Below are 57,110 nucleotides of genomic sequence, written 5' to 3' on the forward strand. Positions count from 1 at the left end.
CGGCCAGGATCGCAATGATGGCGATCACGACCAGGAGCTCAATCAAGGTAAATGCAATCTTTCGGTTCATTCGAATCAAATGCAAATCGGCAAGCCCGACATTGGTACATTTTAGCAACATGAAATTCGCTTCCGCCGTTCGCTCTGTCACAAATCCTATGGCGACACTCGTTTTGATGCACGGTCTAGGGAGCGACGAGCAGGACATGCGCGGCTTTGCCGACATGCTCGACGGCCGTTTCGACGTTGTCTGCCTGCGGGCGCCTCAACGGTACGGACCTGGCTATGCGTGGTTCGACATTCAGTGGACAGTTCGTGGCATCGAGATCGACCCAGACCAGTATTGGCAGTCCGTCGAGGCGGTAGCCGAGTACCTGAAGGAGCAGAACTTCGAAAGGCTGATCCTCGGCGGATTCAGCCAGGGAGCGATGATGTCCCTCGGCGTTATCACCAAGCACCCCGATCTCGCCAAAGGTGCCGTACTCTTGAGCGGCCGTGGCATAGACGACATTTGCCCAGCCTTTGACGGTCCGGTTTTCCACGCTCACGGCGCGTTCGACGATGTGATTTCCGTCGAATATGCCTACGTCCTGCGCCAAAATCTGAGCCAACTAGGCGACCGATACGAGTTCCACGAGTACGAAATGGGACATTGGATCAACGAAGAAGAGGTCGCCGACCTCAACCGTTGGCTAGCTCGGTTTCTCGAGATCGAATGAAACGGGGTTGAAGTACTCTCGGACTTCCTTCGAGTTCCACTTGATCGCCAGGGGGATACAAAGCGGCGCCAAACAGCATGTTGAAATACCCACGCAGATATTGATGAAAGCCCCCATCCACCACTTATGCGTTCGCTGAGGTTTGAGGATCGCTAAATTCATAGCGAAGAGGACCCAAGAGTAGATTCCGAGGAAGATCAGCGAGCCGCGGAGCATCGAAATTTGGTCCGGTGGTATTTGAGAGAGGTCAACCGTACCTTCGCGAAGGACTAGGACTAAAGTCACTGACATCAGAACCAGTACGCAATACCAAACAAGATTGAGAATGCAGTAGATTCGATAATGCTTGAGGGCTCTTTCGACCACACTCTATTTAAGCAGAAACTAGGAACGATGCTGGTGTTATAATCGTCTTCACTCGTTGGAGTTAGGAAAAGAAATGATTCGAAAGTTCTTACCCGCAATATTGCTCGTCGTTGCGGCAGCCTTTGCGCATGCCGACAAGATTTCTGGATTCGTGAAGGGCGCGCCCTCCGGTCGTACTTTCCAAGTTGGTACCAGCAAAGGTACTTACACGGTTGACGCCAGCAAGGCGAAAGTCACGTTGAAAGGGAAGTTCTTTGCGCTCAGCGGTCTGACCGGTGGTTCGCAGGTCACCGTGGAAGGCACCCTGAAGGGAATGAACATGATGGCCAAGATGGTCAGCATCGGCAACCTTCGTGCTGCAGGCAAGCCGGTCGCCGCCACCATGAAGCCCGCTCCGAAGAAGATGGACTCGAAGCCTTCGAAAACGATGAAGCCAAAGATGGACGATAAGATGTCCAAAACTTCGAAGACGATGAAGCCGAAGACCGACACCAAGACGACCAAGACCACTAAGTCGAAGACGGACACCAAGGCTAAGACCGACTCGAAGACTACCAAGACGGACACCAAGAAGAAGAAGACCGATACTAAGACGAAGACCGGCGGAAATTAATCCCCTCTTCTCTAAGGAGACCTCTCGACTTCGCGGTCGAGGGGTCTTTTTTAGTTTAGGTTCTGGATCGCCTTGACCGGGTCCATCTTCGCCGCACGAGCGGCGGGAAGGATGCCGAAGAACATCCCTGTCAGTAGTCCAGATCCGATCGTCCCTAGCACCGTCAACACCGTCACAATCGGATGAATTGGGCTGAACCGATCCAACAGCCGACAGACCAGAAAACTGAATCCGAGCCCAACCATCACTCCAAAGAGGCTGATGAGGACGCTCTCGGTCATGAAGAGCCGAAAGATTGCGCCACGATTCGCCCCTGTCGCTTTTCGAATCCCTATCTCCGAAGTTCGCTCGCCCACGCTCAACAGCATCACATTCATGATCCCGATGCCGCCGATGAACAGCGAAATGCCGGTAAGGCCCACCAACAGCCATTGCAGGATGTCGGTAAATCGGTAGACCACTTTCAGCAAATCCTTTTGGGTGAGAAGATCGAATTGGTCGTCATCCAGGTTCTTCCGAAGGGTGGCACGCATGGCGTTCAGAACCTTTTCTGGTTCAATACGAGGATCGAGTTGAACCAGTATGCGGTCGGTTTGGCTCGCGGGCTCCGCTTTATGAAGTCCAGCATAGGGAATGTAGATGAGGTTTTGGAAACTGCCGAACGACATCAAGCTGGATTCTTGCGATTGATCGTGGGTGACGCCCACGACCTCGTACTGCTTGCCGTTGATCTTGATCGCCTTGCCCACTGCGTCCTCGGTAGGGAAGAGGCTTTGTTTGGCAAGGGAACCGATGACGCAGACCATCTTATCGTCGTCGACCGGCATCAGCAGGCGGCCCGCCGAGAGGTCGAATTTCTTGATCTGAAACCATTCCGGCGTGGTCGCAACCAGGAAACTCGACGCCAAACGGTCCTTGTAGTTAGCCCCGCCGCCCACAAACGTCCAACACGCAACCTTCTGAACCCCTTCGAGCCCTCGCAGATTCTCCGCGTCGCGTTCCTTCAGGTAGCTCGCGCCGCCCAGATTGATATTGGGAAACCCGCCACTAATCTTGGCCGGGATGACGATGATCGTATTAACGCCGATATCTTCGACTTGGTCGGTGAAGTCTTTCCGAACGCCGATGGCGATGCTGGCCAACAAAACGGTGGCGATCGTCGCGGCCATCACTCCGCTTGAAGTCAGCAGCGCACGTTTCCAATTTTCGCGGATATTGGAAAGTGCCTCGCGTAACTCTTCGACCATCGTCGATTGAATTCTACGGTAATTCGGCCGAGATGTTCTCTTTGCTTGGTCCTAAGCCAGAATCCCAAGGACTTCGTAGACCCATTCTTGGGGCCGATTCGTGTGGTAGCAAATCCAGGCTTCACCGTACGGCATCCAGGTTGCTTCGAACTTTCCTCTTCGCTCGCCCTTCTTCTTAATGTGCCAGTGGATGGATTCGGGGCAGGCCGAGAGAGCATATTCCTCGACCACCTCGCAACCAATCTCCTCAAGAATGACTCGGAGTTCGTCGGGCGTATATTTGAGAAACTGTTGGCGCATGTTTGTTCCTGCCAGGACCAAGGTAGTCCACCGATATAAATCGGTTCGATTCGCTCAGAAATTGACGCCAGATTATCAATTTTGGCTATCAACTGGGGGAATTACGGGGCTAGCGCGGCGGCTTCCTTGCTCTTGATCGGACTCTTACCGTGTTCGATCCAATAATCGAACTCTTCCGGGAATTGTCGGATGAACGCCTTGACCGGCCACGCGGCGGCATCGCCAAGGGCACAGAACGAGCGTCCTTCGATCTGGTTGGCGATATCGACCAACAGCTCTTTGTCTCCTGGTTGACCATTGCCCGCCACAATCCGGTCGAGAATCTGAATCATCCACCGGGTGCCTTCTCGGCAAGGTGTACACTTGCCGCACGATTCGTTAGCATAGAACTGCGCCGTGCGCCAGCAGAGCATCACCATGTCCGTGTGCTCATTGAAGAACATGCAGCCGCCTGAGCCGACCATCGACTTGGCCTCCATCATCTCCTCGTATCCGATGATCGCCGTTTCGATCGCGTCCGGCTTGATGACCGGCATGGACGATCCGCCGGGAATACAGGCCTTGATCTTGCCGCCACGAATTCCACCGGCAAGTTCCAAAAGCTCTCGGAGCGGAGTACCGAATTCGATCTCAAAGTTGCCGGGCTTGTTCACATGGCCGCTAACCGAGAAAATCTTGGTGCCACGGCTATTCTTCGTCCCTGCGCCAAGCGTGGCATACCATTCGCCACCCCGCTTGATGATGTGCGGTGCACAGCAGTACGTTTCGACGTTGTTGATCAGCGTTGGCTTCTCCCAAACGCCGCTTACCGTCGGAAGAGGAGCGTGTGGGAACTTCAGCCGCGGCATCCCACGCTCACCCATCAGCGACGACATCAGGGCGCTCTCTTCGCCACACTCATACGATCCCGCCCCGAGGTGGATGTGCAGATCGAACGAGAAATCTGTGCCAAGAATATTTTTGCCCAGTAGATTGTTGGCGTAAGCCTCATCGATTGCGCGTCGCAGGGCTCGTGCGCCGTCGATGAATTCACCACGAATGTAGACGTAGCCGACGTCGCCCTGAGTGGCGTACCCGGCAATCGTCATGCCCTCGACCAGCAAAAACGGGCAGGTTTCGAGGAGTTGTTTGTCCTTAAACGTCCCCGGCTCGCCTTCATCCGCATTGCACAGAATGTAGTGAGGACTGCGCTTTTCCTTGGGCAAACCATTCCACTTGATCCAGCTAGGGAAGCCGGCACCGCCGCGCCCTCGCAAGCCAGAGGTCTTTACTTCGTCAATAACGGCCTGGCGCTCCATTTTCAGAGCCTTTACCAAGCCTTCATAACCGCCCTTGGACTTGTAGCCTTTTAGCGTCTTGTAGGTGGGATCGTCGGTGTGTTCGAAAAGCAGTTTATATTCGGCCATGGTTCGATTCCTCCTAAGCGAGCGTCCCCTTACGCTCGGTTTCCATCAGTTGGACTTGCACGATCTGGTCGGCCATCTTGATGACCGTGTTTTCCTCGCTGTTGCGAAGCTTTTCGAGCAGGTCGTCGATGTACTTTTCGTCGACTGGCCCGTGGTAGTTATCGCCCACCTGCACCACCGGTGCGCGGTCGCAAGCGTTTAGGCATTCAACCTCTTCCAGCATAAACATGCCGTCCGGCGTCGTCTCCTTGTTGCCGATCCCCAGCTTCTTCGACACGTAGTCGCGAACCCGAAAAGCGCCGTTGAAGTGGCACGAAAGGCAAGTGCAAACCTCGATCTTGTGGCGACCCGGGTGATGCTGGGTGTTGTACATCGAATAGAACGTAGCCACGCCCTGAACCTCGGCCGCGCTTCTTTTCAGGCGGTAGGCGACCTCGGCGATGGCGGCATCGGTCAGCATTCCGCCGTACTCTCTCTGAGCGATCCAGAGACCCGGCAAAATGCACGCCTTCCAGTTTGGATAGTGGGTCTTGAGGGCGTCAAGCTCGGCAATGGCCTGCTCGCTAAATTGGAGTTCGAGATCTTCGGCTCGGGGCGGCATCGGACGCTCGTTTGGACTGCCGATTTGAAGGAGATCGCTCACAAGCTGTAGGTTACCCGGGGTTATACTTATCCGATCAATGAAATCGTGTCCCCGATGCGGCAGACAGAACGAGGACGACGTCCGATTCTGCGGTCGTTGCGGTCTCGATTTGGTCGAATACGAACAGCATCAGGCTCGTCCGGCAACCGAGGATACGATGTACTGCTACCGCCACCCGAAGGAGGCGACGAATCTCAGCTGTGGTCGATGTGGCAAGCCGATTTGTACAAAGTGTGCGGTCATTGGGCCGGCGGGACCAAGATGTCCCGACTGCGCAAAGCAAAACGTCACGGTGCGACCCGCGGCGGTGATTCATGAAGCCAAGCGCGCGGTGACCGGAATCGGGAGGCTTGGCCCGTACGGAATCTATATTGTGGTTCTCATCGCCATCAGCGCCCTTGGCGCGTTGCGCGGGTGCGCTTGCAACACCCAGCACGGCAGGATTCCCCAAGAATATTCTCGCCCGGACCAAGACGATGGCCCGAGCGAGACGAGGTCGATTTAGCCGCCGTACTGCTTCAGTCGGCCCTTCATTTCGGTGAGCGTGTCGCCGTCGAAGTCCTTATCCTTACTCGCCAGCGAAACGGCCTTCTTCTGAGTCTGAAGCGCCTTCTTCTTGTCCCCGGCTCGCCAGAGGGCGAGGGCGTAGGTATCCATACTCATCGGGTCGTTGGGCGCAGCCTTCATCATCTTTTCACCCAGGGCAACCGCTGATTTGTAAACCGGAGCGCCAAGTTTCATGTCCTGCTCCACAACCATCCACACGATCGAGTTCATGATCTGCGGATCCTGAGCAAAGTCCTCTTTGCCGAGCGCCGTGATGTAGGTGTCCAGGCCCTTCAGATTGCCCTGAACCATCGCCATCAGCTTGTACTGGCTGACCATCATCTTCAGGTCTGGGTTGTCCTTGATGATGGCGTCGGCTTTATCCGAAGCAGCCTGGAACTTCTTGTCCTTCAGGTCCTTCATCATCGGATTCATTTTCTCGGCCATCTTCTCCTGGAGTTTCATTTCCTCCATCTCCTTGGCCTTCGCACTGGCTCGCTCGGTGTGGGCCTTTTCCAAATCCGATTTGCCGGCAAGGAGACTGTCGATGGCTTCCTCAAGGCCGCCCATTGGGTGGCCGATCCAGGCGATCTTTCCGTCGCCATTGACCAGGAATGCAGAAGGAATGCCGTTCTCACCGGCGGCTTCCATCCAATTCTTGGCCATATAGGTGTCTGGCCCTTCGGTAGCCACGTTGTAGTCCATCTTCTCGCCAAAGTCCTTCACGAATGCCGGAACCTTGGTCTTGTAGTCGTCTGGAGCGTTCTCCCAGATGCTGACACCAACAAAATTGACCTTGCCCTTGAACTTATGGGCGAGTTCCGTCAGGTGGGGAATTGATTGTCGACAGGGGCCGCACCAGGTCGCCCAGAATTCCACCACGGTCACATTGCCGTTGCCGAGTTTTTGCGGCGAGCCTTTCACCCAATCCGTGACGTTGAGGTCCGGCGCTTTGTCGCCAATATTCAGACCCTGAGCCAACGAAAGGGAAGCCACGGCGAGCAGAGACGAGATTGTCAGAATGCGCATGAGCCTCATACCGGAAATCATACAACTTTTACGGGTCGTTTCGTTCCTAGGCCAATCTGTTCTTACGTTGATCCTAGCCCGTAGAGCTTGCCTTTCTTTTAACATTAAACGATCTATTGGGCTATGGTATTTACTCGACTCATCGATTCGCCAAGAAACTTGCCCAAATCTTGAAAAAATGTGTAACCGATGTCTATTTTGAACTTCTGTATCATTGGACGAAATTCCTCAAGTGAATTAGTTCTCCTACAATCCCTCGCCCCGCCTGAACTCCGGGGCGACTTTTTTTTGCATATTAGATGATGGAGAGATGAAATTCATGCAATCTTTGAAGCCGAAACAGGGTCATCAGCGTTATACAAAATGTAAGGCGCGTTTTCATCACTGTGACGCGTTCTTCTACAATCCCTCGCGCCCCGTCTGAACTCCGGGGCGTTTTACTTGACCAGAGAAGCCCTAGCGACCTAAAAGGCGGTCAAATATAATCGTTCCGATAATCTTTATTATGACTGTTTTCGATTTGGATGCCGGGAGAATCTCCTGAATATGGGGCTTGGCAACAAGAAACCACGTCCCTACCTGTATAATGCCCACAATGTCGGCGGCATCACCGAGCCCTCAAATGTCTCGATTCAGGCGGCTTGGCCCGCGAGGATTATTTGCTTCCAGCCTGATGCTCGCGTTTTGGGGCGTGCAGGCCGTCCCTGGACCGATCCACCAGGATTCCTCCAAGCAGATGTCCAAAGACATGGAGGCGCTGTTCGAGTCGAAGGTTCGGCCCACGATTCAGACCAAATGCTACGGATGCCACGGTCCTAAACAGCAAATCGCCGATCTCCGGCTCGATAAGCCGTTGACGCCGGCCGAGGCCAAGCTCGTCGCCGAAGCCATTTCTTACACCGGCGATACCAAAATGCCGCCATCCGGCAAACTGCCGGTCGACGAACTTGCCGCCGTTCAAGCTTGGGCGAAGGCGGGTGCTCCTTGGCCCTCGACCAAAGCACCAGAGAAACCCAAAGGCAAATTCTGGGCGTTCGTTTCGCCAACCACGCCACCTCTGCCAACCGTGAAGGCAAAATGGTGGGCGCAAAACCCAATCGACACCTTCGTCCTTGCCAAATTGGAAGAACACGGCCTCAAGCCGGCACCACCCGCCGACCGCCGAACCTTGATTCGGCGTGCGACCTTCGATCTCACCGGCCTTCCCCCAACGCCTAAAGAGATCGACGATTTTCTCAAGGATCAGCAACCAAACGCCTTCGAGCGAGTCATCGACCGGCTCATGGCCAGCCCAGCGTACGGTGAGCGATGGGGCCGCCATTGGCTCGACGTCGCCCGCTACGCCGATTCCAACGGTCTCGACGAGAATCTTGTCTATCCCAACGCCTGGCGCTACCGAGACTGGGTGATCAGCGCCCTGAATGCCGACATGCCGGTCGATCGTTTTTTCCAGGAGCAGCTAGCCGGAGACCTGATGCCCAACACAGGTGACGACGGCATCGTCGCAACCGGATTCCTTTCTCTGGGCGGGAAAATGCTCGCCGAGGACGACCCGGTGAAGCAGGAGATGGACATCATCGACGAGCAGGTGGACACCACCAGTAAGACGTTTATGGCGCTGACCGTCGGATGCGCTCGGTGTCACGACCACAAATTCGATCCCATTTCGGCCCACGACTATTACGCCCTCGCCGGAATCTTCAAGTCCACCCGAACCATGCTCAATTTCAAAGTCGTTGCCGAATGGAACGAGCGAATGATCGGTCCGAAAGACGAGCAAGAGAAACTAACCAAGATTCAAGGCGAAATCAAAACCAAGAATGACGAAGCCACCAAAGAGCGAAAAGCGGCGAGCGAGGAACTTCTCAAGGCGTTGAACCCCCGAACAAGCGACTACGAAAAGGCGGCCCGGACCTACCTCGAGGGTCAAAAGCGCCAAGTGACCCTTAATCCAGTCATCTCGACACCCGACGGTAAAGCCCCATCAGAGGCGATCGTCCATGAGGCCGAGGACTTCACGTCTGGCAACGTAAAGAAGGACTTCGACGGTTTTGGAAAGGGCATCGGCGTGTTGGTCAACATCGGCAACTTCCCTAACCGAACGGACTACGAAATCAACGTGCCGTCGGCGGGCACCTACCAACTCGATCTCCGCTACGCGGCGGGAGACGCTCGCCCGATTCGCGTCTATGCCAATGACGCGCTCGTCCTTTCGGAAGCCGCGGGCAAAGTCACCGGTGGATTCCAGCCCCAGCACCAGCAATGGCAGGCTGAGGGGATCATCCTCCTGAAAGCCGGCATCAACACCATTCGATTTGAGCGCGAAAGCTACTTTCCTCACATCGACAAATTCCTGCTGATCACCCGACCAGGCATGAGGCCAACCGAAAACCTTGGCACGCTGGCCAAGCAAAACGGCCTTATCCCCGAGTTGGTGAAAGCCGTTGCCGACAAGATCACTAACGGAGCTGAGGTCAAAATCGAGCTTCCTGAAGACCCCGATCACCTCTTCCCTGCTCCGGTCCAAGCGAGTTTGAAGGAGCTGAAAGGTGAAGTTGACGCGCTCGAAAAGTCAAAGCCCAATGTTCCGCTAGCAATGGCTGTTGGCGAAGGCAAGCCGACCGACCTCAAGCTCCACATCCGCGGCAACTATCTCACCCTCGGCGAGGACTGCCCCCGTCGCTTCCCTACCGTCGTCTCCGAGCCGAACCAGCCCGCTATTCCAACCGGCCACAGTGGACGTCTGGAACTGGCGCAATGGCTGACCAGCCCCAAGAATCCGTTGACCGCTCGCGTGTTCGTGAACCGAGTTTGGCGGTGGAAATTCGGCCGAGGCATCGTCGGTTCGGTGGATAATTTCGGCGCCCTTGGCGACCTCCCCACCCATCCCGAGCTGCTCGATTGGCTGGCGACGACCTTTGTGAACGAGGACAAGTGGAGCCTGAAGAAGCTCCAAAAGCGGCTAATGCTCACGAACACGTACATCATGAGCGGCCAGTACGATGCCAAATCCGCCGAAATCGACCTCGACAACCACTTCCTCTGGCGATTCCCACGTCAACGATTGGAAGCCGAAGAAATTCGCGACAGCATTCTCGCCGTGGCCGGAACCCTCGACCGCAAGATGGGCGGAACTGAGATGAGCTTCAAGCCTCGCGCCTACGTGACGAGCACCGAAAGTTCGAACCCGCTCAAGTACGACAGCCCCCGACGCGCCATCTACCTGCCCGTCATCCGCGCCGCCGTCTACGACGTCTACACCGCGTTCGATTTTGGCGATCCGACCGTCATGAACGGAGACCGGTCCAGCACAACCGTCGCCCCGCAGGCGCTGTTCATGCTCAACAGCCCGCTCGTGCTCAGCGCCACCAAAACGCAAGCCGAGAAGCTGATGCAAGAGCCGGGACTGACCGATGCCGACCGCGTGAAGGAGTTGTACGTCCGTTGCTATGCTCGTACGGCATCCGACTCCGAAGTCGCTCGCGCCCTCGATTTTCTCAACAAATTCGAATCCGCCTACGCCCAAGCCAAGGACCCCAAGCTGAGCGCTTGGCAGAGCCTTTGCAAATCCATCATTGCCGCCAACGAGTTTATCTATGTGGAATAAGGAATTCATCTCCCGCCGCGACCTCCTCAAGGCCAGTGCCCTTGGGTTTGGAAACTTGGCGTTTCTTAGCCTCCTTGCGGATCAAGCATTCGCCCAGCAAGCGTTTGCCGATCCGAAAAATCCACTCGCTCCGAAGCCGCCAATGTTCCCTGCCAAGGCGAAGCGCGTGATCTTCGTCTTCTTGCACGGTGGCCCCAGTCAGGTGGACACTTTCGACCCTAAGCCGCTTCTCACGCGTGACCACGGCAAGCCGTTTACCGGCGAGATGCCCCGAATCGTGTCCAGCCCAACCGGAAATCTGCTGAAGAGCCCCTGGGAATTCAAGCACTATGGTGAAAGCGGAATCGAAGTCAGCGACCTCTTTCCGCACGTGGGATCGTGTGTGGACGATCTCTGTTTCATTAACTCCATGTACGGCTCCAATTCGCGCCACGGCGGGGCTCTACTGGAGCTTCACACCGGAAGCGACACGTTTGTCCGTCCTTCGATGGGCTCTTGGGTCACCTATGGCCTCGGCACCGAAAACCAAAACCTGCCCGGCTTTTTGACGATCTGCCCCACTCTCAGCCATGGCGGCGTTAACAACTGGAGTTCAGCCTTCCTGCCCGCCTACACGCAAGGGACGCCGATTGGCAACGCCAGCATCGACGCAGCGATGGCCAAGATTCCGTTCATCCAGAACAAGGAGACGCCGGTCGACGCCCAAAAGCTCGAACTGGAACTCCTCGAAACCCTCAGCCGCGACCAGATGGCGCACCAGGGCCCCGATCCCGCCCTTGAAGGCAGAATCAGTTCGTTCGAACTCGCCTTCCGCATGCAAATGGCCGCTCCCGAGATTCAAGAGATCACCGACGAGACCGAAGAGACCAAGAAGCTCTATGGCCTTGATGAGCCCAAAACGCGGAACTTTGGCCACCAATGTCTGCTTGCCCGGCGGTTCTCTGAGAAAGGTGTGCGCTTTGTCCAGGTCACTCACTCCTACAAGTGGGACCAGCACAGCGACCTTCGGCGCGATCACGCCAGCAACGCCATGGAGGTCGATAAGCCGATCGCGGGCTTGATCAAAGACCTCAAGGCGAGAGGAATGCTCAAGGACACGCTGGTCATCATCAGCGGCGAATTTGGCCGAACGCCGGTGGCCCAAGGCGACGATGGGCGCGACCACAACCCGCACGGATTCACGACCATCCTCGCCGGTGGCGGCGTCAAAGCCGGATTCAAATACGGTGCGACGGACGATTACGGCTTCTTCTCGGTCCAAGATAAGTGCCACATCCACGACCTACACGCGACCATGCTTCACCTGTTGGGCATCGATCACACCAAGCTGACCTACTTCCATGGCGGTCGAAACTACCGCCTTACGGACGTCCACGGTGAAATTGCCACCGGCATCATCGCTTAGAGGAAAAGTTGGGCGAACAATCGATGGATTCCTGCGTATGAACCGCTAGGACCTCAAAATCCGCTTCAAAAAATAGAAGACCCCGGGGGCAACCGGGGTGATCATTCAAACGAACCCGACGACGAAAGATGCTCTTGCGAGCACTTTCGGTCGGGTAATCGCGACGAAGGCCGTCTGCAGCAACAACCCTCAAGGCCAATAGACGGCATTTGCCCTACCGAATGTTTCGCGTGAACCGTTAGTTCTAACAGAAAGCTAACGCACTTCGGCCTGCCCTAGCCCCGCGAAGGTAAAATTAGGTTCTATGTTCCTCGACGAGGCGATTGTCGAATTCTCCTCGGGTCGAGGAGGTTCGGGCGCAGTGGCATTCCACACCGAAAAGCACGTTCCCCGTGGCGGCCCTAATGGTGCCGACGGTGGCAAGGGCGGCGACGTCATCCTCATCGCTGATCGCGGACGACGAACGCTTTACGATTTTAAGCTCCTCGACCACTACGAAGCCGAAAGCGGTGTTCACGGTCTTGGCAACAAACGCGGCAAGAACGGCAAAGACATCACCATCAAACTCCCGGTTGGAACCGTCATTTCGGACGAAGCTACCGGCGAGTTGGTCGTCGACTTTACCAAGCACGGAATGAAGTTCGTCATCGCGAAGGGCGGACGCGGTGGCCACGGCAATCAGCATTACGTCAACTCGGTTCGACAGGCACCGAACTTCGCCGAAAAGGGCGGTCCATCCGAGCGAGTCAAAGTCAAATTGGAGCTCAAGCTGTTGGCCGATGTTGGCCTCATCGGCATGCCCAATGCCGGGAAGAGCACACTCATCAGCCGAATTTCGGCCGCCAAGCCCAAGATCGCCGACTACCCTTTCACAACCATCGTGCCCAACCTTGGCGTCGTCTCCTTCCGAGACACGTCCTTTACGGTCGCTGATATGCCCGGCCTGATCGAGGGCGCGAGCCAAGGCATTGGCCTCGGCTATCAATTTCTCAAGCATGTCGAACGCACCCGCGTTTTGGTCCACGTGGTCGATGTCTTCCCTATCGACGAGTCGGACCCGCTCCAAAATTTCGAAACCATCGAAAACGAACTGAAGCAGTACTCCGAAGAAATCTTTGCGCGACCCCGGCTGATCGCCCTCAACAAAATCGACCTCGTGGATCGATCCCAGCTTGGCGAATTGAAAGCGAAGTTCGAAGGATTCGGCTTTCCGATCTTCACGATCTCCGGTGTGTCTGGCGAGGGCCTGAACGAACTGCTCGACGCTGTGGCCAACATCCTTGAGGAAACCACGCCGAAGGAAGAAATTCCCGTGGTCATGCCCGCCATGCAGGTTCAAGGCGAGGACTTCTGGGAAGTGCTGGAGGAAGAAGAAGGCTACCGAGTGGCCGGCAAGCGCCTGGAGCGTATGGTCGCGATGACCGACCTCGAAAGCCGCGACGCCGTTCGCTATCTTCAGCGACGGCTTGACAAGATCGGTGTTTTTGACAAACTGAGGGATGCCGGAATCGAAGAAGGCGACTCGGTCGCCATCGGCGAATTCGAATTTGAGTACACGGACGAACGATGAGAATTGGAATACTCGGCGGCACCTTTGACCCGCCCCACCTTGGACACCTGAAGCTAGCCGAAGCGGCCATCGAGTCGCTCCAGCTCGACGAAGTCATTCTGCTCCCCGCGAACACAAATCCGTTCAAGGGTCGCCAGCGGACCTCCTCGGCTAAAGACCGAGCCGCCATGACCCAACTTCTGCAAAAGCGAAACCCTAAACTGTCGTTCTCGGATATGGAGATCACGCGCGGCGGCGTCAGCTACACCGTCGATACCCTCGGAGAACTGCAGATGGTCCACCCGGGTGACTATTGGTTCATCATGGGTGCCGATGCCGTCAAGAACTTCGGCGAATGGAAGAACCCACAACGCATCCTGCGCCTCTGCCGATTGGCCGTCGCCGTTCGCCCACCGACGACGAAAGAAGATTTGTCCCGCCAAATTCCTGCCGAATTTCGAGACAAGATTGATATCATTGACATGGCGACAACCGCCGAGTCCTCGACCGAAATTCGCGAACGACTTCAAAAAGGACAACCGATTCAGAACTTGACGATCCCCGAAGTTTCCGAATACATTAAGAAGAACAAGCTATACACATGACTTCTGCTGAAAAAGTTGACCTTATCCGCGACGCTGCTGACGATATGAAGGCAGAAAGAATTGAGATTCTCGACGTCCGAAAGAAAACATCCATATCCGATTATTTCGTCGTTTGTAGTGGAACGTCGGATCGGCATGTCGATTCGATCGCTGATCGAGTTGCCGAAAAGATGGCCACCCTCAAGGTGAAGCCTCTGCGAACCGAAGGCGAACGAAGCGGTTGGATTCTGCAAGACTATGGCGACGTCGTGTTGCACGTCATGAAGGAAGAACAGCGCCAGTTTTACGATCTGGAAGCGCTTTGGGAGTCCGTGCAGAATAATCCCGACCTGGAACTATAGCGATGAACGCGGAACAGAAAGTAGCCGACCTCAAAGGCGAGATCGCCAGAATCCAAGCCAAGCGTTCCGCGTCGTCCGACAAAGATATTCAGGAAGCCCTCCAGTTCAAAGAGGATGCTCTGCGCGAGCAATTGAAGACGGCTGAGGCTGCGGTTCAAGCCGAGAAATCCCAAGCTGAGCAGCAAGCCACCATCGAAATTGAAGAACTTCCAGCCAAAGAAGTTGAAAACGAAGTCCGATTGGCGAGAGCCCACCTCGCGGGCGATCGAAAACCTGCGGCGCGAGATATCCTTTCACGCCTCGAAGTTCAGGCTCCAAATAACGTCGATGTTCTTGAGCTTAAAGCAGACATGCTGATCTCGGTGAAGGACTACACCAATGCCTTTCCCTTCCTGAAGAAGGCTCACGAAATAGCGCCAACTAACGTCGGTATTGAAAAGAAGCTAGCCGAAGTCGCGTTCTTTAAGGGATCGCTAGGCTCCATCGACGCTCAATTGCGAACGATGAGCGATTCTCCATTCATCGCGGAGGGAGATATGAAGGCTAACCCAACCGTGGGCACCATCCTTAGCGCGTTCATTCCGGGATCGGGACACCTTGCCGTTGGGATGACGAGGAAAGGACTCGTCTACCTGACTATTTGGGTGCTCACCGTGATTATCCTCATTTTCCTCGTGAAGGCAGAAGCTGGTGCGGCCAAACTCCAACACCGCTCGTTTAGCCCGTCGATGCCCATCATTGGGTTTGGATTTATCGCTGCGATGGATTATTTCGTTGCCCTCTTTGAAGTTGCTGCGCTGGGTAGGGATAAGACCCTGTCCAAGCGACCGACGGTCGAGAGGCCCAAACCGCCAGTAGATCTTCCTTTTGAGTAGTTTACGAGCCCTCCACATATTCCACTCGCATTAGGGCGCACATCATGAATTTGGACGCACGTTCCCTCTCCTTTCAGGAGAGGACCTTCCCGCGGGGCACGAGCATGTCGTTCGAACTCGCCGAGGGGAAATAACGCAAAACGGAATCGGGGAGAAGAGGTGAGGTAAGTATTGGGAATCCGCCTTCGATGGCTGAGTCCTCCGGCTTTAATCGATCGCTCGGCCAATGGCCTTCCGAATTCTACAACCAACCATGAATTTGGACGCACGTTTCCTCTCCTTCCAGGAGAGGAAACCGATTCTGCCATCAATCTCAATGGTAGGAGGCAGGCGAAAACCTTTTTCGTTCCAATCGTCCCTTCTGCGGCATAGAGACGGAAAACTAGCTTCGCGCTTTCTTCAATTCCTCAACCAACTGCATCTGCGACGCCGTAATCGTCAGATCGCTTCGCGTACGCTCCAAAACCGCCCGCAAGGCATCGACCGTCCGACGCAACCCGTTGGTCAACGAATCCGGAAAATCGAACGTGACCAGCTCTTCATAGATCGCATCCATGTACTCCATGATCCGCTCTGCCTCGTCCATCCTTCCCTTCCGAATCTCGTCGAGGGCAAACCGACGAACTTCGCTTGCCGCCTCCGCTGCCCCGTGCAGATACGCCATCGTCTGCGAACCAAGCTCGGCCTGTGACGGCAGATCGCGCGCCTGAACGATCGCCATCACACACGCCGCCTCAACCATCTCCTTTTCCGAGTCGTGCAGGTACGACAGGCTGATTTCGGGATAGGGCTCCATCAGCTTGCGGACTTCTTTCGCCGTCGCCGACGCCTCGTCCAGCAATGCCTGAGACTCGACAAATTGGTGGCGATGCACGTGGCGAATCGACTTCGAACTGAGTTGCCCAAGCTTTCGGCACAGAACCAAAATCTGCTCCCGCGCCTCGTGCAGTTCTTTGGCGCGGCCACGGAGGTCGTCCCACCCTTGTGCGTTGATCACATCAGTTTCTGACGTTTCAGACTGACCCAACGACGCTCGCCGATAATCACATGGTCCAAAACGTCTATGTCCAGCAGTTCGCCCGCCTCAACAATTTTCCGCGTGACCTGAATGTCTTCAGGCGAGGGCTCGGGATCGCCGCTCGGATGGTTGTGAGCCACAATTACTCCAACGGCTCCCTCCCGCACCGCCTCACGAAAAATCTCGCGCAATCCTACGATCGACGCGTTCGCCGTGCCGATGTGGATCGTCGCCACCCGCAGAATCACATTCTTCGAATCGAGATACACCGCCACAAAGTGCTCTTGCCGTTCATGTCTCAGGTCGTCCAACAAGGCCGCAATGTCTTCGGGGCCGTCAATCTGCTCGACCTCAACTTCCCCATTGCCCGAAACTCCCACCTTCTGACCCAGAATGAACATCGCCAGTAAGCGTTTCGCAGCTGGCTCATCCAGGTCAAAAACACGTTGAAGCTCCTCAACCGAAAGGTCCGAAAGACCCCTCAGCTTTCGATTAGAGAGAATCAGTTCGCGGGCCACCGCCACCCAACGGTCGACGTCATCGTCGGTCTTCGAAACCGCGAGCGCCAACAGCTCGGTCGGCATCGCCGTCTTCAGCCCCAGTGTGCGGAGTCGGGCTAGAGTTTCGGAGGCCATCGGCGGGTTATACCACGGTCAGCGGCGTCGGCGGAATCTTTGCCTCTTCGGCGGGCTCGGTCCACTTCCCGTCCAGCTTCAACAAATTGATCAGTTCGGCCACACCCTGCTCCTGCGGAATCCCGTTCTTGACCACTTCCCTCTTCCGGTAAAGCGTAATCTTTCCGCCCGCTGCGCCCACATAGCCATAGTCCGCATCGGCCATCTCGCCGGGCCCGTTCACGATACAACCCATGACGGCGATATCAAGTCCGACCAAATGCTTGGTCGCATCGCGCACCTCGCGCAGAACCGTCGGCAGATTGAACTTCGTACGTCCACACGAGGGGCAGGCGATGTACTCCACCTTGGTTTTGCGCAAACCAAGGGACTGCAGAATGTCGTAGCAAACGGGAATCTCGTTCTTCGGGTCTTCGCTCAGGCTGACTCGGATCGTGTCGCCGATCCCTTCCATCAAAAGCGTTGCTATGCCCGCCGTCGACTTGATCCGGGCATATTCCCCGTCTCCCGCCTCGGTTACGCCGAGGTGCATCGGGTAGGCCATTCCCTCCTCCGCCATCCGTTTCACCATATGCCGATTGGCGGCAACCATGATGGGGACCCGCGAAGCCTTGCACGAGATATTCAGGTTTGTGTAGCCGTGTTTCTCGCAGAGCCGAAGGTATTCCATGGCCGACTCCACCATGCCCTCCGGCGTGTCACCGTAGGTCACCAATAGTCGTTCGGAAAGCGAACCATGATTCACGCCGACTCTCATCGCACGGTCATGCTTTTTGCAGGCTTCGATAACCGGAACCAAGCATTCTTCGATCGCGGCCAGCTCGTCAGTTTGTTCGTCTTCCGAATAAGCTAGTTCCTGCCGCAACTGCTCAACTTCGTCTCCTTCACGGCCTCGCATGTCGACATTCTTGCGGCTACCGTGCCGCTTAAAGACGAACAGCCCTGGGTTCAGCCGGACCTCGTCAACGTACTTCGCGGCTTCCACCGCGATATCCGTTCCCTGGTGGTGAACATCGGCCGTCAACGGAACATATTGGTACCGCTCGGTCACCTTTGCGCGAATCGCTTCAAGGCATTGGGCCTCGCCCAACGATGGAGTTGTCACCCTCACCAGCTCGCAACCGGTTTTGTGAAGGTCGATAATCTGCTCGACGCAGGCTTCGATGTTGCGAGTCTCTTCGGTGATCATCGACTGGACCATCACATGATGGCCGCTGCCGATGGTGAGGTTCCCTATCCGACAAGGGGACGTTTTGCGACGTGGATAGGTGTTCTCAAGGCTCATAACACACTTCTATTCTGACATACCTTTCTACGCATCCAAAACCAGAGGGTCTTGGTAATCCGGCCCGACTTTTGATACAACTAGGTACCGAGCCCGCCATGGATATGATCAATCGAACTTTCGTCGGCATCCGCGTTCCCGTGGAACTTCACGAAACCATCGAACGAGCGGTCCTTCTCCTTAAGCGTAAACCGGGCATCCTCGACATGCGCTGGAACCAATCATCTGAGTACATGCTCAGCCTTGTTTCTCTTGGCGAACTCTCCATCCAAACCTTAAGCATGTTGAAGGATCCCGTCGCCGATGCCCTCAGAGGTGAACCGCCCTTCGAGGTCACCCTGGAGAAATTCGTCGGAGTCCCGAACATGATCCAGCCTCGATTCGCCGTGCTTCAGTTCGGTGGCGACAGAGCCGAGAACACGCGGCGTCTGGCGGAGAAGATCGACGTCGCCACGAAGCCACTGACACCTCTGCGTGAGGGCCGGCCTTTCCAACCACACCTGATCGTCGGCCGCCTCAAAACGGAAAGTGACCAAATGCGCGTCGCCCTTGGTCGAGCATTGAAATTCCCTGAGCACGAGCCATTCGGCACCTGGCGAATCACCGAGATTGAACTCCTCATCAGCGCAGCAAGCACCGCCGGCATAGGCTATAAGGCCGTCGAAACCTTCCCTCTTGAAGGCTGAAGTAAGAAAAATCCACAAAATCCCCCAGATGGGTTGTCACGATTTCTTAACAGTCGTATTCTGAGATTAAGACGACGCCGTCTCCGAGCCTCTCGGTCTCGACGCCGCCTAACTTTGTTCTCAGGAGGAAATTTAGGTGCAGCGATATTCACCAGATAACATCAGAAATGTGGCCGTTGTCGGCCACGGCAGTTGCGGAAAGACCATGCTCATCGAGCATATGCTTTACACGGCCAGCGCGACGGAACGAGTAGGGACCGTCGAAGCCGGCAACACGCAAAGTGACTTTGATCCGCTCGAAATTAGGCGGAAAATCTCCCTCTCATCCAGCGTTCTCCCCATCGAATGGCACGGCTGTAAAGTCAACCTCATCGACGTGCCGGGCTATCCCGACTTCATAGGAGAACTGCACTGCGTGGCTCGCGCCGTCGAGGCGTTCATTCTCGTGTGCGAAGCCAAGCGCGACCTCGACGTAGGATTCGAATTGGCTTGGGAGATCGCAGAGGAGTACGGCCTCGCCAAGTGCATCTTTGTCAACAAACTCGAACGTGACAACGCGGACTATGAAGGCCTCATTGAGACCCTCCATGAGCGGTATGGCCGGTCCGTCGTCGGCGTTCAAATTCCTATTGGCCACCAAGCCGCCTTTTCCGGCGTGCTCGATCTGCTCGGCATGAAAGTCTATAAAGGCAAAGACCGGGGCGTCGAGATCGAAGACATCCCAAGCGGGTACAAGGAGGACGCCGAGTATCGCCGCGAAAAGATGATGGATGCCGCCGCCGAAGGTGACGACGACCTCGCCATGAAGTACCTCGAAGGCGAAGACCTGACCGAGGACGAAGTCGAACACGGCCTTTTGGTCGGTGTGGAGCGCGGACGAGTTGTGCCCGTCATGGTCGGTTCGGCGATGAGCGGAATCGGCGTAGCGACCCTGCTAGATCGCATTTGCAAGGAGCTTCCATCCCCAACCGAGGCACCCAAGGATGCGAATGGAGTCTCCATCCACAAGAATGGCGACGATCCGATTCCATCCAACGACGAGAAGGGTTCTTTGTCCTCTCTTTGCTTCAAGACGACTGCGGACCCATTCGTTGGCAAGATCAACTATCTCCGGGTCTTCAACGGCTCGATCCATATCGACGACGTCGTGTCGAATGTCAACCGCGAGGTGGACGAGCGTCTGCACAACCTCTTCTATCCTCACGGCAAGACTCAAGAGCCGACGACCTATGTCGGCCCAGGAGACATCTGCGCGGTGGCTAAGCTCAGCAATACGCACACCGGCGACACGCTTGCTGGATCTAAGAGCAAGATTCTGCTTGCCTCCATCGAAATGCCCGAGCCGATCTACCGCATTGCGATTCATCCAAAGACGAAGTCGGATGAAGACAAGCTCCCAGCCGCGCTGGAGCGACTAATGGACGAGGACCCGACCTTCCGCGCCTATCGAGACTCTTCGGCTCACCAGGAGATCATCGAGGGCATGGGCGACATCCATTTGGATACGCTCATCGAGCGCCTGAAATCCAAGTTCGGCGTCGAAGTCGAACTGGAGGAGGCAAAGGTTCCTTACCGAGAAACGGTACGGGGCAAGTCGAAGGCTCAGGGTCGACACAAGCGACAGTCTGGCGGTAAAGGCCAGTTCGGCGACTGCTGGATTGAACTCGAGCCGCTCAACCGAGGCGAAGGCTTCGTCTTTGAGAATAAGGTCGTGGGTGGCGCGATCCCGAGGAATTTCATTCCTGCAATCGAAAAAGGCATCCGCGAATCGATGGAGCATGGCTTCATCGCGGGTTACCCGGCGATGGACTTCAAGGTCACGGTTTTCGACGGCTCATACCACGATGTCGACTCGAATGAAATGGCCTTCAAGACCGCGGGTGCGATCGCGATCCGCGCTGCGGTTGATAGCTCTGATCCGGTGATTCTTGAACCCATTCTCGAAGTCGAAGTCGATGTCGCCGACGACCAGGTTGGCGATGTGGTCGGCGACCTCAACGGACGCCGAGGCCAGCTACTGGGCATGGATCAGGTCGCAGCCGGAAAAACCCGCATCCGCGCCATGGTGCCGATGGCCAATATGACTCGCTACGCGCTCGATCTTCGGTCGATCACTAAAGGACGCGGTCGCTTCCGACAGCACTTTGCCCACTACTCCGAGCTTCCTTATCCAGAACAGCAGGAGTTGATGTCGCAATACGCGAAGCATCGACAAGAGCTCGAAGCTCATCACTAAAGGCGAGAACCAAAGCCCTCGAATGCAAGTTCGGGGGCTTTAGGCTGCCTGAGCGACACCGTACGATTTTTCGGCCAGCGCTACCTCAGCAACGATCGTCGCCTCGATCTGCTCAATTTGATCCTGTGTGAGGCCAAGCTCCTTAAAGTGGATTCCGCCTTCATATTGGACTGGGATTTTGGCGATCGCGGGAAAGCCGCAGTTGTGGGCCAAATGATTAGCCCCAATCACAATGGCCGTCGCGAGCGACTTCTTCCCTTCCCCATCTGGATCGACATGGAATTGGATCGCGTTCTGAACCACCTCTGGCATCTTCCATTTTTCGGCTACCAGCCCGCCAACTTCGCAATGGTCATACTTCAAAAGGTTTCGTTCGGTGACGTGCAAAGGCACCTGCAGGTGCTGTGCTTGCTTGAACGCTAGGCAAAGCTTGGCTGGGCAAAAACGGTCGAGGGCGAGGATACCGACCTCGTGCATGAGCCCCGCGATGTAGAGTTCTTCGGCAATCGATGGGTCCATCATGGTTCCAATGGCTTTTGCTCCGACGGCCACAGCCAAACAATGACGTCCGAATACCGCTCGATCAAATCCAGCGCCAACCGCCTTACGGCTGAGGATTTCTTGGTAGGCGAGTGAGATCGCGATGGAACGAAGCGTATTGAGACCGAGAAAGCTGAGAGCCCGCCCGACGTTGTTGGCCGACTTGACGTTGTAAAGCGAGGAAGTCGCAACCCTTAAAACCTTCGCCGTCAAAGCTGGGTCCTGTTCGATGATGGTTTCCAACTGGCGCGAGGACGCATTATTCTCTTCGTACAAGCGAAGAATCTTGATCAGAACCGTCGGTCTTGCCGTAAAGTTCTCCGTACGGCTGATCGCTAGCCCCAGCGAATTGAAATCCATAGTTCAATTATCGGGAGCTTAACTGGAACAATTCAGGTTCAAATCAAGCTGCGCGCTGGGAGCCGTACGTCGAATCCGACTGGTCGACCTCCACCATGATCGAACTTGAAACCGCATCGATCTGATCTTGCGTAAGGTCGATGAGTTGCAGATGGAACTCACCGTTCGGGTCGCCGTTGATACCGGGCATGGAGGCGTATCCAGCCTTATAGGCCAGATAGTTAGCCGCAGCAACGATACCGGTCGTAAGATTGTTGTTCTGGTCGGCCTCAGGATCGTGGTGGTATCGCACTGCGTCAATCAGCTCTTGAGAGAGATGCCACTTCTCAGCCAAATAGCCGCCGACCTCGGCGTGGGTATAACCCAAAGTCTGTTGCTCGGCTTCGCAGATCGAAAGCTTCTGAGCGTGCGCCTTTCGGATTACGACGGTCAAATCGTTGGGCATAAACCGATCGAGCGTCAGGATTCCGATGTCGTGCATCAGGCCGATGACATAAAGCTCTTCCATCGAGCTGGGCGCAATAAGGCGTCCAATTGCTTTGGCTCCGACGCCAACGGCGAGGCAGTGACGCCAGAAGGCGAGACGATCGAAATCGGCGCCGACGTTGCGTTGCGACAGAATTTGCTGATAGGCAAGCGAGACGGCGATCGACCGTAAAGTGTTCATACCGAGGACGCTCAACGCTCGGCCAACGCTCGTAGCGGACTTCGCACCGTAAAGTGAAGAGCCGGCAACCCGAAGAATCTTGGCGGTGAGAGCAGCATCCTGCTCGATGATCTTCTCAAGGGATCGAGGCGAGACGTTAGGATCCTCGTACAGCTTCAGAATCTGGATGAGAACCGTTGGCAGAACGGGAAGGTTCTCACTTCGACTGATACGCAGGCACAAAGAATTCAAGTCCACACTGGGAATATCGGCACAGAATGGCACGGACCTTAGGGAAAAACCGATAGAGATTTGGCAAGTTTTCCACGATGTAGGAACAAGAATGTGCGGATTTTTCCTCCAAATTTGGACGAATGAAACCAACCATGTACCTTGAGCGTAATATACTCATGTAATTGAGCGTTTGACCATCATGGCGGACTACTACCAAGTGCTCGGCGTCGCCCGAGGAGCGGACGAAAAAGAGATCAAATCGGCTTATCGTAAGCTGGCGAGAAAGTATCACCCCGACGTGAATCCAGGCGATAAGAAGTCGGAAGCCAAGTTCAAAGAGGTCAGCGAAGCCTACGAAGTACTCAGCGATTCTGACAAGCGGAAGCTGTACGATCAGTACGGCAGTCAGTGGGAGCACGCCAAGCAGGTTCAGGACCAGGGCGGCGACGTGGACTTTGGCAATGTCGGCTTTTCCAACATGGGTGGATTCGGCTCTATCTTCGAGCAGTTTTTCGGTGGCGGCCAGCAAGGCGGATTCCGAATCCAGGACATGGAGGCCTCACAGCCGCGAGACATCGAGCGAGAAATCGAACTTTCGCTCTCCGATGTCGATACTGGCTGTACGAGAACCCTAACCTATCAAACAATGGACGCCCAGCAGACTCGTGGCCAGATCGCCACGGTGCCGACAACAAAGAAGGTCGAGGTCAAGATTCCGGCGGGCATCGGCGACGGCAAAAAGCTTCGGGTTCCCAGCAAGGGCCACGCGGGCATCGGTGGAAAGGCGGGAGACCTTTATGTTGTCATCCGATGGGCCAAGCATCCGCAGTTCAAACCAGTCGGCGAAAATTTGGAGGTCGAGGTTCCCGTCTCCTTCGCGACGGCGGCGCTCGGTGGTGAAATTTCGATTCCGACGCTTCGCAAGAACGTCACGATGAAGATTCCGGCGGGCTCCCAATCGGGCCAAATGTTCCGGCTAGCCAACCAGGGCATTACCAAACTTGGCGGCGGTAAGGGCGACCTAATGGCTCGCCTAAAGGTCACAGTGCCGAAACATCTAACGCAGGAACAGCGCGACCTGCTGACGCGATTTCAGCAAACGGAGAAAGCATGAGACACGAAAACCAGCCAGTGTATATGATCGGAGTGGCGGCACAATTGTGCAACGTCCACCCGCAGACTCTGCGCCAGTACGAGCGTCTTGGCCTCGTGATCCCTTCGAGAGTCGGCGCAAAGAACCGGCTTTACTCGGAGCTCGATATTCTCCGTGTTCGACGCATCCAGAGGCTGACCCAAGAGCTGGGCGTGAACCTCGCCGGTGTCGAGATCATCCTTCGCCTCCTCGACGACATGGAGGAGATGCGAACCGACATGGAAAAGCAGTTGGCGGACTATGTTGAAGAAGCCGAAAAGCGGATCACGTCGATGATGGAGAACCGAAACATCCTGCTTCGCAAGGACGAATCGCTCCTGCCTGTTCCCAATATCAAGATACGGAAATCGGCCCAGTTGTAGCCGGATGATCGTCGATCACGATCGACGTCGTCATATCCGCCACCACGTTCGTCACCGACCGCATTCGGGCGATGATCCAGTCCACTGTCAGCAGAATCGGCAAGAGGACGTCGGCCGAGTAACCCAGCGTGCCCAAAATGATCGCGAGCGAAATGATGCCCGCTTCGGGGACGCCTGCGATTCCGAGGGCCGTCAGAACGCACATCAGCGCAATGGTGATCTGCGACGAGAGCGAGAGGTCGAGGCCGATAGCCTGCGACACGATGATCACACCGAAGGCTTCGTAGAGCAGGATTCCGTCGTTATTGAGGTTCGTGCCGATGCACGCACCCATGCGCGAGCTCTCCTTCGAGATTCCCAAGTTATCGAGGGCTTTGAGCGTCAGCGGCAGAGTGGCGAGGCTGCTGTTGATACCGAACGCGTTGAGCACGGGCGGCGTAGCCTCCCGCCAAAAATCACGCAAGCTAACCCGCTTCTTGATGATCAGCCAGATGGGGTAGACAATGAACGTTTGAATGCAAAGCCCGAGGATGACGAAGCCAACGTACGGAATCAGCCCAAGCAGGTGAGCAAAGCCGTTCTCACCAACACTCTTGGCGATGACGGCGCCGATGGCTAGCGGCGTCAGCGACACCAGCCAAGTGATCACCTTTTCGGAGAGCCGATAGCCGCCATGAACGATCCGCTCCCAGTCAGCTACCCAAGGCTCGTTTAGATTCTTAAAGGATCTGAGGGCACACCCGATGAGCACGGCCAGGAAGGCGACGCTAAGGATGTTGGAGGTCGCAAACGGCTCGACGATGTTCTTGGGCAACAGGTTCTCAATGAAGCCGAGGACATTCACCTTGTGGCTTTTCGCGATCTCGCTGATGCTGGAATTCTGGACTTGTGCGCCGAGCACCAGGTGTTTGCCCGGCTTGAAGACATTGGCGATGGTCAGGCCGATGGTAGCGGCAATGGTCGTGTTGATGACGACGACACCGAGGAACCTCCGCGCCGACTTCCAGCGCACCTCGGATGAAACAATAGCATCAAGGATAGCAAAGAAGAGGAGCGGCGTAGCGACGGCCTTGATGAGGTCAATGTAGAACTTCCCTACGCTTCCCAGAGGTGCGGCGTTTTTCTGGAGGATGAGCCCAATGACGATGCCCACGACGATGGACACCACGATGTACGCCGTAGAGCGAATGGCTTTTCCGGCGGACATGGGTGCAGTATACGGTTTCAGCGAAAAGAGGGCAAGACAGTAGGCAGTTGGCAGTTGGCAGTCGGCACTTAATAGTTGGAAGTTTGGAGTTTGGAGCCTCAAGATTTCAGTGGATTTTCCCCTCCCGTCTCTAACACAAGTCAGGAGACACCCTTCCACGTCGAAACTGCCTTTGTGGCAGTTCCAACCGCGGACCCTTCAGATTTCCTCTCGGAGAGTCTGGAGAGGGCACAAGTGAGTGCAAAGCCAAAAAGAAAAAGCCCCTCGATCCATTGGAGCCGAGGGGCTTGAGGCTTTTGTGTTATTTAGATTTCGTCGTTGAGCCCTTCGAATCCGTCCTCATCCGCCGCCATATCGCTGAGCGACGGGAAATTCAGAGACTCGAACTCTTCATCGAAGTCAATATCCTCCGACTCGACCAGAGCCTGGAGCGACTGCTCGGCCCACGATCCGCGCTGGACGTTGACGTCGATTTCGCGGTACTGCTTGACGCCGGTACCGGACGGAATCAATCGACCAAGGATGACGTTCTCCTTCAGACCGATGAGGTGGTCGCGCTTTCCGCGGACCGCAGCTTCGGTAAGGACACGCGTCGTCTTTTGGAACGATGCGGCCGAGAGGAACGAGTCGGTGGCCAGAGACGCCTCGGTGATACCGAGAAGAATCCAGTTCGCCGTCGCTTCCTTCGGATCGCGCTCCACGTTCTCGCCGGAGATCGGGTCGACGTACTTGATCTTGGTACCCGAGTGCAGCTTCTCGCGCACTCGCTCGTTGGCTCGCTGGAAGGCGAAGCGGTCCACGATCTGGCCCGGGAGGAACGGGGTGTCGCCCGGCTCCTTGACCTGTCGCTTTCGCATCATCTGTCGAATGATGACTTCAACGTGCTTGTCGTTGATGTCGACGCCCTGGCTCTTATAAACGCTCTGCAGGTTCTCGACGAAGTACTCGTGAACTGCGGCGGCACCAGCCAATTCCAGAACCTCGTGCGGATCGCGCGGGCCTTCGGTCAGGGGGTCGCCCTTGATAACCTTGTTGCCCTTTTCGACCGGCAGCTTACCAAGCGGCGGAACGAGGATTGGGTAGATGATGTTGACGTGCTCGACGTCGGCCTTGCGGAGCGAAGCTACCATCGCGGTCGTCAGCTTTTGGCCGACCACCTTGTGCAGACCGTTCTTGTACGTGCCGGTGTTATCGGACGGCCAAGACTGAACGTCGCTGATGTAGGCATCCTTGATCGGCGCGGTCACCGGGACTTCGGCTTCGATGACGACGAATCGTCCAAAGCTCGACTCCTTGATTTCCTTGACGATACCGGAGACCGGACAAATGATCGCCTTACCACGCGGCTGACGTCGCGCTTCGAAGATTTCTTCGACGCGGACAATACCGGAGGATTCACCTGTCCAAGAGTAGAAGAACGTCTTTCTCGACTTCTCCCACATCTTGCGGCTGTCGCTGTCGCTCTTATCGGCGGCCTTCTGGGCGGCCTTGCTGGCTCGCTCAGCTCGCTTCTTCAGCTTCGGATCCTCAATCTCTTCGACGTTGTTGATCGTCAGCGGAGCGGTTTCCTGATTCTTGAAGAGCGATCGAACGATGGCCTCTTGGGTTTCCAACAGCTTGGTCGGGTCGAACGCCTTGAGGTCGGTATCGGTCGCGGACGCAAAGTCCTCCATGAACTGGCGGATGAACTTACCCGTCTTGTACTGGTTCGTACGAGCGATGGTAGCCGAACCAGCAACACCACCCGTGTGGAACGTACGCATCGTAAGCTGCGTTCCGGGTTCACCGATCGACTGAGCGGCGATGATTCCGACGGAGACGCCAACTTCGACGAGTTTGTTCGTCGAAAGGTCGATGCCGTAACAGTGCGAACAAACGCCCTGCTCGAGCACGCAGTACAGCGGAGATCGGACCTTCATGGCCAAGAGACCGTGGTCGGTGATCTCGAAACCAAAGCCTCGGTACTTCGTGTAGATCTTGTCCTTGGCCTTGTCGTCCTTCGCGCCATCAATCTCAGCGTAGAACTTCTTCTCGATCTGGTTCACTCGACCGGAGACTTCCTTGCTGATCGGCTCCTGGAACGTCGTCAGCGCCTCGCCCGAGTCGGGGTCGGTGATGACGGACAGCGCCAGTCGGTCGTGGATTCGGTCGCCGAGCGACTCGATCGCCTCACCCATCAGCACGATGCGGTGAGCAGTCATGCCTTCGGTGGTGCCGCAGTCGTCGGCCTTGACGATGACGTCCTGAGCGACGTCGCAAAGGCGTCGCGTCAAGTAGCCCGCGTCAGCGGTTCGGAGAGCAGTGTCAGCCAGACCCTTTCGAGCGCCGTGCGTGGTCACGAAGTACTCAAGCATCGACAGACCTCGGTGGAACGAATTCTTGACCGGAAGTTCGTAGATCGTTTCGTTGAACTGGTTCAACATCAGGCCGCGCATTCCCGAGAGCTGCGCAAGCTGCTTGATCGAACCACGAGCACCGGAGACAGTCGTGATGCTGAGCGGGTTGAACTGGGTCAGGCCCTTCACGATCTCTTCACCGATAACGTTATACGTTTCCTGCCAGAGTCGAACCAGGGTGCTCTGCATTTCGTTAAACGCGAGCATTCCTCGTCGGAACTGAGCCAGAACCTTGTTGGATTTGTCGTCTGCATCCTTCAGGATTTCGTCTCGTCGCTCCGGCGGGTCCATGTCGGTGATGGCAACGGTCAGACCGTATTTGGTCGCCCACTTGAAGCCGCTGTCCTTCATGTCATCGAGGAACTTGATGGTCGCACCGATGCCGGCTCGCTTGTGGATGACCAAGATCATGTCCGCGAGGGCCTTCTTAGAAAGCTCGACATTGACGTAGGCGTCGGAGAACTTGAGTGGCCACGGCAGAACGGCGTGGAAGATTAGCTGGCCTGGCGTAATCGCACGGACGACCTCTTCCCACTCCATTTCGTACGGCTGAAGCTCTTCGAATTCCTTGCCTTCGTCGTCGGTGGTGACAACCTTGTGGTATTCCTGACCGGTTGCGGTATCGCGGAAGGCGACTTCGCTGTCGGGTCGGAAGACCGGTCGGCGGAGACGAACCATGACCGGATCGTTGATGCCGATTCGCTCTTCGACGCCTGGGCTCTCGAAGTTGAAGATCACTTCGTCCGGACAGGAGTACACGAACGGCGCAGGGTTCTTCTCAGCGTTCTTCTTGTGAGCTTCGGCTTTGGCCTCAAGCTTGGCTTTGCCTTCTCGGCTCATCATCGTCAGGGCGTAGTTACCAAGAACGATGTCCTGCACCGGCGCACAGGTCGGACGTCCGTCCGACGGCGTGAACAGGTTCTGGGTCGAGAGCATGAGGACTCGGGCTTCGGCCTGAGCTTCGGCAGACAGCGGAACGTGAACGGCCATCTGGTCGCCGTCAAAGTCCGCGTTGTACATGTTACAAACCAGCGGGTGAACCTGGATCGCCTTACCGTCCACGAGGATCGGCTCGAACGCCTGGATACCCAGTCGGTGCAGGGTTGGAGCGCGGTTCAGAAGTACCGGGTGCTCCTTGATGACCTCTTCCAGACCGTCCCAAACTGCCGGGTGCATTCGGTCGATCATTCGCTTGGCCGTCTTGATGTTCTGCGTGATGCGCTTTTCGACCAGCGTCTTCATGACGAACGGCTTGAACAGCTCGAGCGCCATTTCCTTCGGAATGCCGCACTGGTGCAGTTTGAGGTGAGGACCGACGACGATAACCGATCGACCAGAGTAGTCGACGCGCTTACCGAGCAGGTTCTTTCGGAATCGTCCTTCCTTACCCTTGAGCATGTCGCTGAGCGACTTGAGCGGTCGGGCGTTGGAGCCAACAACCGGTCGTGCGCGGCGGCCATTGTCGATGAGGGCATCGACGGCTTCCTGCAGAAGTCGCTTTTCGTGGTTGATGATCGATTCCGGTGCGTGAATCTCGATGATCTTCTTCAACCGGTTGTTTCGGTTGATGATTCGTCGATAGAGATCGTTAAGGTCCGACGTGGCGAAGCGGCCACCGTCGAGCTGGACCATCGGGCGAAGCTCCGGCGAGATGACCGGGATCACGTCCTGGATCATCCAATCCGGTCGGCTCTTGGAGCCGATCAGGGCTTCGACGACTTCCAGTCGCTTGATAGCGCGGGCTCGTCGTTGGCTGGTGGTCATGACGATCTCCTGTCGGAGTTCGCGAGCCAGCTTTTCGAGTTCGACTCGGTGCAGGAGTTCCTTGATCGCTTCGGCGCCGATGTTGGCGCGAACGAGCGGTCGAAGGTCGCGCTCCATGCGCATACCGACGCTGTCCAACAGCTTGGAAACGGCTCGGTACTTGTCTTCGTCGATGAGCTGGTTCTTCTCCAGCTTGCCGAGGATTTCGACAGCGATATCGAGGTCCTTCAGTCGGTCGTCGGCGTCTCGGTATTCGGCCTTAATTCGGTCGTTAACTGCCTTCGATCGCTCGCGAACGTAGCCCTCGTCGTATTCGTCGCCGTTGTTCTTCAGGTCTTCGGCGAGGCGGGAAAGAGACTCCTCTTCCAGTTCGCGCATGCCAAGCTGAAGGTGCATCTTTTCGACTTCGACGGCCTTACGGATTTCCGGGAGGAGCTCCTGGATTTGGTCCTGGTCGATGTCGATGATGATGAAGCTGGCAAAGTAGATGACCTTTTCGAGGAGCCTCGGCGAAATGTCGAGGATCAGCGATAGGGGCGACGGAACACCCTTGAGGTACCAAATGTGGCAGATCGGCGCGGCAAGTTCGACGTGGCCCATTCGCTCGCGTCGTACCTTGCTTCGCGTGACTTCCACGCCGCATCGCTCGCAAACGATGCCTTTGTACTTAATCTTCTTGTAGCGCCCGCAAGAACACTCCCAGTCCTTAACCGGACCGAAAATCTTCTCGCAGAACAAGCCGTCTCGCTCCGGCTTGAAAGTGCGGTAATTGATCGTCTCCGGCTTTTTGACTTCGCCATGAGACCACGCCATCACGTCTTCCGGACTGGCGATACCAATTTTGATTTTGTCGAACAGACTTACTGCTGCCATTTCTTACCTTTGTTAATAATTCCCTTTCGTTGTTAACTGTCCGAATGTTGGGCCCTCTCGCCGTTGAACGGGCCCAAGAAAGATTTAGTTGAAGAATCCGACGGATCGGGCGAGTCGCATGTCGTCGCCGCCACCGAGTTCATCGAGATCCTTGAGCGGAAGCTCCTTGTTGTTCGCATCCTCGACGCTGACCTTGAGGCCAAGCGATCGAAGCTCGTTGACAAGAATCTTGAACGACTCCGGAATACCGGGTTCGGCCAAGCTTTCGCCCTTGACGATGCTCTCGTAGGCTCGGACGCGTCCCATGACGTCGTCCGACTTGATCGTAAGAAGTTCCTGAAGCGTGTAGGCCGCGCCATAGGCTTCCAGGGCCCACACTTCCATTTCACCAAATCGCTGGCCACCAAACTGTGCCTTACCACCCAGAGGCTGCTGGGTAACGAGTGAGTATGGGCCAATGGATCGGGCGTGGATCTTTTCGTCGACCAAGTGCTCCAGCTTCAACATGTAGATCATTCCGACCGTGATGTTGTTCGGGACCGTGTCGCCGGTGAGACCGTCGCGGATGGTCGACTTACAGGTGTTGGGATCGAAGCCAGAACGCTTGAACACGTTGCCTTCGAGGTTCGCCAGCATCTGCTTGTAGTGGTCGTCCTTCGCCTTGTGCGGTTTCTCGTCGATTTCGAGTTCCAGGTCTTCCGGAACGAACTCGTCGATATCGACTTCCATGAGTTCGCCCACTGGCTTGACCGGGCCGACGGCGAGGATTCGCGAAATGCGCTCCAAACCGTTCGTGCCGAGCTCGCGGAACTTGGTTTCGACCTTACCGAGCATCGCTTCCAGATTGTCGTCCTTCTCGAAGCTGACGTTGAGGAGCAGTTCGCTCTTCACGTAGGCTTCCAGGGCTTGGCGTCGGAAGTGCTCGGCCAGTCGCTCCATCTCTTCGAGAACTTCGTGCTCGGTCGCGCCTTGGAAGGCAGGGCACTTGTACTCGATTCCGAGGTGCTTACCGGCGTAGCCGAGGTGCGTTTCCAGAATCTGACCGATGTTCATTCGGCTCGGAACACCGAGCGGGTTCAGAACGATGTCCACCGACGTACCGTCTGCAAGGAACGGCATGTCTTCGACGGCCAGAACTCGGGAGATAACACCCTTGTTTCCGTGTCGTCCGGCCATCTTGTCGCCAACCATCAGCTTTCGCTTCTGGGCCACGTAGACCTGAACCGTCATGTTCGTTCCCGCTGGCAGTTCGTCCCCGGGGATTTGGAGCAGAGGCTCTTCCGTTCGGTCGCAGATCAGGCGATCGCGCTTCTTGGATTCCTTATAAACGTAGTTGATCGACGGCGACAGGTACTTGTAGCGGCTGAAGACTTTGACGTCCACGACCGTTCCCTTTTCGCCGTGCGGCAGTCGGAGCGAGACGTCGCGCGTCTCCTCCGCCTTCTTACCGAAGATCGCAATGATCAGCCGCTCTTCGGCGGTCATTTCGACCTGACCCTTCGGAGCGACCTTACCAACCAGAATGTCTTCCGGTCGAACTTCGGCACCGATGCGGATGATTCCGTTCTCGTCGAGGTCCTTCAGAGCATCCTCGCCGACGTTTGGAATGTCGCGAGTGACTTCTTCCGGTCCAAGCTTGGTATCGACTGCTTCGGTTTCGTACCGCTCGATGTGGATCGACGTGTACACGTCGTCCTTCACCATTCGCTCGGAGATCAGGATCGCGTCTTCGTAGTTGTAACCGTTCCACGGCATGAACGCGACCAGCACGTTCTTACCGAGGGCCAGTTCAGCCTTGTCAACACACGGGCCATCGGCGAGCGGATCGCCCTTCAGCACGCGCTGGCCAAGGGCCACCACCGGTCGCTGAGTGAAACAAGTCGACTTATTCGACTGCACCATGTGCAGCAGGTTGTACGACTCGGCCCCACCATCGTCTCGTCGGATGACGATCTCTTGCGAGGTGACGCTTTCGATGACGCCGTCGTTGAAGGCAACGACCGCCGCGCCGGAGTCAACCGCCGCAACTCGCTCGTAGCCGGTGCCGACCAACGGCTTGTCGCCGCGAAGGCAAGGAACCGCCTGTCGCTGCATGTTTGCGCCCATCAGAGCGCGGTTCGCGTCGTCGTTCTCAAGGAACGGGATCAGCGAGGTCGCGACCGAGATGATCTGCGAAGGAGCAACGTCGATAAAGTGGATTTGGGCTCGCGGGACCGTCGGGTAGCTCGCTCCCTGAAGTACGCCACCAGCGCATCGAACCTGGATTCGCTCTTCAAGGAAGAGTCCGTTCTCGTCGGTTCGCGTGTCAGCCGGAGCAACGAGGATTCCCGTTTCTTCCTGCGCCGTCATGTAGACGACTTCTTCCGTCACGTGGCCTTCTTTGACGACTCGGTACGGCGTCATGATGAAGCCGAACTCGTCGACACGAGCATGGGACGTGAGCTGGGAGATCAGACCGATGTTCGGACCTTCTGGCGTCTCGATCGGACAGATTCGACCGTAGTGCGAACGGTGGACGTCGCGAACTTCCAGCTTGGCGCTGGTTCGCTGGAGACCACCCGGGCCAAGGGACGAGAGACGCCGCTTGTTGGTGATTTCCGACAGCGGGTTCGTCTGGTCCATAAAGGTTGAAAGCTGGTTGCTGCTGAAGAAGCTTTTGATCGACGCGCTGATCGGCTTAACCGAAAGAATGATGCCCGGCAGGAGGTTCTCCTGGTCGGTCGAGGTCATTCGTTCGCGGGCGACCTTCTCCATTCGGACGAAGCCGAGTCGAAGCTGGCTCTGCAGAAGCTCGCCAACGGATCGGACGCGCTTGTTCTTCAGGTCGTCGATATCGTCGCGCTCCGCTTCGCGGTTCACGTACGGCTCCATGGCCAGCATCATGTGCGCCAGGTCTTCGGCCGTCAGGTTGCGGACGTTCAGCGGGATGTCAAGACCGAGCTTCTGGTTAAGGAAGCGTCGTCCGACCTTGCCGAGATCGTAGCGGCGGACATCGAAGAACAGACCGTAAACGAGTTGCTTAGCGGCATCTTCGTTGGCGGCTTCACCCGGTCGCATCCGCTTATAGATGTCCAGAAGAGCTTCGCGGCTGTTGGCGGTCGAATCGGCGTCAAGCGTTGCTTCGACGAGCGGCGAGACGTGCGTCAGGTTGATGCTCGCAAGCGCCATCGACTCGATCTTCTTGGCCGTAGCCTGCTCGATCTTCTGACCAGCGGCGATCACGAGTTCTTCGCCATCCATGATATCGGCGATCACTCGCTTACCGACGAGATCGTCAGCCGTTGGATTCTCAAGCGTGATTTCTCGCGACAGAGCGGCGAGGATTTCCTCGTTGGTGCTCAGCGGCGTGACCGTGAAGACTTGGATCGCCTTCTGATCGTCATCCAATCCGGCGATGACTTCGGCGGTGATCAACGTGTTGACATCGAGCACGACTTCGCCGGTCGAGGCATCGATGGCCTTCTCGACCGTCTTCTTACCGAGTGCTTCGCCAAGCTTTCGCTTTCGCGCGCCGCGGCCGTCGGTCTTCATGTTGCCCTGGTCGTCGACCATGTAGAACGAGTAGAGGGCTTTGACCAGCTGAGTGATCGGAAGCTTCTTGGTCTGCGAAATTTGGGTTCGAACGACAAAGTTCGCGTCGGATTCGACTTCCAACCACGGACCTTCGTTCGGGATCACGCGGGCCGAAACGACGACCTGCATGGAGGAATCGACGCCTTCCTCGAAGTAGAGGCCAGGGGATCGACTAAGCTGGGAAACGATGACACGCTCGCGGCCGTTGATAATGAACGTGCCCTTGTCGGTCATCAGCGGAAGGTCGCCGAGGTAAACCTCGGACTCGATCACTTCGCGGTCTTTTCCGCCGAAGCGAACGATGCCCTTGATCGGCGCTTCAAACGTGATATCTCGGTCGCGGCACTCCTGAATGGAGTACTTGGGTTCACCCAACGAAAAGCTGACGAGCTCGATGAAATTTGTTTGGGTGAAGTCATAGATTGGGCTGAATGTCCGGAACAACTCAGGCAAACCCTCTTCGAGAAACCAGCGGTAAGAATTAAGCTGTAGTTCAATCAGGTTTGGTACTTCGATGTGACGGTGAATTCGCTTGGAGGACGCGTGAATAACTCTCATCAAAACTCCAGGGGTAATCCGAGGAACATACAGTCTATCCCCTGGCGCCGCTATTTCACAACGCTTTGAACCGCCAATATTGAGTTTTCTTTAAGAATTCTCAGTTATTCTCGCTTGGACGTTATTCGATGACCGAATGTCGTCCCGTAAATTGTCTATCGCGATTGCCTGCTGGTGCATCAATTCGCGAAGCTGTCGCACTTCCTCTCGCAGTTCCGAGGTGTCGTTCTGCACCTGCGGAAGATTGCCCTGACTGTGGATCAATTGTGTCATCTGAGCTTGATGTCTTGTCAAGATTTTGATGACCGGAATGCTGAGGGCCGCAATCGGCACCAAGATTCCTGCCATGTCACCCAAGCTCATTTGTGCACCCCTATTGTATCGCGGAAATGGTGGCGGAACGACCTTTTTGTCCCGAAAAGAAGGGATCGACTACTGGTCAACACGGATTCTGTCCTGGACATTTTGGCCGGATCGGACCTCATCTTTGAGGTTGTCGACGGAGATGGTAAGCGCGGAGACCGTGTGTTGAAGATTGGCGATTTGTCGGCGAAGTTCGTCGATTTCGGCGCTGGGAAGACTGCTCTCCCTGCTGCCGTGCATCAGTTCCGCCATTTTCCGCTGGTGACTGGTGAGGATCGCCACAATCGGAATCATGAAGATGATGATGGGGACCATCAGCGCCATTTGCCATGGCTCGATGCCCGCGATTGGAATCAATTGCATCGCTATTCTCCTACCTTCATGCGATTTTGCAGGTCAGACTGTCGGTTCAACCGGTCATTCATATTGTCAATATTAATCGCAAGCGACGAGACCATTTCCCTTAATTGTTGAACATCTTGGCGCAGGGCGTAGATGTCGTTGCTCTGGGATTGGGAAAAACCGTGCGAGCCAGGAAGGTTCCCCAGATTCCCTTGTTGAAGGGGATTTCCCTGTGGAAACTGCCCGTCGTTGCGCATCAGCATCGCCATTTTTTGCTGGTGCTTCGTCAAAATCGCAACAATTGGAATCATCAGGAAGAAGACGGTCGCAATTAACGGAATGACCTCTTCCGGAAAACTCGCAATCGGCAGCACACTTGAACTCACCATATTCGTTTAACTACCCTCCTCTTCGAGGTTTGGTTTCAAGCCCTAATCAATTCGTCCTTTCGTCGAATTACCACTTCGGCGCTCCGCTTTTCGGGTTGCCTGCTCCAGCACACGGCCAAGGCCCTTAAAGATTGCCTCGATGATGTGATGGTCGTTTTCGCCTGAAATCTTTTTGACGTGGATCGTGAAGCCAGCATTGGCCGAAAAGGCGCGCAGGAATTCCTTCACGTTCTCAGTCGCGAGTCCGCCAACGGTGTCGCGGGTGTAATGAACGTCGTAGAACAGGCCGCTTCGGCCGCTGATGTCGAGCGCGACCAAAACCAACGCCTCATCCATCACCATGTGGCACGAGCCGTACCTCTCGATCGGACCGCTGGACTCCAGCGCATCGCGAAAGGCTCGGCCAAGCACGATACCGGTGTCTTCCACCGTGTGATGGTCGTCGATATGCAGGTCGCCTTCGGCTTCGATCCCCACATCGAACTGCCCGTGGTAGGCCATCAAGTGGAGCATGTGGTCGAAAAAGCCAATGCCAGTGGAAATATCCTGCTTCGTCCCGCCGTCGAGGTCGAGCACGATATGGATGTTCGTCTCTTTCGTTTCGCGATCAACTTCGGCAAAACGCACGCCAGGGGCCGACTTACTCATGGGTATGACATAACATACCACCGAAAGATTGGATTCGTTTCCGTCGAAATGCGGTTCCGACAAAATTAAGATGGGGTCGCGACGATCAAGACCACGACCCCACAGGAGGTGCTAGAATCATCCGGCCATCAAAGGCTGCAGCGCCTTCGTCTGCTAGACCATTCAGATTCAAGCCGCAAAGGCGGAAGGCTAAAGCATCGGAGCCAGGACGACTCACAAAGCATTTCTTCTCTCGCACACCTACGGGGTTAGCTGACGGGTTCGGGCCAAGAGCTTCCCTAGAGTCCCAATTGACTCATTCACCCCAAAGTTTGGGTCCCCCGATGAAGACTCATTGCAAGTCTTCATTCGGCGTTGGCTTTGCAACCATTTCTATGATACACATCTTTCCCCATCGGCGTTCCGATTTTCGCCGAAAAATATCGGTAAAATTTGAAGCTACATGGCAGTCCTCGTCGACAAGAACACGAAGGTCATCGTCTGTGGGATGACTGGACGCGAAGGAGCTTTTCACACAGAACAAATGATCGCCTACGGAACCAACGTTGTTGGTGGCGTCACTCCCGGAAAAGGAGGCCAGGAATTTCTTGGCAAACCGGTCTTCAATACCGTTCATGAAGCCGTCGAAGCCACAGGTGCAAACGCCTCGGTGATCTTCGTTCCGCCCCCCTTCGCTGCCGACTCGGTATTGGAATGCGAAGATGCCGGGCTTCCCTTCGTCACCCTCATCACCGAAGGTATTCCGATTTCCGACATGACGCGCGTCGTCAACCGACTGCGGGCCAACGGCGTCACTCGTCTGCTGGGCGGCAACTGCGCCGGCATCATCACTCCTGGCGAATGCAAAATGGGCATCATGCCGGGTCACATATTCGCTCCCGGCGACGTTGGTCTGGTTTCCCGCTCGGGCACCCTCACGTACGAAATCGTTTGGGAACTGACGCGTGCTGGTCTCGGCCAGACGACTTGCGTCGGCATCGGCGGCGACCCGCTTCCGGGCACCCGCTTTGTCGAGGTCATGGAGATGTTCCAGAATGATCCTAAGACCAAGTCGGTTGTACTGGTCGGTGAGATCGGCGGCTCGGACGAGGAGACTGCGGCTGATTACATTCGCACCAAGATGACCAAGCCGGTCGTCGGCTTCATCTCGGGCCGGACGGCCCCTCCAGGAAAGCGAATGGGCCACGCCGGAGCAATTATTAGCGGCAAGATGGGAACGCCTCAGTCGAAGGTCGAAGCTCTGGAGGCAGCAAGGGTCCCGGTCGCCGATCGAACCTCGGACGTGCCGCATCTGCTGAAGAAGCTGATTTCGTAAGGCTAATTGTTCCCCTCACCCGGTTCACAAAGTTCACCGGCCTCTCCATCCGGAGAGGCATCAATGCCTGACTCTTGCATTTGATCGACCTTGAGCAGCCACCTCTCAGAGTCCAGACGAAACATCATCGGTAAGACCAACTATTGCATGACGCCAGCTAGGATGCCTCGCCGGATGGAGAGGCCGGTGAATGAGCGTGCGAATGAACCGGGTGAGGGGTCGATTTCGCACTGCCACCAATGCGCCGGACCAAACAAAAAGAGCCTGGCAGTCGCTAGGCTCTTTTTGTTTATGCAAGGCGCGGCTTAGTTGCCCGATCCGCCACCGTCGCCGTCTTTCTTCGGTTTCGGGAACGTCTTGTCTGCCCATTCAAGGAACGCTTTGCGCTCCGAATCCTTCATCGAGCCATTGCCCTTCGGCGGCATGTGACCCGCCTTCACTTCGCGGGCCGCCCGAGTCCAAAGCTTGGCGTTCTTCTTAGCGTCTTCCAGGCTCATCTTGTCAGGGAACGCCACCTTATGCTTGGCGTAGTCCTTGTTGTGGCAGGAGATACAGTTCGCCTTCACGATCGGAACGATGTCTTTCTGAAACTGGGCTTCGGCCTTCTTGTCGGCGTCCGTGTCTTGGGCGACCGAGAAGATCGGCATCAAGGCGAAAAGGGCCGCCGCTACGACGGAGAAAATGGGCAACAAGGATTTTCTCATTGGATTCACTGACGAATAGATACGCAATTAGTTCACAAAACTGTATCAATGCATACAAAAAATGAGCCCGATGGTGGCGTCTCTTAAAGAAGATGACTGACTATATCGCCCCGGCTCAGACCAGAATTGGCCACGTCCACCTCAAAGTATCCGACCTTGACCGCTCGCTCGACTTCTATACGCGGGTCCTCGGCTTCCAATTGGTCCAGCGCTACGGCTCCCAGGCCGCTTTTGTCTCGGCTGGCGGCTACCATCACCATATCGGCCTCAACACCTGGCAGAGCAAGGGTGGTACTCCGCCACCGCCCCGGACCACCGGACTTTTTCACATCGCCATCCTCTTCCCTACCCGGCGCGATTTGGCAGTCGCCCTCAAGAACCTGGTCGATAATGGAGTGACGATCGACGGAGTCGCCGACCACGGTGTAAGTGAGGCGATCTATTTCCGCGATCCCGACGAAAATGGAATCGAAATCTATTGGGATCGACCCGAAAACGAGTGGCCCCGAGACAGTGCCGGACAATTGGAGATGGTCACCGATCCCCTCGATGTTCAAGGGCTATTGGCAACCATCGAAGGCTAATTACAGGCCAGATACCTTGTTGTCGGCAGCAGCTTTGGATTCCGAAGCGTTCGATTCGTCGGCCGGTGCCGGCTTATTGGCCCCGCTGATGGCTTCGGCTTTCTTCAAAGCACCCGCAACCGCCTGATTCTCCGTAGTCGACGAGGTCGCCGATGAGCTGGCGGGCGCGGGCGGTGGCGTCGAAAGCGCGAAGTAACCGGCGATCACAAACAGAAGGACCATCACCACAGCAAACAGAAGGACCATAGGATTCGGTCCACCCGACGAGGCGACGGACGAAACGGAGGAAACCGAAGACTTAACGGACTCCACGACGGGCTGTTTCATCTCAGTGGCTTCTTCGACTTCTTTGACGTCGCCAACCGTGATGCGAACCGGCTTTTCGTTAGACATTGAACCTAATATAGCAGAATTCTTACGCCAAATGAACGTCGTCGATGGCCTTCATCATCATGAAGAGGCAGAGAATATCGTAACTCGAAATCGTGAGAGCAACGATCCCTGGCACGAGGTATAGCAGCAGGAACGGGATGAGGTTTGGCACGACAAGGAAGTAGATGATCAGCCGAGCGATGCACACCATTTTGGTCACCGACTGCATCCACTCGTTTTTGACGATGAGCAGTCCACCCTGGACCAGGGCGACCACGGCAGTGATCAGCATTCCGAGCATCGGCAAGTGGTACACGGCCCAACTGATGATGCCAACCGCCAAATAGATGAGCCCGAGCACCAGAAACGACCAACTGGCGAATTGGTAAATCGCGAGCGCTTTGGCTTTCTGGCCAGACGAAAGAATGGACCTGGGGTCCGTGACCTGAGTGCCACAGAACACGCACTTCCCTTGCTCGTTCGTAGCGCGTTCGCCACATCGGGGGCAGACGTCGGGAAGCGCCACCTAATCCGTCTCGCCGATCAGGTAGATCATAAACGCATTCATACAAATGCTAATGACGTTCTGGATCAGGCCAAGCACGCCGAGCATCCCAAAGGCGAGAATGCCTCCGAACGAACCAAGCAAATCGATGATCCCGAAGACGAGACTGATGCCGCACACGAAGTTAACGATTCCGCGGATAATCTCGATCTTGGCGAGAAGACCAAGGCCCATGATCACGCTGATCGCATCGAACACAAAGCCGATGTAAGTGAACATTCCGGGGTCGCTCATCTCCTTCTTGTTCATGAAGGTCAAGAGGGCGGCGAGCGCGCCGGAGAGCACAAAGTAGCTCGCCACGATGTAGTAAGCGGGCACGACCCAGTTCGGCTTTCCGCCGGTGTGCACCGGATCGTAGGAATCTTGATCGATGAAGATCGATTTTTTGCCGGGTGCCGGTGCCAGACCCCTGAGGTCTTGGCCGCAGAATTGGCACGTTGGAACGCCAGCGATTACCTGCCGGTTGCAGGTCGGACAGGTCATGAACCCCGAACTCACGCCCCTATCATAACAAAAAAGGGACCTGATTTTCCATCAGATCCCTTTCGAACTTTTATTCTGTTCGGACTACATTTTGATTTCGATATCGACACCGCTCGGAAGGTCAAGGCGCATCAACGCGTCGATCGTCTTGTTGGTCGGCTCGTGGATATCGATGAGTCGGTTGTGGGTTCGCAGCTCGAAGTGCTCCATCGATTCCTTATCGATGTGCGGGCCACGGATGACGCAGAAGCGTCGGAGGTGAGTGGGAAGCGGCACCGGACCCTTCACTCGGGCGCCCGTTCGCTTTGCGGTGTCGACGATCTTTTCTGCGCTCTGATCGATCGACCGGTGGTCGTAAGAGCGCAATCGGATTCGAACTCGAATTCCTGCCATTTGATATTCCTTAGGTAACTTGCCGCGAATAACATGCTGGCGGCAGGCCAGCACCAACCTCTCGGCAACACAAGATTATACCATCAGTGCAGAAGGGTCAGGGCCGAAGAGCCTCTCGGTACACCGAGAGGCTCTTCCTGATGATCGGCAGATTACTTTCGTCGACGTCGAGCGAAGACGGCCAGACCGCCCAGTAAGGCAAGGATCGAGGCAGGTTCGGGCACCGGGGACACTACGTTTACCGTCGAGCCCTGCGCCGGCAAGAAGTAGAAGTCTCCGTCGTACAATCCCCCGACGACACCCATGCCATTAGCGCTGGAATAGGCGCCCAAGGTTTGCGTTGGCGATGCTGACCAAGTCGAGCCGTCGTCGCTTTGCATTTCGCCCGGAGCAAGCGAGCGGCCAAACCAGTTTCCGGCAAAACCGTCGAAGTTCAGCGAATCGGTGCCATTGTTGACGCCGTTGCCGCCCACGTACCAAGTGGTCGTCACGAGGTTGCGAGAAGCCATGTTGTTCGTCAGGTTCATCGAGAAGGTTGTCGATTCACCCTGGGCGATCGTCGCCGGGTTCGGCATCGACGTCAAGGTGAAGTCGTACTTCTCGAAGACTTCCAATTGAAGCTGAATCGAGTCCAGCATGTCGCTCGCCCCGCTGTCCGCCCCACCGTAGAAGTCCACGCTGAAGTCGTAGACTCCAACGGGCACGGCCGAGTTAACCGCGTTGTACCGGACAGCCAAATTATCGAAGTACACGAAGCTGTTCTCGCCGATAGCTGTACCCAGTGTGTAGCTCGTTCCACTGAAATCCAGGTTCAGATCGAGGTTGGGGTCCCAGTTCATGCCCGGAGTGATCTGGATGTTGTTCACGTACAGGTCTGAGTCCCCGGCATCGGTGGTGATATTGAAGTCGTAGCCGGTGACTCCACCCGCCAAATTCGAGTCGTCTCGAACCGAGCTAAGGATGCTCTGGCTGGCCCAGAAGGAGGGTGAAGCGGTAGCAAACGCCGATGCGAGCGCCAGGGTCGCAAGGAGCCCCGATTTGAATGCAATAGAGTGTTTCGTCATGAGTTGCCTCGGAAGCATCATAACGACCTATTCGAGACCAAACGCGTTTTGTCACGCACCTGTCACGATGGACACAAAAAAGTTAACAGAAAGTACTCGCCCCCAGATTTTGTCAAGGCCGGGACATCCCACAACATTGATGGAAAACGGCACCTTGCATGCCGCGAAGAGTGCCGTCCAATAAACCCCACCCGACAAAAAAATGAAAGGCTGGTTTCCCAATCAACACTATAGAGTGCTTTTTGGGCAAACCCGCCTTTCGTCACGCACTTGTCACGCTGTTTTTCAGGGCTCAATGCACAGAGAAGAGAAATCAGTTAGCAATTACAAAAAGAACCGGGCAGACGAATGTCTTCCCGGTCCCTGAGCACTGATTACTGTGCTCTGCTCGCTGACTTAGTACCGATACGTGTCCGGCTTGTATGGGCCTTCCGGCTTCACGCCAATGTAGGCCGCTTGCTTCGGCGACAGTTCGGTCAACATCGCGCCCAGTTTCTTCAACTGCAGGCGAGCAACCTTCTCGTCGAGGTGCTTCGGCAGGACGTACACGCCCGGAGCATAGTCGCCTTGCTTCGAGTAAAGCTCGATCTGAGCCAGCACCTGGTTAGCAAAGCTGGAACTCATCACATAGGACGGGTGGCCAGTCGCGCAACCAAGGTTGATCAGACGTCCCTGGGCGAGCAGGATGATCCGCTTGCCGTCGGGAAACTCGATGTGGTCGACCTGCGGCTTGATGTTCTCCCACTTGTACTGCTTCAGCGAGGCAACGTCGATTTCGTTGTCGAAGTGCCCGATGTTGCACACGATGGCGTTGTTCTTCATCGCCTTCATGTGGTCGTGGGTAATGACGTCACGATTACCGGTCGCCGACACGAAGATGTCGGCCTTATCGGCCGCGTACTCCATCGTGACGACCTTGTAGCCTTCCATCGAAGCCTGCAGGGCGCAGATCGGATCACATTCGGTGATCCACACCTGGGCGCTGAGCGCGCGCAGAGCCTGAGCGCTTCCCTTGCCGACGTCGCCGTAGCCACACACGCAGGCGATCTTGCCCGCGACCATTACGTCGGTAGCCCGCTTGATGCCGTCTACCAGGGACTCGCGGCAACCGTAAAGGTTATCGAACTTCGATTTGGTCACCGAGTCGTTGACGTTAAACGCCGGGAACGGCAATTTGCCCTCGGAATGGAGCTTGTACAGTCGCTTGACGCCCGTCGTCGTCTCTTCGCTGACGCCCTTGATGTTCGTCTTGATTCGGCTGTAGAACGTCGGATCTTTGGCCAGTTTGGCTCGGATCGAGGCGAAAAGGATGGTCTCTTCTTCGCTGCCCGGATTGTTGAGGACACTCGCGTCCTTTTCGGCGTCCGAACCGATGAGGACCAGCAGGGTGGCGTCGCCGCCATCATCCAGAATCATGTTCGGCGTGCCACCGTCGTGCCACTCCAAAATCTTGTGGGTGAAGTCCCAGTACTCTTCCAGCGTCTCGCCCTTGTAGGCAAAAACGGGAACGTTCGACGCGGCGATCGCAGCAGCGGCGTGGTCTTGGGTCGAGTAGATGTTGCAACTGGCCCAGCGGACCTCGGCGCCCAGATCGACCAAAGTCTCGATCAGGACGGCGGTCTGGATCGTCATATGGAGCGAGCCCGCGATTTTGGCTCCCGCCAGCGGCTTCTGGCCTGCATATTCGCGGCGAATTTCCATTAGGCCGGGCATTTCGGTTTCGGCGATTTCGATCTCTTTACGGCCCCAATCGGCGAGGCTGAGATCGGCGACATGAAAGTCGGTTTTCAGTTCATTAATGACCGTGTTCATAGTTCTCCGTTTCGCGACCGGTCAAAAAGAAAAAACACCCATGACCAATCGCGATCATGAGCGCCGTTTTAGGTTAGCCGAGCCTGGATCTGGACGATTCGCAACGCTCCTCGGCTAGCTCTTATTATGGCATATCCTAGTCTTGTCAGAAGGGCATTTCGACTATCGTAGGGCTACGAAAAGGTCTGTGACGATCTCGCCAGTTCGGCTGGCATAAACCTCGAACGCCGGAACTGACACATCGACTTTGACACCCTGGTGTGGAAGCCACACGCCATAGAGAAACTTCCACGCCTCGGGAATGTCTTGATATGGCCCGACGCATCGCATCTTGGCATACTTTCCGGCGCGGATCACGCCTTCTTCGATGCCGGTTTGCAGGGTTGCGTCGTCGCGCACAAAGACTCCACTTCGACTGCGCAACTGGCCAACTGAGATCACATCAGGGTCGTCTAGCCAAACCGACAGCGTCAGAAAGGGCGGCTCGACAAACCCCTCTTCGCCGGAAAAGGCTGAAGACAGCCGCATCTCTTCGTAGGGGCCAAGGCGCTCGACAAACGCGTACCGCCGGGCTTCACAGAGTTCGACGATTTCGATGCTTCCTGCCATGCCAATTCCCGGTAACCATTGTGTCATAGAAGAACCTGGCATATTTTTGATTTTTCGTTAAATCATTTCCTGTTCGTAAGGTCCCGTCTGTATAATGGCAAAAGGCATGGCTCAAACAATCGATTCGATCGCTTCGGTTCCATACGACTCCGCTCTCTATGCGCCGGAAGCCCTGATCACACCGATCCCCACGTTGGACGATTTCAACGAGTCGATGCTCGATCAATACCGGGAGCTTGGCTTCGTCTCGGTGGGCCAGGCCTTCTCGCCGGAGAAGATCGACGCGGCCCGAACCGCCATCGTCGATCTGGTCAATGCGCCCGTCGCCGAAGGCATGGAGCTCCAGTTCGAGTCCGAAGCTAAGGACATCATCGATACGCTCAAGCCGGAGGAAAAGCAGGACTACGTGCGAAAGTTCATGTGGTTTAGTCACCTCAACCAGGCAACGATGGACCTGATGTACGACCCCGAGCTGATCCGGGTAGTGGAGATGCTTTTGGGTGGAGAGTGCGAAATGTTCCAAGATATGGCTTTGCTGAAGCCGCCTGGAATTGGCCGAGAGAAGCCCTGGCACCAAGACCACGCCTACTTCAATATTCCCGAGGGCACCAAGGTCGTTGGTGTGTGGATTGCGCTCGACGACACCTACCCCGAAAACGGGTGCATGCACTTCATGCCTGGCGGACATAAAGCCGGTCCGGTTCGGCACTGGAATCGGCGCGATTGGCAGATTTGCGATAGCGACGTTCTCGGCCAGACCGGCCAGGTAGCGACCCCTTTGCCGACGGGCGGATGCCTGATCTTCGACGGCCTCACTCCGCACGGAACCCCGACCAACAAGTCGCAAGCCCGACGCCGCGCCCTACAGTATCACTATGTGTTGAAAGGGACTCCACGAATCAGTACCGAAGAACGGATTAACCTCTTTGGCACCGGTGGCGAAAACGCCACCTGCTAGCTCATGGAACCCGTCGCCAACAGTGTCACACCTATCTTCGCGGTGGCGGACATTGACGCGACAATCGCCTACTATGAGTCCGTCATTGGCGCGAGCGACGCTTGGAAATGGGGCGATCCCCCCACCTATGCGGGTTGCCGCTTGGGATCGGTTTGGATCCACTTCTCGCTCGATCCCGAGCTCTGCGCGAGAGCCAAGGGCACTTCCCTCTTCATCAACGTCCTCCACATCGAGTCGCTCCACGAAATGCACCAAAACCTCGGCGCGAAGATCGTCGACTCCTTTGGGCCAAGGCCATGGGGATGCCGGGAATATACAGTCGAAGACTGCAACGGTATCCGCCTCCGGTTTAGCCAGTCTGGATTCCTCGACGAACGACGCCCAACGCTCGATGGCGTAAAGATCGTCACCCGGCAGTTGCAACCCAAGGAATTGCTCGATCTCATGATCGCCGTCAACTGGAGCCATGACGACCGAGAAGAATCTCTGCGGATCGAAGTCGAAGAGCCGTTGTTTACCGCCGTAGCCGAGTATGAGGATCGTTGCATCGGAACGGCTTCGGTGCTTGGTCACAAGAACGGAAACTACCTCGTGTTCAACGTGATCGTCCACCCAGACTTCCAGTCACAGGGCGTTGGCAAGCGACTGATGTCCGCCGTTGACGAATGGTTAACGAAGAACGGCATTCCCGGAGCGATGGTCAAGTTATTTACTGGTCTAGACCGCCAACCGTTCTATCAACAATTCGGCTTCCGTGGGCCAGAGCATGGTCTGGTGGGAATGTCGAAAAGCATCCCCAAGAAAGACTAAGGCGCGACCGGACAGCCCCAGCCATCGTAGTCGCCATTGAGCTCCATCGCTTTCAGTTCCAGCGCCGCGATCTCGCGGTCAAACTCTTCGCCAACGACCGCCGACTCCTTTGTAAAGGCGACGGAAAAATCATCGTCGCAGTCGCCCAACGTGAACCCGTTCTCTTGAACGAAGGTCATGTAGGCCGCTTGGTCATGCTGACTGCCGAAGTAGGCAAGGTGATCGACCGTCCTCAGCTTGGTTCCATCGTCGCCATGCTGAAGCAGCGTCTGGCGGATAACGTCATCCGGCCGCTGAGATTTGACCTCAGGCTTCAGCATCGACTTCAGCTTGTCGAAGATGGACATGTCCTGAGTTTAGCCAGATTGCGGAACCACGGTGCAGCCCCAGCCGTCGTATTGCCCGCCCAGTTCATAGGCTTTCGACCTCAAGGCACTTAGCTCAGACTCAAATTCGTCGCCAACGACCGACGACTCCCGCGTAAACGAAACGCTAAATTCGTCGTCCGGCTCCTCGGATTCATAGCCATGCTCACGTAGAAATGCTACAAACGTTTCTGCTTCTTCTTGGCTATTGAAGTAGGCGATGTGATCGACCATCCGACTTCGGGTGCCGTCGTCGCCCTGCTCGCGAAGCGTATCGCGCATTCTTTCGTCTGCCTCCGCTCCATCATGATGAATACCCCACGTTGCGTCATGTTCAGACACGGCAACTATTTTGACATAAATGGGTACTTTCGGCCCAAAGACAGGGACTATTGGGTTAGTCCAACACCACAGAGCAACCCCATCCGTCATACTGCCCATCGAACTCTTCGGCCTTTTCTTTCAGATGCTGAACCGATTCATCGAACGCTTCGCCAACGACCGATGATTCGTTGCTGAAGGCCACCGCGTCCTTTTCAGGGGACTCTTCTAATGTGTATCCTGCTTCCTGAACGTACTTGGAAAAGCCATCGATACCCTCAGGCGTATTGAAGTAGGCGACGTGCTTGACGGAACGGGACTTGGTTCCGTCGTCTCCATGTTCTTGGAGGATGCCGCGCATCGTTTGGTCGGGACACGGACGCTGTAGTTTCGCCCGTAAGTCGTCTAAGGAGGACACGAATGCAGTTTGACACAGGCCCAACCAACGAAAACAATGATTGACAAGAATTCTTATGGCGCTCGGTTACTTATTCGCTACGAGCTCGTTCTCACAATAAAAGAAAAGCCCCTCACATCGGAGGGGCTTTTTCTTCAAATAAGCGCGAGGCTTACTTGACGATCTCGGTGATGGCACCGGCGCCAACCGTTCGGCCACCCTCTCGGATAGCGAACTTGGAACCGATTTCCATAGCGATCGGAGCGATCAGCGTGATGGTCATGCTGACGTTGTCGCCAGGCATACACATTTCAGCAACCGCGCCACCTTGGCCTCGGATCTCGTCGATCGTACCGGTAACGTCCGTGGTTCGGAAGAAGAACTGCGGTCGGTAGCCCGGAACAAACGGCGTGTGTCGTCCACCCTCTTCTTTCGAGAGGACGTAGACTTCGGCCTTGAACTGCGTGTGAGGCTTGATGGAACCTGGCTTACAGATAACCATTCCGCGCTCGATGCCGTCTCGGTCGATACCTCGGAGAAGCAGACCAACGTTGTCGCCGGCTTCGCAGTAGTCGAGAGTCTTTCGGAACATTTCAATTCCGGTACAGATCGTCTTTCGTGCTGCGTCGCGGAGACCAACGATCTCCACTTCTTCCATCGACTTGAGCTGGCCTCGCTCGACACGACCGGTCGAAACCGTACCACGACCAGTGATCGTGAAGACGTCTTCGACAGCCATGAGGAACGGCTTGTCCTTGTCTCGGTCCGGGGTCGGGATCCACTTGTCGACAGCATCCATCAGGTCGGTGATCGACTTGACATACTTGTCGTCGTAGTCCACCTTGCCGGCTTCGACTTGGTCCAGAGCCTTTCGAGCCGAACCGATGATGATCGGCGTGTTGTCGCCGTCGAAACCGTACTTGCTCAGAAGCTCTCGGATTTCCATTTCGACGAGCTCGAGAAGCTCAGGATCGTCGACCTGGTCGGCCTTGTTGATGTAGACAACGATGTAAGGAACACCGACCTGGCGAGCCAGGAGGATGTGCTCTCGCGTCTGCTGCATGGGACCATCGGTACCAGCAACGACGAGGATCGCGCCATCCATCTGCGCAGCGCCGGTGATCATGTTCTTGATGAAGTCGGCGTGGCCAGGACAGTCGACGTGCGCGTAGTGTCGCGTATCCGTCTCGTATTCCTGGTGCGAGATGTTGATGGTTATTCCTCGAGCCTTCTCTTCAGGAGCCGAGTCGATTTCGTCGTATCGGCGAGCCTGAGCGAGGCCCTTGGTCTGGAGAACGCCGGTAATTGCGGCGGTCAGAGTGGTTTTGCCGTGGTCAACGTGGCCGATAGTGCCAATATTGACGTGCGGCTTTGTTCGTTCGAATTTAGCTCTTGCCATAGTCTTCTATTTGCCTTTTAAAATCTTAAAGGAGAGGGCGACCCGTCGCCCGACTTCGGTCCGACTCCCACACCGCACGGCTAGGGCTGCAGACAGCCAAAAAGTATACCTGTGGCACTTATCCACACGCAATGTGAATTTTGACTTCGAAAAATATTCCGCAGGGTGTTTGGTGAGGTGGCACTATTGGCTTCGATTAGGTTCCTGCCTAATCTCCCTCGCTCGCCGAGGGAGTCCGTGAGCGGCAGGCGCTATGGTCGCCCCGAACGGGTGGGAGCCCGATGCCTTTTGTCGGCACATATTGCCTCTCCTGCTCCCTCCGGTTCGCCAACGGCAAGCTCACCGCTCCCTCAGCAATGCAAATACAGACTCTCAAAGTACACAGAGGGTTAGCTAGAGTGCTGGCAAGCAAAAATCCCCAACTCAAAATGAGTTGGGGATTCGCATTTAGCTTGTGGCTAGAAGCTTGAGGCTTCCCTTATCGCCCGCCCTGGGACTTGGCGATGATCTCGGCCTCGACCGACTTCGGCACTTCTTCGTAGTGCGAAGGGGTCACGTTCGGCTGAGCTCGGCCCTGAGTGAGCGAGCGCAGCGTCGTCACGTAGCCGAACATTTCCGAAAGCGGAACCATCGAGTTCACGACGGTGACGCCACCCGGAGCTGGCTCCATGCCCTCGATTCGACCACGTCGGCCGTTGATGTCGCCGACCACGTCGCCGACGTTCCCGTCCGGCGTCGTGACTTCGACGTGCATGATCGGTTCCTTGATGACCGGATTCGCCTTCTTCATGGCTTCCTTGAAAGCCAGAACGCCAGCCTGCTTAAACGCGTTTTCGTTCGAGTCGACGTCGTGGTAGCTACCATCGACGACCGTGACCTTCACGTCGACGACCGGGTAACCAGCCTGAACGCCGCTCAGCATCGCTTCGCGAACGCCCTTTTCAATCGCCGGGATGTATTCCTTCGGAATCGCACCACCCACGACCTTGTTCTCGAAGACGAAGCCTTGACCAACCTCAAGCGGCTCGAGGGTGACGGTACAGACACCGTACTGACCCGAACCGCCCGACTGTCGAACGAATCGACCTTCGGCCTTGCTCTGTCCCTTGACCGTTTCGCGGTAGGCAACCTGCGGCTTACCTTGGTTAGCCTGAACGCCGAACTCTCGGTTCAACCGGTCGACGATGATTTCCAGGTGAAGCTCACCCATGCCCGAAATGATCGTCTGGCCGGACTCCGCGTCGGTGAAGACTCGGAACGTCGGATCTTCTTGAGCGAGTCGCTGAAGCGACTGGCCAAGCTTCTCCTGGTCGGCCTTGGACTTCGGTTCGATGGCAATCTGGATAACCGGCTCGGGGAACTTGATCGCTTCAAGCGCCACCATCTTGTCCGGGTCACAAATCGTGTAGCCCGTGATGATGTCGTTCAGACCGATGACGCCCACGATTTCACCCGCATACACCTCTTCGAGGTCGTTTCGGTTGTTCGCGTGCATCTCAAGGATTCGTCCGACGCGCTCGGTTCGAGTTCGAAGCTCGTTCGTCGACGGGTCTCGGTAAGCAACCGCGACCTGACTTCCCTTCTTGAGGAAGCCCGAGTAAACGCGGAGGAACGTGAGACGACCGACGAACTTGTCCGACATAATCTTGAACGCCAGGGCCGAGAACGGCTCCTTGTCGTCCGGCTTGCGGACCGTGTCTTCTTCGCTTCGCGGCTCGACGCCAGCGACCTCGCCACGATCGAGCGGGCTCGGAAGGAATTCGCAAACCGCGTCGCACATGGCCTGGACGCCCTTGTTCTTGAACGACGATCCGGAGATCATCGGGAAGATCTTGAGCGAAATGGTGCCAGCGCGAAGAGCGGCTCGGATTTCGTCTTCCGAAACGTCTTCGCCTTCCAGGAACTTCATGGCGATGTCGTCATCGAAGTCGGCAATCGACTCGATCATCTTGGTTCGCCACTCGTCGGCCTGAGCTTGCAGGTCGGCGGGAATCGCACCCTCTTCGTATACCTTTCCGTCGTCCGACTTATAAATCGTCGCCGTCATGGTGATGAGGTCGATATAGCCTTGGTACTGCGACTCAGCGCCGATTGGAATCTGGATCGGAGCCACGTTCGCGCCGAGGCGCTCCTTGATTCGGTTGTATACCGAGAAGAAGTCTGCGCCGAGGCGGTCCATCTTGTTCACGTAGATAACGCGCGGGACCTTGTACTTGGTGGCCTGTCGCCAAACCGTTTCGGATTGAGGCTGAACGCCACCGACCGCACAGAACACCGCGACGCATCCATCGAGGACGCGAAGCGACCGCTCCACTTCGACCGTAAAGTCGACGTGGCCGGGCGTGTCGATGATGTTGATCTTGTGCTCGGGGAACTGCTTGCGCGATCCGCTCCAGAATGCCGTAGTCGCCGCAGAGGTAATGGTGATTCCTCGCTCCTGCTCCTGCTCCATCCAGTCCATGGTTGCCGCACCGTCGTGGACCTCACCAATTTTGTGGGTCTTTCCGGTGTAGTACAAGATTCGCTCGGTCGTAGTCGTCTTGCCGGCGTCGATGTGGGCCGCAATACCAATGTTTCGAACGAGTTCGAGAGGGTGGCTTCTGGGCATGGCTATTTTGTTCTTCCTTTACTTGGGAGTTTCATGGGGGTTGGGCTATGCCTCTTGCATAGCCCAGGTCAAATTAGAATCGATAGTGGGCGAACGCCTTGTTGGATTCGGCCATCTTGTGCGTGTCTTCTCGCTTCTTGATGGCAGAGCCGCTGTTATTGAAGGCGTCGAGCACTTCATTGCTCAACTTGTCGACCATCGACTTGCCGCTTCGCTTTCGCGCCGCACCGATGAGCCATCGGAAGGCGAGCGTTCGGCGTCGTTCGGGGCGGACTTCCATCGGGACCTGGTAGGTCTGACCGCCAACACGGCGAGGTCGAACTTCGACCGCCGGAGTGACGTTCTGGATGGCCTTCTCGAATGCTTCGATGGCAGGCACGCCAGTCTTTTCTTCGACGATCTTCATCGACTGATAGAAAATGTATTCGGCTTTGCCGCGCTTGCCGCTGAGCATCAGACGGTTGATGAATCGAGCCGCCAGCTCCGATCCGTAGATCGGGTCGGGCAGGATCACGCGCTTCGGAGCAGGACCTTTTCGTGGCATTACTTGGCCGCCTTAGGCTTCTTAACGCCGTACTTAGATCGTCCCTGGTTCCGCTTGCCAACGCCTGCGGTCTGCTGGGTTCCTCGAATGATGTGATATCGCACACCGGGAAGGTCCTTCACACGGCCGCCGCGAACGAGGACGACGGAGTGCTCTTGAAGGTTGTGGCCTTCGCCCGGAATGTAAGCGGTAACTTCGATGCCGTTGGTCAATCGGACACGAGCGGTCTTTCGAAGCGCCGAGTTCGGCTTCTTGGGGGTCATGGTTCGCACGACGGTGCACACGCCCCGCTTAAAAGGGTTTCGTTTCAGGGCCGGCGATTTCGACTTCGATTTCGGAGCCGATCGTCCCTTTCTGACTAATTGGTTTACTGTAGGCATATTGCTTTTTCTCTCACGCCAGTCAATCCACTTTTGGGCAACAAAAAACCCCTTTTACAGGGGCCTGCGCGTTTCGGTTTGTCGGTTGGTTACGTCACTAGTTCGAAACTTCGCTTGCCCTCCTGGTTGATGGCGGTCTCCCACGTGCATGATCGGCTTCTTTCGTCACCAAGTCGCGCACAAGTTCGACAACTGGAAAGTATCCCCTAAGAAATGGCACAATGTCAAGGGTAGCGATGCCCGATTTCTTCCCTTCTTTGAATCTGCGTCCTTCGAGCCGCCGAAGGCTTGGCATCTTAGGCTTGATAACCGCGCTCGCCATCGCCGTTCCCGCCCGCCTCGAAGACAAGGATGTGATGGACAAATTGATCCTCAATCCGTCCCTCAAGACCTTTGTGAACCTTGTTGCTAAAGCTGGACTCATCGAGACGCTGAAAGAGGATGGTCCCTACACCGTCTTCGCCCCAAACGACGACGCCTTTGCCAAGGTACCTGCTCATGTCCTCAACGGCCTGAAGAAGGACCCCGAACTTCTTAAGAAAGTCTTAACTTATTACATGCTGGAAAGCCGCATCGAAAGCAAAGACCTCAAAGCGGGAACCCTCGACAGCATCCTAGGCGAAAAAGCAAAGGTGACCGGCGCGAAGGACGGACTCAGGATCAATGGGGCGAAATTGATCTCGGTCGATGACAAAGCCGACAACGGCATCATTCATATAGTCGATACGGTGTTCTTCCCGCCGAGCCTGGCAAAAAAGATTGCAAAACTCTAACTAGCAATAGTACGGGAAGGGACATCTGTCAGCGCGTTTCGCTGGCATCTTTATCGGCAGTTTGAGATAATGGGTCGTCGCTTCTATTGAGAAGCGAAGGATTTTTAACATGAAGGTAGCAAGTATTGGAGCCTTGGCGCTCCTCAGCAGCGCGGCGTTTGCAACGCCAGTTTGGTACAACGGCGACGACGATGAGCAGGGCGGCTATTATGCCGTGCAAGGGGTGAATGGCACGAACGAAGAATTCATTCAGTACGAAAACTTCACCTGGAACTCTTCGGAGAACGCCGGCTCGATCATGGGTACGATGATCGCCTCTAACCTATTCTCGCAAGTCAATTGGGAGATCCGCGAAGGAATGAATGCAAGCACCGGCGACATGGGAACCCTTGTCGCTTCCGGTACGGCAAACGCGAACCTAATCGATCTGGGCGATTGGATGAATACGGGAGTCGTCGACCTTTATACGATGACGGCCGACATCTCGCCCGTAGCCCTCACGAACGGTGGCGACTACTTCCTCGGAATGGCCGTAGTCTCGACTAGCCCAGCGTTTGTTGCGGCACTTACAACCACCTCTGGCGCGAACGGCGTTGGGTCTCCAGTCTGCGACCATGTAAGCAGCTACGTTGAGGTCGGCTTGGGCCTGTCTGCGGCTACTCACGACGTCAGCATGGGAATCGGCACGGCTAGCCCCGTTCCGGAACCAGCATCCTTCGCCGTTCTCGGACTTGGCGCTTTGGTCATGCTTCGACGCCGAAAGAATTAGACGCAACTATGGAACAAGCGGCCCGGTCTCGATCCGGCCGCTTGTTCTTTGGACCACGGCCCTAAGCCCCCATGAAGGGCAACAGGGAGCGTTAGGGTTCCTTACCGTGGTCGTGGGCAGGGTCGGTCGTCTTTTATGGACCGGGTGGTGCAGGCGCGACGACCTCAAAAGCGTCCAAATCTCCCGCGTCCAACCGCTTCTGCCTTCTGTCGGCCTCCAGCCGCAGGTTCAAGTTTTCCAACTGAAGCTTTTCGAGTTCGAGCCTGGTCTTCGCCTCGCGTTCGCACTCGCACGAACAGCAGTGTGCTTGCTCAGCCTCGTACAGCAGTCCGTCGGTCGGGAGCGCAATTTCAACTTTCGGGTCGTGGTTGAGTCCGATTTTGACCTTGTCCAAAAACCTCTTCACGACGTCCTGAATCTCGGCCGGTGCCGCGGAGAGATCGATCCATTGGTTGCCAATCTGCGCCTCGATCCCCACGATCTCAGTGGTGAGCTGATACACCTCGAAGACCCGGCGGACGTAATAAGTCACTGCCCTGCAGTCGTTGTCGTTGCGAAGAGTCCGCGCTGTCGAACTCACGCTCTCGCGGTCCTCGAACGTGCTCACCACGATCGAGCGCTCGGTCTCCACCGCGAGCGAACTGGTATGCGCCACATGACTGAACGACTGACTGACGTGCGAGATGTCGAAGAAGGCGCTAGAACTCACGCTTGTCGATGTCGAGGCTCCGCCACCGATGTTGATGATGCCAAGATTGAGCCCACCGCCAGCCTCCGCAGAGACAGTGCTCTTCGCGCTCACGGATGCTCCCGCGTCGGTTTTGGTGCTGTTGTACGAATCCTGAACGTTCTGCGTCAGCGAGTAGAAAGAAGACCGCGTGCTGAACCGCGCCGATTCCGACGTTGCCCTTCGGTATCGGTCGTATTCGTAGATGCGAATCTCTTCTTTCGGCAACAGCGTCAGGCTATGGATGATCGGCCCTTGTTTCCTGCCGAGCAGGCAGAACGCATGCTCGTAACGGATCCTCACCACCAACCGCTCCAGGTGGAGCTTGGCGGCCAGTTCTCGGTCGATTGGGATCGCTCCCATTCGAAACTCATAGAATTTGAAGCAGTGCTTCCAGGACAGCCACGGAACCGGGTCCGGTCCCAAGCATTCCTTATCCCCACAACCGCAATCCGGAACCGAATACGGCTCCTGCGCGACCAAAGTGTCGTCGATTTTTTGTGCCATTTGAATCTCCAATCCAACCCACCCAGCAAATTTGCTGGGGACATTGACAACCTCACTCTATCAAAGGTCAATAGTGCCTTCGATTAAGGGTTGGAAATTCGTGACTTTCGGCACTGCGAAGCCGTGACCAAGGCCCTACGGGGGCTAGAGCGAAGGGCCTATTTGAGGCTAATCCGTGTCGGTATGGTCGTGACCTTGGCGAGCGGGAATCCGCCCTGAAAGTTGTCACCCCAAACCCAAAAACTGCCATCGCTCTTGAGGGCGTAGCCGTTCATTCCCAAGCCCCAGACGTCCTTTACGTTCGCCAGATTGATCGTAGTCGGCGACTCGAAATAACCACTGTTCGAGCGGCTGGTCATCTGACCCAACTGGCCGTTACCCCAACCCTTCACCGTGCCATTGCTCAGGAGGGCGTAGCCGAACCCGCCGCTGGAACTGCTCACTGCGACGGCATTCTTGATGCCAGGAACCTGCTTGGGCTGGACTCGAATGTCGTTACTCATCCCACCGCGCACCGCCTGCTCCGTTCGCTTACCAGTGCCAAGCTGAGCCTGAAAGTTGGAACCCCAAGTCCAGACCGTCCCGTCCTTCTTCGCCGCCATGCACATGCTGTTGCCCGCCGCGATGGACTTCACATTGTCGAGTCCCTTCACCATGCCCACTCCGTCCGAGTTATCCAACCGGCCAAGCATTCCTGTCCAGTCCATGCCACCCCAAGTAAAGACATGTCCCGACTTGTCCAGCGCCATACAACCGGACTTAACCGACACATCGACAATGTTCTCTAACCCGGGAATCTTGGTCGGCACACGTCCATCGCCGAAAGGAGATTGCGATCCCCACCGGTACACATCTCCGTTATCCTTGACCGCCAGGAAGGTACTCCCAAACGCGGCAACCTTTACGACGTGATCCAAGCCGGGAACCGGAAGCGGAACCTCGCTCCCCGCGTTGCCTTTGGGCAGGGTCGCCCCTCCCATGAAGTTGGCCGTATCCACGCCCCAAGTCATCACGGTTCCGTCTTCCAGAACGGCAACCGACGTCTCGTATCCTGCCGCGATATCCTTTGCCTTCTTGGGAAGTTTGATGTGAACGATGCCCTTTGATCCGTAGTAGCCAATCGGGATTGCCGCGATCGGGCCAAGTTGCCCCATATCCGGTCGTCCCCAACCGATCAATTCCCCATTCGAAAGAAGGACCAAGGTGTGTCGATAGCCATCGACTTTGACCGGAACGGGCTGAGGTCCCATGACAAGAAGTGCGGTAAGAGAAAGGATCGCAGACATGAAGTCCTATTTTCTCTCATAGGTCCCCCGGCATTGCAACGCGGCTGGGACCTTGGTTGACGATACAATGAGGAGGTGAGGCTCTACCTCGTCCGCCACGCCCAAACCGCCCACAATGTCGAGTCGCGATGCCAAGGGTGGACCGATGTCGAACTTGACGAGATCGGCCTCCAACAAGCCGAGGCCTTAGCGGGCTATTTCGCCTCCCGGAATCTGGATGCCATCTTTTCCAGCGATCTCCGCCGGGCCGTCTCGACTGCATTGCCCACTTCCCTACTCAAGAGCGTCGAGATTCAGCGGACCGAACTCCTGCGCGAGCGATCCCTCGGCAAACTCGAAGATGCTCCGATCTCGGCCCTCCGACAGGCTTTCGACGATGAAATCCACCGCACCGGCGAGAGCCGCTATCGTGCCCGCCCGATGGGTGTCGAGAGCGCTTACGATGTGATGGCTCGGGTCATCGAATTCACTCGCCTTCTACCCGACGACCAAGACGTGGCCGTCTTCACCCACGGGATGACCGACGAAGTTCTGCTCTGCCACTTGGTCGGTGCGCCGGTCGAATCCAGTCGCAGTTTCAGCTTCGCTAACGCCTCCGTCACCACCCTGCGTTGGGATCAGGATGTCTGGGTCCTGGAGACCTACGACGACACCCGTCACCTGTCTGCCAACGAACAGTAAGATAGAGGGAGAGACCCGGCAATCCAGCCGGATTTCCAACGGTTTACGACCCCACTTCATAGGAATTTCATTCCCATGCAGGAAAGTAGAGCCAACATCATTCAAAATTCACATCAATCGCCTCCACCATGGCGAACAATGCGAACTTTGTTGCGTTATTCAAAA

At 56.1% G+C, this 57,110-nt stretch carries 55 protein-coding genes, 1 pseudogene and 1 riboswitch (1 of these 57 running past the window's edge); of the genes and pseudogenes, 20 read left to right on the forward strand and 36 right to left on the reverse strand.

What is annotated here, in order from left to right:
* Nucleotides 1–70, reverse strand: the 5' portion of a protein-coding gene (locus GC165_13310) for a prepilin-type N-terminal cleavage/methylation domain-containing protein (protein MBI1333846.1). It extends 602 nt beyond the left edge of the window; the window shows 70 of its 672 coding nt (coding positions 1–70); the start codon lies at nt 68–70; the stop codon falls past the left edge of the window.
* On the opposite strand from GC165_13310, the gene GC165_13315 reads away from it, so the two are divergent.
* Complete coding sequence (locus GC165_13315; protein ID MBI1333847.1) at nt 15–719, forward strand: hypothetical protein; 705 nt, start codon at nt 15–17, stop codon at nt 717–719. The two genes, GC165_13310 and GC165_13315, sit on opposite strands and share 56 nt — an antisense overlap.
* Here GC165_13315 and GC165_13320 read toward each other — a convergent pair.
* Nucleotides 693–1,010, reverse strand: coding sequence for a hypothetical protein (locus GC165_13320; GenBank protein MBI1333848.1), 318 nt, complete (start codon nt 1,008–1,010; stop codon nt 693–695). The genes GC165_13315 and GC165_13320 overlap by 27 nt on opposite strands.
* Before the next feature lie 148 nt (nt 1,011–1,158).
* On the opposite strand from GC165_13320, the gene GC165_13325 reads away from it, so the two are divergent.
* On the forward strand, nt 1,159–1,698 hold the full coding sequence (locus GC165_13325; protein MBI1333849.1) for a hypothetical protein: 540 nt from the start codon (nt 1,159–1,161) through the stop codon (nt 1,696–1,698).
* Nucleotides 1,699–1,748: 50 nt separating this feature from the next.
* Here the strand turns inward: GC165_13325 and GC165_13330 are convergent, their stop codons facing one another.
* The 4 genes from GC165_13330 to GC165_13345 all read right to left on the reverse strand — a co-directional run bounded on the left by GC165_13330 (nt 1,749) and on the right by GC165_13345 (nt 5,294).
* Nucleotides 1,749–2,945, reverse strand: a complete 1,197-nt coding sequence (locus tag GC165_13330; GenBank protein MBI1333850.1) for an FtsX-like permease family protein — start codon at nt 2,943–2,945, stop codon at nt 1,749–1,751.
* A gap of 51 nt (nt 2,946–2,996) precedes the next feature.
* Nucleotides 2,997–3,245, reverse strand: a complete 249-nt coding sequence (locus tag GC165_13335) for a hypothetical protein (protein ID MBI1333851.1) — start codon at nt 3,243–3,245, stop codon at nt 2,997–2,999.
* A gap of 101 nt (nt 3,246–3,346) precedes the next feature.
* Nucleotides 3,347–4,651: an NADH-quinone oxidoreductase subunit NuoF gene (gene nuoF, locus GC165_13340; protein MBI1333852.1), complete on the reverse strand. Its 1,305-nt coding sequence runs from the start codon at nt 4,649–4,651 to the stop codon at nt 3,347–3,349.
* A 13-nt stretch (nt 4,652–4,664) separates the two neighbouring features.
* Nucleotides 4,665–5,294, reverse strand: coding sequence for an NAD(P)H-dependent oxidoreductase subunit E (locus GC165_13345; protein ID MBI1333853.1), 630 nt, complete (start codon nt 5,292–5,294; stop codon nt 4,665–4,667).
* A 37-nt stretch (nt 5,295–5,331) separates the two neighbouring features.
* Here GC165_13345 and GC165_13350 point away from each other — a divergent pair, with 37 nt between their 5' ends.
* Nucleotides 5,332–5,799 (forward strand): zinc-ribbon domain-containing protein, encoded by a 468-nt coding sequence (locus GC165_13350; protein ID MBI1333854.1) that lies wholly within the window; start codon nt 5,332–5,334, stop codon nt 5,797–5,799.
* On the opposite strand, the gene GC165_13355 is transcribed toward GC165_13350, so the two are convergent.
* On the reverse strand, nt 5,796–6,974 hold the full coding sequence (locus tag GC165_13355) for a redoxin family protein (GenBank protein MBI1333855.1): 1,179 nt from the start codon (nt 6,972–6,974) through the stop codon (nt 5,796–5,798). The genes GC165_13350 and GC165_13355 overlap by 4 nt on opposite strands.
* 481 nt (nt 6,975–7,455) lie before the next feature.
* On the opposite strand from GC165_13355, the gene GC165_13360 reads away from it, so the two are divergent.
* The 6 genes from GC165_13360 (at nt 7,456) to GC165_13385 (ending at nt 15,251) form a co-directional block, all read left to right on the forward strand.
* On the forward strand, nt 7,456–10,476 hold the full coding sequence (locus tag GC165_13360) for a DUF1549 domain-containing protein (protein MBI1333856.1): 3,021 nt from the start codon (nt 7,456–7,458) through the stop codon (nt 10,474–10,476).
* The gene (locus GC165_13365; protein MBI1333857.1) at nt 10,466–11,881 is read left to right on the forward strand and encodes a DUF1501 domain-containing protein; all 1,416 of its coding nucleotides are present in this window, start codon (nt 10,466–10,468) and stop codon (nt 11,879–11,881) included. The genes GC165_13360 and GC165_13365 overlap by 11 nt, the downstream gene beginning before the upstream one ends.
* A 304-nt stretch (nt 11,882–12,185) precedes the next feature.
* On the forward strand, nt 12,186–13,451 hold the full coding sequence (gene obgE / locus GC165_13370; GenBank protein MBI1333858.1) for a GTPase ObgE: 1,266 nt from the start codon (nt 12,186–12,188) through the stop codon (nt 13,449–13,451).
* The gene (gene nadD, locus GC165_13375) at nt 13,448–14,035 is read left to right on the forward strand and encodes a nicotinate (nicotinamide) nucleotide adenylyltransferase (protein MBI1333859.1); all 588 of its coding nucleotides are present in this window, start codon (nt 13,448–13,450) and stop codon (nt 14,033–14,035) included. The genes obgE and nadD overlap by 4 nt, the downstream gene beginning before the upstream one ends.
* On the forward strand, nt 14,032–14,376 hold the full coding sequence (gene rsfS / locus GC165_13380) for a ribosome silencing factor (GenBank protein ID MBI1333860.1): 345 nt from the start codon (nt 14,032–14,034) through the stop codon (nt 14,374–14,376). The genes nadD and rsfS overlap by 4 nt, the downstream gene beginning before the upstream one ends.
* A 2-nt stretch (nt 14,377–14,378) precedes the next feature.
* Nucleotides 14,379–15,251, forward strand: a complete 873-nt coding sequence (locus tag GC165_13385; GenBank protein MBI1333861.1) for a hypothetical protein — start codon at nt 14,379–14,381, stop codon at nt 15,249–15,251.
* A 382-nt stretch (nt 15,252–15,633) separates the two neighbouring features.
* Here the strand turns inward: GC165_13385 and GC165_13390 are convergent, their stop codons facing one another.
* The 3 genes from GC165_13390 to ispG are packed head-to-tail and all read right to left on the reverse strand — an operon-like array spanning nt 15,634 to nt 18,189.
* Nucleotides 15,634–16,248: a haloacid dehalogenase gene (locus tag GC165_13390; GenBank protein ID MBI1333862.1), complete on the reverse strand. Its 615-nt coding sequence runs from the start codon at nt 16,246–16,248 to the stop codon at nt 15,634–15,636.
* Complete coding sequence (gene radC, locus GC165_13395; GenBank protein ID MBI1333863.1) at nt 16,245–16,904, reverse strand: DNA repair protein RadC; 660 nt, start codon at nt 16,902–16,904, stop codon at nt 16,245–16,247. Before radC ends, GC165_13390 begins: the two co-directional genes overlap by 4 nt.
* A gap of 7 nt (nt 16,905–16,911) precedes the next feature.
* On the reverse strand, nt 16,912–18,189 hold the full coding sequence (gene ispG, locus GC165_13400) for a (E)-4-hydroxy-3-methylbut-2-enyl-diphosphate synthase (GenBank protein ID MBI1333864.1): 1,278 nt from the start codon (nt 18,187–18,189) through the stop codon (nt 16,912–16,914).
* 98 nt (nt 18,190–18,287) lie between these two features.
* On the opposite strand from ispG, the gene thpR reads away from it, so the two are divergent.
* Nucleotides 18,288–18,875 (forward strand): RNA 2',3'-cyclic phosphodiesterase, encoded by a 588-nt coding sequence (thpR, locus tag GC165_13405; protein MBI1333865.1) that lies wholly within the window; start codon nt 18,288–18,290, stop codon nt 18,873–18,875.
* 136 nt (nt 18,876–19,011) lie between these two features.
* Nucleotides 19,012–21,111, forward strand: a complete 2,100-nt coding sequence (locus tag GC165_13410) for an elongation factor G (GenBank protein MBI1333866.1) — start codon at nt 19,012–19,014, stop codon at nt 21,109–21,111.
* Between the two features lie 39 nt (nt 21,112–21,150).
* On the opposite strand, the gene GC165_13415 is transcribed toward GC165_13410, so the two are convergent.
* Both GC165_13415 and GC165_13420 read right to left on the reverse strand, forming a co-directional pair.
* Nucleotides 21,151–22,011: an HDOD domain-containing protein gene (locus GC165_13415; GenBank protein MBI1333867.1), complete on the reverse strand. Its 861-nt coding sequence runs from the start codon at nt 22,009–22,011 to the stop codon at nt 21,151–21,153.
* A 43-nt stretch (nt 22,012–22,054) separates the two neighbouring features.
* Nucleotides 22,055–23,041: an HDOD domain-containing protein gene (locus GC165_13420; GenBank protein ID MBI1333868.1), complete on the reverse strand. Its 987-nt coding sequence runs from the start codon at nt 23,039–23,041 to the stop codon at nt 22,055–22,057.
* Nucleotides 23,042–23,090: 49 nt separating this feature from the next.
* Here GC165_13420 and GC165_13425 point away from each other — a divergent pair.
* Together GC165_13425 and GC165_13430 are read left to right on the forward strand one after the other, a co-directional pair.
* Nucleotides 23,091–23,414 (forward strand): annotated as a pseudogene (locus GC165_13425) (DnaJ domain-containing protein).
* Nucleotides 23,415–24,001: 587 nt separating this feature from the next.
* On the forward strand, nt 24,002–24,406 hold the full coding sequence (locus GC165_13430; protein ID MBI1333869.1) for a MerR family transcriptional regulator: 405 nt from the start codon (nt 24,002–24,004) through the stop codon (nt 24,404–24,406).
* On the opposite strand, the gene GC165_13435 is transcribed toward GC165_13430, so the two are convergent.
* The 7 genes from GC165_13435 to hisB form a co-directional block, all read right to left on the reverse strand.
* Nucleotides 24,378–25,613: a cation:dicarboxylase symporter family transporter gene (locus GC165_13435; protein ID MBI1333870.1), complete on the reverse strand. Its 1,236-nt coding sequence runs from the start codon at nt 25,611–25,613 to the stop codon at nt 24,378–24,380. The two genes, GC165_13430 and GC165_13435, sit on opposite strands and share 29 nt — an antisense overlap.
* A gap of 305 nt (nt 25,614–25,918) precedes the next feature.
* Complete coding sequence (gene rpoC, locus GC165_13440) at nt 25,919–30,646, reverse strand: DNA-directed RNA polymerase subunit beta' (protein MBI1333871.1); 4,728 nt, start codon at nt 30,644–30,646, stop codon at nt 25,919–25,921.
* Nucleotides 30,647–30,730: 84 nt separating this feature from the next.
* Nucleotides 30,731–34,777, reverse strand: a complete 4,047-nt coding sequence (gene rpoB, locus GC165_13445; protein ID MBI1333872.1) for a DNA-directed RNA polymerase subunit beta — start codon at nt 34,775–34,777, stop codon at nt 30,731–30,733.
* A 90-nt stretch (nt 34,778–34,867) separates the two neighbouring features.
* A complete protein-coding gene (locus GC165_13450) occupies nt 34,868–35,140 on the reverse strand; it encodes a hypothetical protein (GenBank protein MBI1333873.1) in 273 nt (90 codons plus the stop codon).
* Between the two features lie 69 nt (nt 35,141–35,209).
* Nucleotides 35,210–35,503, reverse strand: a complete 294-nt coding sequence (locus GC165_13455) for a hypothetical protein (GenBank protein MBI1333874.1) — start codon at nt 35,501–35,503, stop codon at nt 35,210–35,212.
* 2 nt (nt 35,504–35,505) lie between these two features.
* Nucleotides 35,506–35,856, reverse strand: a complete 351-nt coding sequence (locus GC165_13460) for a hypothetical protein (protein ID MBI1333875.1) — start codon at nt 35,854–35,856, stop codon at nt 35,506–35,508.
* Nucleotides 35,857–35,913: 57 nt separating this feature from the next.
* The gene (gene hisB, locus GC165_13465) at nt 35,914–36,519 is read right to left on the reverse strand and encodes an imidazoleglycerol-phosphate dehydratase HisB (GenBank protein ID MBI1333876.1); all 606 of its coding nucleotides are present in this window, start codon (nt 36,517–36,519) and stop codon (nt 35,914–35,916) included.
* A gap of 442 nt (nt 36,520–36,961) precedes the next feature.
* On the opposite strand from hisB, the gene sucD reads away from it, so the two are divergent.
* The gene (gene sucD, locus GC165_13470; GenBank protein MBI1333877.1) at nt 36,962–37,834 is read left to right on the forward strand and encodes a succinate--CoA ligase subunit alpha; all 873 of its coding nucleotides are present in this window, start codon (nt 36,962–36,964) and stop codon (nt 37,832–37,834) included.
* Between the two features lie 305 nt (nt 37,835–38,139).
* Here the strand turns inward: sucD and GC165_13475 are convergent, their stop codons facing one another.
* The gene (locus GC165_13475) at nt 38,140–38,538 is read right to left on the reverse strand and encodes a hypothetical protein (GenBank protein MBI1333878.1); all 399 of its coding nucleotides are present in this window, start codon (nt 38,536–38,538) and stop codon (nt 38,140–38,142) included.
* Nucleotides 38,539–38,630: 92 nt separating this feature from the next.
* Here GC165_13475 and GC165_13480 point away from each other — a divergent pair, with 92 nt between their 5' ends.
* A complete protein-coding gene (locus GC165_13480; GenBank protein ID MBI1333879.1) occupies nt 38,631–39,122 on the forward strand; it encodes a glyoxalase in 492 nt (163 codons plus the stop codon).
* On the opposite strand, the gene GC165_13485 is transcribed toward GC165_13480, so the two are convergent.
* From GC165_13485 to GC165_13515, 7 genes are all read right to left on the reverse strand, one after another.
* The gene (locus GC165_13485; GenBank protein ID MBI1333880.1) at nt 39,123–39,515 is read right to left on the reverse strand and encodes a hypothetical protein; all 393 of its coding nucleotides are present in this window, start codon (nt 39,513–39,515) and stop codon (nt 39,123–39,125) included.
* A gap of 22 nt (nt 39,516–39,537) precedes the next feature.
* A complete protein-coding gene (locus GC165_13490; GenBank protein MBI1333881.1) occupies nt 39,538–40,020 on the reverse strand; it encodes a hypothetical protein in 483 nt (160 codons plus the stop codon).
* Nucleotides 40,021–40,557, reverse strand: coding sequence for a hypothetical protein (locus tag GC165_13495; GenBank protein ID MBI1333882.1), 537 nt, complete (start codon nt 40,555–40,557; stop codon nt 40,021–40,023).
* A 69-nt stretch (nt 40,558–40,626) separates the two neighbouring features.
* Complete coding sequence (rpsJ, locus tag GC165_13500) at nt 40,627–40,935, reverse strand: 30S ribosomal protein S10 (protein ID MBI1333883.1); 309 nt, start codon at nt 40,933–40,935, stop codon at nt 40,627–40,629.
* Nucleotides 40,936–41,087: 152 nt separating this feature from the next.
* A complete protein-coding gene (locus tag GC165_13505; protein ID MBI1333884.1) occupies nt 41,088–42,020 on the reverse strand; it encodes a PEP-CTERM sorting domain-containing protein in 933 nt (310 codons plus the stop codon).
* Nucleotides 42,021–42,395: 375 nt separating this feature from the next.
* On the reverse strand, nt 42,396–43,811 hold the full coding sequence (locus GC165_13510) for an adenosylhomocysteinase (GenBank protein MBI1333885.1): 1,416 nt from the start codon (nt 43,809–43,811) through the stop codon (nt 42,396–42,398).
* Nucleotides 43,812–43,862: 51 nt separating this feature from the next.
* Nucleotides 43,863–43,929: riboswitch (S-adenosyl-L-homocysteine riboswitch) on the reverse strand.
* A 44-nt stretch (nt 43,930–43,973) separates the two neighbouring features.
* The gene (locus GC165_13515; protein MBI1333886.1) at nt 43,974–44,462 is read right to left on the reverse strand and encodes a hypothetical protein; all 489 of its coding nucleotides are present in this window, start codon (nt 44,460–44,462) and stop codon (nt 43,974–43,976) included.
* A 52-nt stretch (nt 44,463–44,514) separates the two neighbouring features.
* Between GC165_13515 and GC165_13520 the strand changes: the two genes are divergently transcribed.
* Together GC165_13520 and GC165_13525 are read left to right on the forward strand one after the other, a co-directional pair.
* Complete coding sequence (locus tag GC165_13520) at nt 44,515–45,378, forward strand: hypothetical protein (GenBank protein MBI1333887.1); 864 nt, start codon at nt 44,515–44,517, stop codon at nt 45,376–45,378.
* Between the two features lie 3 nt (nt 45,379–45,381).
* Nucleotides 45,382–46,188: a GNAT family N-acetyltransferase gene (locus GC165_13525; GenBank protein ID MBI1333888.1), complete on the forward strand. Its 807-nt coding sequence runs from the start codon at nt 45,382–45,384 to the stop codon at nt 46,186–46,188.
* Here the strand turns inward: GC165_13525 and GC165_13530 are convergent.
* The 7 genes from GC165_13530 to GC165_13560 all read right to left on the reverse strand — a co-directional run bounded on the left by GC165_13530 (nt 46,185) and on the right by GC165_13560 (nt 52,202).
* Nucleotides 46,185–46,535, reverse strand: coding sequence for a hypothetical protein (locus GC165_13530; protein MBI1333889.1), 351 nt, complete (start codon nt 46,533–46,535; stop codon nt 46,185–46,187). The two genes, GC165_13525 and GC165_13530, sit on opposite strands and share 4 nt — an antisense overlap.
* A gap of 9 nt (nt 46,536–46,544) precedes the next feature.
* Complete coding sequence (locus GC165_13535; protein ID MBI1333890.1) at nt 46,545–46,994, reverse strand: hypothetical protein; 450 nt, start codon at nt 46,992–46,994, stop codon at nt 46,545–46,547.
* Nucleotides 46,951–47,292 carry a hypothetical protein gene (locus tag GC165_13540; protein ID MBI1333891.1) on the reverse strand — a complete coding sequence of 114 codons (342 nt, stop codon included), beginning with the start codon at nt 47,290–47,292 and terminating at the stop codon, nt 46,951–46,953. Before GC165_13540 ends, GC165_13535 begins: the two co-directional genes overlap by 44 nt.
* A gap of 151 nt (nt 47,293–47,443) precedes the next feature.
* Complete coding sequence (gene tuf / locus GC165_13545) at nt 47,444–48,670, reverse strand: elongation factor Tu (GenBank protein ID MBI1333892.1); 1,227 nt, start codon at nt 48,668–48,670, stop codon at nt 47,444–47,446.
* A gap of 478 nt (nt 48,671–49,148) precedes the next feature.
* A complete protein-coding gene (gene fusA, locus GC165_13550; protein ID MBI1333893.1) occupies nt 49,149–51,278 on the reverse strand; it encodes an elongation factor G in 2,130 nt (709 codons plus the stop codon).
* 73 nt (nt 51,279–51,351) lie between these two features.
* The gene (rpsG, locus tag GC165_13555; GenBank protein ID MBI1333894.1) at nt 51,352–51,822 is read right to left on the reverse strand and encodes a 30S ribosomal protein S7; all 471 of its coding nucleotides are present in this window, start codon (nt 51,820–51,822) and stop codon (nt 51,352–51,354) included.
* On the reverse strand, nt 51,822–52,202 hold the full coding sequence (locus tag GC165_13560; GenBank protein MBI1333895.1) for a 30S ribosomal protein S12: 381 nt from the start codon (nt 52,200–52,202) through the stop codon (nt 51,822–51,824). The genes rpsG and GC165_13560 overlap by 1 nt, the downstream gene beginning before the upstream one ends.
* Nucleotides 52,203–52,423: 221 nt before the next feature.
* Here GC165_13560 and GC165_13565 point away from each other — a divergent pair, with 221 nt between their 5' ends.
* Nucleotides 52,424–52,975: a fasciclin domain-containing protein gene (locus tag GC165_13565; GenBank protein ID MBI1333896.1), complete on the forward strand. Its 552-nt coding sequence runs from the start codon at nt 52,424–52,426 to the stop codon at nt 52,973–52,975.
* Nucleotides 52,976–53,084: 109 nt separating this feature from the next.
* Nucleotides 53,085–53,744, forward strand: a complete 660-nt coding sequence (locus GC165_13570) for a PEP-CTERM sorting domain-containing protein (protein ID MBI1333897.1) — start codon at nt 53,085–53,087, stop codon at nt 53,742–53,744.
* Nucleotides 53,745–53,877: 133 nt separating this feature from the next.
* On the opposite strand, the gene GC165_13575 is transcribed toward GC165_13570, so the two are convergent.
* Together GC165_13575 and GC165_13580 are read right to left on the reverse strand one after the other, a co-directional pair.
* On the reverse strand, nt 53,878–54,978 hold the full coding sequence (locus GC165_13575; protein MBI1333898.1) for a hypothetical protein: 1,101 nt from the start codon (nt 54,976–54,978) through the stop codon (nt 53,878–53,880).
* Nucleotides 54,979–55,136: 158 nt separating this feature from the next.
* A complete protein-coding gene (locus GC165_13580; GenBank protein MBI1333899.1) occupies nt 55,137–56,264 on the reverse strand; it encodes a hypothetical protein in 1,128 nt (375 codons plus the stop codon).
* Nucleotides 56,265–56,339: 75 nt separating this feature from the next.
* On the opposite strand from GC165_13580, the gene GC165_13585 reads away from it, so the two are divergent.
* A complete protein-coding gene (locus tag GC165_13585; GenBank protein MBI1333900.1) occupies nt 56,340–56,945 on the forward strand; it encodes a hypothetical protein in 606 nt (201 codons plus the stop codon).
* Nucleotides 56,946–57,110 lie beyond the last annotated feature (165 nt).

The organism is Armatimonadota bacterium (assembly GCA_016125185.1).
Classification (GTDB): domain Bacteria; phylum Armatimonadota; class Fimbriimonadia; order Fimbriimonadales; family Fimbriimonadaceae; genus Fimbriimonas.

What these genes read in the sequence shown, in the direction of transcription:
- GC165_13570 (MBI1333897.1), top strand. Translation starts at nt 53,085, where the DNA reads ATGAAGGTAGCAAGTATTGGAGCCTTGGCGCTCCTCAGCAGCGCGGCG.
- GC165_13480 (MBI1333879.1), top strand. Translation starts at nt 38,631, where the DNA reads ATGACTGACTATATCGCCCCGGCTCAGACCAGAATTGGCCACGTCCAC.
- GC165_13515 (MBI1333886.1), bottom strand. Translation starts at nt 44,462, where the DNA reads ATGCCAGGTTCTTCTATGACACAATGGTTACCGGGAATTGGCATGGCA.
- GC165_13530 (MBI1333889.1), bottom strand. Translation starts at nt 46,535, where the DNA reads ATGTCCATCTTCGACAAGCTGAAGTCGATGCTGAAGCCTGAGGTCAAA.
- GC165_13320 (MBI1333848.1), bottom strand. Translation starts at nt 1,010, where the DNA reads ATGTCAGTGACTTTAGTCCTAGTCCTTCGCGAAGGTACGGTTGACCTC.
- GC165_13565 (MBI1333896.1), top strand. Translation starts at nt 52,424, where the DNA reads ATGTCAAGGGTAGCGATGCCCGATTTCTTCCCTTCTTTGAATCTGCGT.
- GC165_13575 (MBI1333898.1), bottom strand. Translation starts at nt 54,978, where the DNA reads ATGGCACAAAAAATCGACGACACTTTGGTCGCGCAGGAGCCGTATTCG.
- ispG (MBI1333864.1), bottom strand. Translation starts at nt 18,189, where the DNA reads ATGAGCCTTGAGAACACCTATCCACGTCGCAAAACGTCCCCTTGTCGG.
- GC165_13485 (MBI1333880.1), bottom strand. Translation starts at nt 39,515, where the DNA reads ATGTCTAACGAAAAGCCGGTTCGCATCACGGTTGGCGACGTCAAAGAA.
- GC165_13505 (MBI1333884.1), bottom strand. Translation starts at nt 42,020, where the DNA reads ATGATGCTTCCGAGGCAACTCATGACGAAACACTCTATTGCATTCAAA.
- GC165_13520 (MBI1333887.1), top strand. Translation starts at nt 44,515, where the DNA reads ATGGCAAAAGGCATGGCTCAAACAATCGATTCGATCGCTTCGGTTCCA.
- GC165_13455 (MBI1333874.1), bottom strand. Translation starts at nt 35,503, where the DNA reads ATGCAATTGATTCCAATCGCGGGCATCGAGCCATGGCAAATGGCGCTG.
- rpsG (MBI1333894.1), bottom strand. Translation starts at nt 51,822, where the DNA reads ATGCCACGAAAAGGTCCTGCTCCGAAGCGCGTGATCCTGCCCGACCCG.
- nadD (MBI1333859.1), top strand. Translation starts at nt 13,448, where the DNA reads ATGAGAATTGGAATACTCGGCGGCACCTTTGACCCGCCCCACCTTGGA.
- nuoF (MBI1333852.1), bottom strand. Translation starts at nt 4,651, where the DNA reads ATGGCCGAATATAAACTGCTTTTCGAACACACCGACGATCCCACCTAC.
- GC165_13450 (MBI1333873.1), bottom strand. Translation starts at nt 35,140, where the DNA reads ATGAGCTTGGGTGACATGGCAGGAATCTTGGTGCCGATTGCGGCCCTC.
- GC165_13510 (MBI1333885.1), bottom strand. Translation starts at nt 43,811, where the DNA reads ATGAACACGGTCATTAATGAACTGAAAACCGACTTTCATGTCGCCGAT.
- GC165_13355 (MBI1333855.1), bottom strand. Translation starts at nt 6,974, where the DNA reads ATGTTAAAAGAAAGGCAAGCTCTACGGGCTAGGATCAACGTAAGAACA.
- thpR (MBI1333865.1), top strand. Translation starts at nt 18,288, where the DNA reads ATGGATATGATCAATCGAACTTTCGTCGGCATCCGCGTTCCCGTGGAA.
- GC165_13560 (MBI1333895.1), bottom strand. Translation starts at nt 52,202, where the DNA reads ATGCCTACAGTAAACCAATTAGTCAGAAAGGGACGATCGGCTCCGAAA.
- GC165_13435 (MBI1333870.1), bottom strand. Translation starts at nt 25,613, where the DNA reads ATGTCCGCCGGAAAAGCCATTCGCTCTACGGCGTACATCGTGGTGTCC.
- GC165_13475 (MBI1333878.1), bottom strand. Translation starts at nt 38,538, where the DNA reads ATGAGAAAATCCTTGTTGCCCATTTTCTCCGTCGTAGCGGCGGCCCTT.
- GC165_13360 (MBI1333856.1), top strand. Translation starts at nt 7,456, where the DNA reads ATGCCCACAATGTCGGCGGCATCACCGAGCCCTCAAATGTCTCGATTC.
- obgE (MBI1333858.1), top strand. Translation starts at nt 12,186, where the DNA reads ATGTTCCTCGACGAGGCGATTGTCGAATTCTCCTCGGGTCGAGGAGGT.
- tuf (MBI1333892.1), bottom strand. Translation starts at nt 48,670, where the DNA reads ATGGCAAGAGCTAAATTCGAACGAACAAAGCCGCACGTCAATATTGGC.
- GC165_13430 (MBI1333869.1), top strand. Translation starts at nt 24,002, where the DNA reads ATGAGACACGAAAACCAGCCAGTGTATATGATCGGAGTGGCGGCACAA.
- GC165_13330 (MBI1333850.1), bottom strand. Translation starts at nt 2,945, where the DNA reads ATGGTCGAAGAGTTACGCGAGGCACTTTCCAATATCCGCGAAAATTGG.
- sucD (MBI1333877.1), top strand. Translation starts at nt 36,962, where the DNA reads ATGGCAGTCCTCGTCGACAAGAACACGAAGGTCATCGTCTGTGGGATG.
- rpsJ (MBI1333883.1), bottom strand. Translation starts at nt 40,935, where the DNA reads ATGGCAGGAATTCGAGTTCGAATCCGATTGCGCTCTTACGACCACCGG.
- GC165_13525 (MBI1333888.1), top strand. Translation starts at nt 45,382, where the DNA reads ATGGAACCCGTCGCCAACAGTGTCACACCTATCTTCGCGGTGGCGGAC.
- GC165_13535 (MBI1333890.1), bottom strand. Translation starts at nt 46,994, where the DNA reads ATGGGCAGTATGACGGATGGGGTTGCTCTGTGGTGTTGGACTAACCCA.
- rsfS (MBI1333860.1), top strand. Translation starts at nt 14,032, where the DNA reads ATGACTTCTGCTGAAAAAGTTGACCTTATCCGCGACGCTGCTGACGAT.
- GC165_13385 (MBI1333861.1), top strand. Translation starts at nt 14,379, where the DNA reads ATGAACGCGGAACAGAAAGTAGCCGACCTCAAAGGCGAGATCGCCAGA.
- GC165_13315 (MBI1333847.1), top strand. Translation starts at nt 15, where the DNA reads ATGATGGCGATCACGACCAGGAGCTCAATCAAGGTAAATGCAATCTTT.
- hisB (MBI1333876.1), bottom strand. Translation starts at nt 36,519, where the DNA reads ATGAGTAAGTCGGCCCCTGGCGTGCGTTTTGCCGAAGTTGATCGCGAA.
- radC (MBI1333863.1), bottom strand. Translation starts at nt 16,904, where the DNA reads ATGGCCTCCGAAACTCTAGCCCGACTCCGCACACTGGGGCTGAAGACG.
- rpoB (MBI1333872.1), bottom strand. Translation starts at nt 34,777, where the DNA reads ATGAGAGTTATTCACGCGTCCTCCAAGCGAATTCACCGTCACATCGAA.
- GC165_13580 (MBI1333899.1), bottom strand. Translation starts at nt 56,264, where the DNA reads ATGTCTGCGATCCTTTCTCTTACCGCACTTCTTGTCATGGGACCTCAG.
- GC165_13325 (MBI1333849.1), top strand. Translation starts at nt 1,159, where the DNA reads ATGATTCGAAAGTTCTTACCCGCAATATTGCTCGTCGTTGCGGCAGCC.
- GC165_13350 (MBI1333854.1), top strand. Translation starts at nt 5,332, where the DNA reads ATGAAATCGTGTCCCCGATGCGGCAGACAGAACGAGGACGACGTCCGA.
- GC165_13335 (MBI1333851.1), bottom strand. Translation starts at nt 3,245, where the DNA reads ATGCGCCAACAGTTTCTCAAATATACGCCCGACGAACTCCGAGTCATT.
- GC165_13415 (MBI1333867.1), bottom strand. Translation starts at nt 22,011, where the DNA reads ATGGATTTCAATTCGCTGGGGCTAGCGATCAGCCGTACGGAGAACTTT.
- rpoC (MBI1333871.1), bottom strand. Translation starts at nt 30,646, where the DNA reads ATGGCAGCAGTAAGTCTGTTCGACAAAATCAAAATTGGTATCGCCAGT.
- fusA (MBI1333893.1), bottom strand. Translation starts at nt 51,278, where the DNA reads ATGCCCAGAAGCCACCCTCTCGAACTCGTTCGAAACATTGGTATTGCG.
- GC165_13365 (MBI1333857.1), top strand. Translation starts at nt 10,466, where the DNA reads ATGTGGAATAAGGAATTCATCTCCCGCCGCGACCTCCTCAAGGCCAGT.